Source organism: uncultured Shewanella sp. (genome assembly GCF_947497935.1).
Classification (GTDB): domain Bacteria; phylum Pseudomonadota; class Gammaproteobacteria; order Enterobacterales; family Shewanellaceae; genus Shewanella.
In genome coordinates, this window is record NZ_CANMIO010000012.1 from 1 (window position 1) to 57,671 (window position 57,671).

The following is a 57,671-nucleotide window of genomic DNA, read 5'->3' on the forward strand; positions in this document are numbered from 1 at the left end:
TGGTGGGCTGTGAAGGATTCGAACCTTCGACCAATTGGTTAAAAGCCAACTGCTCTACCGACTGAGCTAACAGCCCCCTTGGGTATTGCGTCTCTGAATTCATCTACTTTATAAGTAAACCCACTTTCAGAAAAGTGGTGGGCTGTGAAGGATTCGAACCTTCGACCAATTGGTTAAAAGCCAACTGCTCTACCGACTGAGCTAACAGCCCCTCTGGTACTACTGGTGTCTTTTACCTAATTCATTAGAAGACTAATTTATAGGTTAAGACCCCCTCAAACGACTGTGTCGCTCTGAGGGCGCCTATAATACCTTTTTCATCTTCGCATGCAAGCGCAAATTTACCATTTCACTGCGTTTGTCTGAAAAACAATCTAAGAGATTGTTTTATGAATAAATCAGCATCAAAGTGATGAAAGTTGCTGCAATGCAATTCGGGCAGCGGCGCTGTTCGCATATTCCTGTGTGACTTTTTGATAATAAGCTTTGGCTTTAGCTTTATCTCCGGTCTTTTCTGCAATCATACCCAGCTTGACTAAACTTTCGCCACGCTTACTCGAATCGGTGTATTTTTCAACAACGGTAGTAAAAGCTTTAGAGGCTCCCTCAAACTCATTCTTATTATAAAGTAGCTGACCTAACCAATAATTAGCGTTAGGTGCATAGCTAGAGTTTGGGTAACGTTCAATAAATTGTGCAAAAGCAGGAATAGCAGCTTCGTACTTTTTCTCTTTCAATACTAAATTGACCGCTTGCTCATAGCTTGCAGTTTCACCTAGGCTTGAAGATGTAGAAGGTGTGGTGCTACTCGTATCAACTGCGACAGCAACCGCTGGCTTTGAAGAGAGCTTAGCTATGTCTTCATATAATTGGCGCTGTCTTTGTAACATCTGCTCAATTTGATACGACTGCTGTTCACTAAGGCCGCGTAAGTCCAAGACTTCTTGCTGCAATGTCTCTAAACGCTGCTGCATTTGAAATTCGCTTTGTTGCTTAGCTTTAATAACTCGCTCTAAACGAGCAACTCTATCGTCTGTAGAGCCACCAGCAATATCCTCAACAGGTGCAGGAGCTGCATAAGCAGAACCTGCAACTAGGATGATTGCCGCTGATAAAACGGCGTGCTTCATAAGGTAAACCTTTTACCTGTGATATTAATAAACGAGTACTGCACGACGATTTTTAGCAAAACCGTCATCTGAGCGAGAAAAATCTAAAGGTTTCTCTTCACCATAACTCACGATGCTCATTTGGCTTGGTTGAACACCCATGCCTTGTAGGTATTTAGCTACCGCTTTAGCTCGGCGCTCACCTAGTGCGATGTTATATTCTGGTGTACCACGCTCATCCGCATGACCTTCAATCATCACTCGAACATTTGGATGCTCAACAAGGTAGTCACCATGAGCGTTCAAAACCTCAGCGAATTGCTGAGAAACTGAGCTTCGGTCAAAATCAAAATAGATAATATGTTCTTTTCTCAACTCTTGGTACTTAAGGCGTTGCTGCTCTTCAGGAGTCAAGACTGGTGCAACTCCACCTGTTTCAACGCCATTGTTAGCATATTCACTCGATGAAGAAGACTCAGTAGAGCTCGTTGCATCCGTTTCAGACTCAGAAGTTGAGCTACAGGCGCTGATAGCCATAATAGGAAGTACGACTAGCATGGCTTTAAATAGCTTATTCAGATCCATTTTTTAAATCCTTAATCTTTATAGTTAGAGAAATGGTGACCAAGATGGTGATTTAACTTCACCCTGCCCTGCAGGCAGTCTTGCTTTAAAACGTCCATCCATAGAAACCGCAGCCAATACCTGCTTCCCTTGATATGTCGTTCCATAAATAACCATGGTGCCATTAGGCGCCACGCTTGGTGATTCATCTAATCGCGTACTGGTCAGGACTTGCATAAAACGTGTCTCAAGATCCATACGAGCGATATTAAATTTACCGTTAGTGCGATTAACGAAAATAATACTGCGTCCATCGGGAGAAATCGAACCGCCTAGGTTCCACTCACCTTCAAACGTTAAGCGAGAAATTTTACCTGAATCAAGGAAGACGCGATATAACTGTGGGCGTCCACCACGCTCAGAAGTAATAAGTAGCGACTTACCATCAGGGAACCAAGACGGCTCAGTATCGATAGCATAGTGATTCGTCACTCGCTTAATCGCCTTAGTCGCAATATCAACTACATAGACTTCTGGCTGACCGTCCTTCGAAAGTGTTACCGCCAGCTTCTTACCATCAGGTGAAAATACTGGCGCGCCGTTAATACCATCAAAACTAGTTATCTTAGAGCGTTGCTGGGTATAGATGTTTTGCACAAACACCTCGGCTTTACGGTTCTCAAAGCTAACATAAGTTAAGCGCTGCCCGTCTGGAGACCAAGATGGTGACATCAATGGTTCAGGGGAGCGTAACAACATCTGCTCATTATAACCATCATAATCAGCAATCATCAGTTTATAAGGAGACTTTTCACCGTGATTAACAACAACATAAGCTACGCGAGTTAAAAATGCGCCACGAATACCTGTCAGCTTCTCATAAACCACATCACTGATCCTGTGGCCGTACTGACGAAACTGCGCCGCACTAATCACGGTTTCACGGCTGTCAATTACTAGATCTTTAGTCGACTTAGAATCAGATTGAAGTTGGGCTTTAACTAAGTCAATGAGCTCAAAACTCACTAGGTATTTGTCGCCACCATAAGGCTTAATCGACCCCATCACCACAGCTTCTGCAGGCTGCGCCATCCAAGCGGATGCATTAAATTGAGCTAAAGTACTAATTCCACGTTGTGGCAAGCTTAACTCATCGGCAGGGCTAAACGTGCCACTTCGCGCAAGATCAGACATCACCACGTCGGAGATCTGCGATGGCATTGGACCGGTACCTTGCCAAACAAATGGTATAACCGCGATGGGTCTCGCTGCATCAACTCCTTCGGTAATGATAATATCTAATGCGGCCTTTACCGGCATGCTGCAGATAAGCAGGCTTGTCAGCAACCATTTTCCCAAATTTTTCATGAGACTCCTTTAATCAAACTCAGGTTGAACTGTTAAATTAATTTCTTTTAGCTTGTTATAAACGTCGGGTTCGCTCGATACTGGTAACCTGCCCGCTTTATTAATCGCAGCTTTAGTCGCACGGCAAACTACGCTATCACCATCAAGTGTTTGACTCGCAGTCACAAATCCATCGTTAGCTAATCGAATGAATACCCGACAACTCTTACCGCGCATCGATTCATCAACAACTAAGTTACGCTGAATGGTTGCTCGGATCATAGAGGTATAACGTTGCACCTCACTCATCACTTGTTTATTTCGTGTTTGAGAAAGTGCCGCTTGCTCCGCAGCTAATGCATCTTCCATCATCTGCTCTTGCTCACGCCTAGCTTGCTCTTCAGCTTTGCGCTTACGTTCAGCTTCAGCTTTACGTTTTCGCTCTTCTTCAGCCTTTTTAGCAGCTGCTTCTTCAGCTTTACGTTTCTCAGCCGCTTTTCTTGCCGCTTCTTCTGAGGCTTTACGTTCTTTCTCTTTCTGCTTACGCTCAGCTTCGGCTTTCGCCGCCTTCTCTTTTTCCTGTTTCTGCTTTAACTGTGCAGCCTTCGCTGCATCGGCGGCGTTCTTTGTTTCAATCTCTTTTTGCTTACGTTCTTGCTCAAGTTTCTTAATTCGAGCCTGCTCTCGTTCGCGCTCTTTACGGGCTTCACGTACTTGTCTATCCGCCTCATCTTGGCGGGCCTTTTCTTTACGTTCAGCCTCTCGTTTTTCAGCTTTTAACTTTTCAACGTGTTCAGCAACCTTTTGCTGATCGACAACCACAGCCTGGACCGCTGGCGCACTCGCTTGTGGTTGAGGCTTGGGCTTATCTGAAAAATCGACACCTAAGGCAAGAATAACTATCACGCCAATATGAATCCCAGCTGAAATCGCAACGGGAAGGGTTAAATCAGATTTAGCCGCCACTTAGTTATCCTCCGGCGAATCTGTCATTAACCCAACCGAAGGTACCCCAGCACCTTGCAAGGTCACCATCAGTTGGATCACTTTCTCATAGGGGATTGAGCGATCGGCCTTAACAACAACTGGACGCTCTGGCTCTAACTGAATAATTGCCCCAACACGTACAGCAACTTCATCTAAGTCTAAAACGTCTTTGCTGCTTGAGCTGCCTACATCTAGGTAATACTCCCCCATGGCATCAATTGATGCGACAACAGGAGGTTTACTGTCTGCAGGTAAAGATTCGGCTTCACCTTGAGGTAAATCGACCTTAACACCTTGGGTCACAATAGGTGCTGTAACCATAAAAATAATCAGCAGTACCAACATCACATCGATATAGGGCACCACGTTAATCTCAGCAACCGGACGACGGCGCTTCCTTTGGTAGCCTTGATGCATTATGCCTGTTCCTTCTCGCTGTATGCTTGGCGATGCAAAATGCTAGAGAACTCTTCCATAAAGTTGGCATAAGACATTTCAACTTTCTCGACTTGAGTTGAGAAACGGTTATAGGCAATAACCGCAGGGATCGCTGCAAATAAACCCATCGCCGTTGCAATCAAGGCCTCTGCGATGCCTGGAGCGACCATGGCAAGTGTGGCGTTTTCAACCGCGCCCAATGCGATAAAGGAGTTCATGATCCCCCATACCGTACCAAACAGACCAATATAAGGGCTGGTTGAACCGATAGTTGCCAATAAAGGCAGATGAGTTTCAAGCTTTTCTAATTCACGAGATAGCGATACGCGCATTGCACGATAACTGCCATCCATCACAGCTTCAGGTACACGGCCATTAAGCTTGCTTAAACGGGCATACTCTTTAAAACCGGTAACAAATAAAGACGACAAGCCAGAGTTACTGTCTTGTCTCGCCGACAACTCCTGATAAAGCTTGTTCAAGTCGACACCTGACCAAAACTTATCTTCAAACTTTAGCGCTTCTTTCTTTGCTGCGTTTAATAACTTTCGGCGCTGAATAATCACCGCCCAAGAGGCGATAGACAAACCTAGCAATGTAAGCATGACCAATTTAACTAGTAGGCTTGCCTGTAAAAATAATCCAATAAAAGAAATATCAGCTTCCACCTTTAAACTCCTGCGCAATATGTTGGGGAATGGCTTTGGGTCTCATACGTGATAGTGCAACACAGGCAACAACAATGTCAGCCTCACAATACACCACACCTTGCTCGTCAATTAAGCGTTGCTGGAACACCATTGAGGCTTTCTTAAGTTGTATGACCTTAGTTTCTACAATAAGGTTCTGTTCAAAACGTGCAGCCTTGCAAAAATCTAATTCTGCACGTTTAACAACAAACGCAGTGTCCTCTGCTAATAAGGCTGTTTGACTAACCTGCATAGCGCGTAACCACTCGGTTCGTGCCCGCTCAAAAAACTTAAGGTAATTTGAGTGGTAAACGACGCCACCTGCATCCGTATCTTCATAGTAAACCGAAATAGGCCAACGAAACATAAACGATAATCGCCAATCGATGAGATAAAATAGAGGCCTACTATACCTAGCCAGTATGCAATTGTGAATCGACATATGTGATATGCCATGCGCTTCTTCATAAAATTTTGTTAATCAACTAAATCCTTGTTGGATAGGCGCCCTAGCAATGAGTACCTCGAACTCAAAGCTAGGTACACATTTTATTTCACCCATAAAAAAGGAAGCCGAAGCTTCCTTTTCAAGAGTTTTCAAATGACTTATTTGCCTATTTTAGCCGGCACTTGCAGTCCAAAATTATGCCAAAGGAAACTATAGATATCGGCAAACTCATCAATCTTCATTGAGGTTGGTTTACCTGCGCCATGTCCTGCCTTAGATTCAATACGCATAATCACTGGAGCATCACCTTGCTGTTTATCTTGCATCAAGGCGCCAAACTTAAAGCTATGCAGTGGTACTACACGGTCGTCATGATCCGCAGTCATCACCATGGTCGCAGGGTACGCTTGAGCTTTTAGGTTATGGTATGGCGAATAAGCATAAAGTGCAGGGAATTGCTCGGCATTATCTGCGCTGCCATATTCACTAGTCCAGGCCCAGCCAATGGTGAATTTTTGGAAACGTAACATATCGAGAACGCCAACAGCAGGCAGAACTGCGGCAAAAAGTTCTGGTCGCTGTGTGAGCGCCGCCCCCATTAATAAACCACCATTACTGCGACCATAAGCACCTAACTTAGAAGAGTTAGTATAATCTTGATCTATCAAGTACTCAGCGGCAGCGTAGTAGTCATCAAATACGTTCTGTTTTTTATCGAACATGCCCGCCTGATGCCAGCTTTCACCATATTCGGCTCCGCCACGAAGGTTTGGCACTGCATACACGCCCCCCATATCCATCCAAGCAATATTGGCAGGGCTAAAGCGAGGTGTTAGCGAAATAGCAAAGCCACCGTAAGCATAAAGTAACGTCGGATTTTGGCCGTCTTTTTTCATGCCTTTCTTATAAGAGATCATCATAGGTACTTTAGTGCCATCTTTGCTGGTATAAAAAACCTGCTCAGAAATATAGTCACTTGGATCGAAAGAGATCTCTGGTTTTGAATAAATGGTCGACTCGCCCGTTTCAAAATCAAATTTATAGGTTGTTTGTGGCTGAGTGTAACTATTGAAAACATAATAGAAGTAATCTTTACTGCGCTTACCGTAAGGGCCTGCGATTTTACCTTTACCCGGTAGAGTGACATCTTGGCGCTTGTCACCATTCATGTTGTAAACCGTCAGCTTACCTAATACATCATGCAGATAACTCACTACAAAATGGTCGTTAATAATCTTTATGCTGCTGATAGGATCTTTTAGCTCTGGAATAATCGTTTTCCAATTATCTTTGGCGCTATTGTTTACATCGACCGCAATAACTTTACCGTTTGGCGCGTTATAGTCGGTTTTAAAGTAAAACACTGAACCATCGTTGCCGATAAACTGATACTCAGCTTCAAGCTCGGCAATAAGCTCGACTACTTCAGCCTTTGGATCGTTAAGAGACTTATAAAAGAAGCGATTACGGCTGTCTGTGCCTTGTGAAATATAAAGCAGCAGATAGTCACCGTTTTCCGATACTTCTATACCAAAACCCCAATCCTTATTTTGTGGTCTTTCGTAAACTAAAGTATCTTCGCTTTGACTGGTGCCAATCTTATGGAAGTATACTTTTTGGTTAAAGTTGACGTCTGCAAGCGCATTGCCCCCCTCAGGCGCATCATAACGGGCATAATAGACACCACTATTATCACTATTCCAAACTGCACTTGAAAACTTTATCCAATCCAACTCATCGGCCAACTTGTTACCAGTCGCGACATCAATAAAGTGCCATGCCTGCCAATCAGAACCCGATTTAGAAACACCATAAGCCAGTGTCTTACCGTCATCGCTCACAGATACACCTGATAAAGCAACGGTGCCGTCATCTGAAAAACGATTCGGGTCTAGTGCGATTTTAGCCTGACCATCTGCACCTGTGACATATAGAACAGACTGTGCTTGTAACCCATCATTACGGTAATAAAACGTGTTATCACCCTTCTCAAACGGTGCCGAAATCTTTTCAAAATTCCAAAGCTCAGTAATACGGTCAACAATCGCCTGTTTATTTTCGATATTAGCGAGATATTCGTGACCCGCCTTTTGCTGTTCAGTTACCCATTTTTTCGTTTTATCTGATTCAACTTCTAAATAGCGATAAGGGTCAGCAACCTGAACACCGTGTATCGTTTCCACCACACTGTCTTGACTTGCCGCAATAGTATTTGTTGTATTGTCTTGTGTCGGTTGTGACTGGCAACCCACTACAGCTATGCCTAAGCCTATAGCTAACAAGTGCTTTTTAGTTAGTATCGAATGAATTCGCATTTTTTATCCCTGATAAACTGACTCTTTTAACAAGCCTTATGTTCATATAGTTAGGTTTTTGTAATTAGATAATCTTATTTTGTCCCTAACCCCTTCTTCACTGCGCACTATACAAACTAAAAAAATACATCGCAAAGTTTGTTTCACTATTAGATTAAGCCTAAGCCACTAGCAACCGTTAATAATTTGGCAACATAGATGAATTAAATATCATGCGAAACTCCCGACTAAGTGTGACCAAATCCACAGTATCCGTGCTATACGTATCTTTTATCGACAAATTCATCTTTATTCAATATTAGAAAAACTAATGCATGAGTGTAATAATTCTAGTTTGTCAGTGTCACGTGTGGGCCCTATAATTCATCTCGTTTTCAGGAAGTGTCTGCTTAGCAGATTCGGAAACAAAGAACTCTTAAACTTTGGTGGTTATCCACGAAAGTTATATCCCTGGTTCTTATGCTTGACTTCCTTCCTTCAATTTGTTGATTGCAATGATTTATTTTTGCGGCCCGCTTACTATGTAAGCGGGCTCTTTTTTATCTGCAATCTGGCAAGTTTACCAAATCTCCTTATGTTTTCGCATAAAAAAGCCCAGCAATTAAGCTAGGCTATTTAAAGAGTTCTGTTCGAATATCTGAGTTCGAAAACTTCAGTTAAGTTACAGCGGTTTACTTATCCTAATCACAACACGACGGTTTCGCGAACGCTCATCGATCGTTTGATTCGAGGCGACATGCCTTTTCTCACCATGTCCCTGAGTATGTATTCGGTTTTGGCCAATACCACTGGCCACAAAAAACTCCTTCACCGAATCGGCACGCTCTTCAGACACCTTCTGATTGACGCTACGACCACCATAACTATCGGTGTAAGCATCAATAAGAACCAAATCGACGTTCTGATCGTAAGCTAGGTATTCTTGCACTCTGGCAATCTGCGACTTTGCATAACGTGTCAATTCGGTTCCGCCAGATTCATAAGTTAATACCGTAAACGCAATATCTTCAAACGAATAGGGTAATAGCGAAGACAAGCAAGACTTAAACTCGGCGTATTGACGCCTAAAGTTTACCGCTGATAATCCAACAGCTATTTTATTGGTCTCATTATACCAATCGGCATAATAAAAAGTCGGCTGCATACCACTTTCAAGTTCGGCAAGCATAGACCAGGCTGCATTACGCGGCACTTCTCCGCTAAAGTACTTTTGATAAGTTAGCTCAGTGATCTCTTTAGACAAAACACCAGGGCGCCAAGCTGGAGCCATGCTCATCAATTTTGCTTGTGTCACCTGATCAGGTTTAACCCACATATCTAAGGTGAAGTTTAAGTTGTGATCTTTACCTGCACGACTTGTAAACACCGCTTTGCCATAGGCAGGGATGTCATGCTCTAGGCGGCACATAACAGGGTTATTGCCACTCAAACGCCACTGCGACTCCTCTAAAGAAGCCACATATTGCCTCAATTCTGCACTCGCAAAAAATGGTAGACACAATAATGATGCTAAAATCACACTAAGCCGCATAGATTCACTCTCTAAATTTCTATCACTACTCTCTATCGGCAAAGATTTATCTTTCTTTAGCCTATAAATCAATCAAACGAACATGACAGTCATTATGAGTTGCCGCATAATAGCCACTTGCACTCTTTTGGGAAATTTTAATGACTGACACTTTCGACCCTAATTTATTGAAAAACCGCTTTAGAGGGTATTTCCCAGTGGTCATTGACGTTGAAACTGCCGGTTTTAACTCGAAAACAGACGCGCTGCTAGAGATTGCCGTCACTATGTTAAAAATGGATGAAGACGGTGTGCTTGCTCTAGATAAGACACTGCATTTCAATATTGAACCTTTTGAAGGGGCCAACCTTGAACCTGAAGCGTTGGCCTTTACTGGTATCGACCCAACCAATCCACTGCGCGGCGCAGTTAGCGAAAAAGAAGCATTCTTAGAAATATTTAAAGAAGTCAAAAAAGCGCAAAAAGCCGCAGGTTGTCATCGTAGTATTATTGTGGCTCACAATGCGGCATTTGATCATGGTTTTGTGACTCAAGCGATTGAGCGTAACGGGCTTAAACGCACACCGTTTCACCCATTTGCTACATTCGACACCGCAGCACTTGCAGGCTTAGCCATTGGCCATACCGTACTCGCAAAAGCCTGTGCGATGGCCGGGATCCCTTTTGACAATAAAGAAGCCCACTCGGCACTATATGATACTGAGCGCACTGCAGAGCTATTTTGCTTAATCGTAAACCGCTGGAAGGCACTGGGTGGTTGGCCGTTTATTGCTGATGAAGAAGCTTACAAAGCAAAAGAAGCTGACACAAACTCTGCTGAAGAACAAACTGAAAGCTAACTGGTTAAGTAACTAAGTGACATTTTGCATATCAATAGCTAACTAAAAGGCGAAGAATTAATTTCTTCGTCTTTTTTATACCCTTTGTCTCGTCCAGGATTGTATGTCTTATCGTAATGGGTATTAGCCATTACGTTTGTCCAAATTTTAATAACAAAAAAGCTGCGATAAACGCAGCTTTTTTTATGCTTTAACCACTCTATTTCATCAAGAAATTATAGTGCGTCAGCATTGTCTGTTAGGTAAGAAGCAACGCCTTCTGGGCTTGCGTCCATACCTTTGTCACCTTTTTCCCAACCCGCTGGACATACATCGCCGTGATCTTCGTGGAATTGAAGCGCATCAACCATACGGATCATTTCGTCAACGTTACGACCTAGTGGAAGATCGTTAACCACTTGGTGGCGAACTTGACCTTCTTTGTCGATTAGGAAAGAACCACGGAATGCAACACCCGCTTCTGGATGCTCAACGTCGTACGCTTTACAGATCTCATGCTTAACGTCAGCAACTAGCGTGTATTGAACTTGGCCAATACCACCCTTGTCTACTGGCGTGTTACGCCATGCGTTGTGAGTGAACTGAGAATCGATTGAAACACCGATTACTTCAACGCCACGCTTCTTGAATTCATCCATGCGGTGATCAAAAGCAATTAGCTCTGATGGACACACGAAAGTGAAATCTAGTGGGTAGAAGAATACTACGGCAGTCTTTCCTTTAATTGCTTCAGACAGGTTAAAGGTATCAACAATTTCACCATTACCTAGTACTGCAGCAGCAGTAAAATCAGGGGCCGGACGGCCGACTAATACGCTCATTTTATTTCTCCATCTATGGATTGCTAAAAACGCTGTTTCGTTTAAATCTAGAAGCATTATATGCAGTGTTTTGCTCTATACAAGCTATTTGCGAGCAATATCACTTTTTTAAATGATAATTCTGTTAACTGACCACTATCACGTCAGGTTAACCCTGTTTTCACTGCTACTATTTACACTTTGTTTGCATATTCAGGTACAGCTAATTCACAACTCTGTTTGAATTCAAGATATCCAGCATAGTTACTGGACATAATGCGTATTAACAGGCAAAAATGGTCTCAACTTCAAATATAAGAAATAGATTAATCATATTATGAATGCTGTTGTCATCGCTGTATGCCTAATGTTAGGCCTCAGCTTAGCTAGAGTTAATATTGTCATTGCGCTCACCATTTCAGCCTTAGTAGCCGGTCTTGTTGGTGGCATGGATCTCCATCAAACGGTCGCCGCTTTTAATACTGGTCTTGGTGGCGGTGCGCAAATAGCCTTAAGCTATGCGCTACTGGGCGCTTTTGCTGTTGCTTTATCGCATTCAGGTTTAACGACATTGATTTCGAGCAAAGTTATTAGCTTATTAGGCAAAGAACAAAACAGTACCAACAATAACTTAGTGCGCTGGGTGTTACTATTAACCATTCTTGCGATGGCTATTTCTTCACAAAATATCTTGCCGATCCACATAGCATTCATTCCTATTTTAATCCCGCCATTACTGCATGTAATGTCAAAATTAAAAATGGATCGTCGTTTAGTTGCTTGTGTGCTTACATTTGGTTTAGTGACTACCTATATGGTATTGCCTGTCGGCTTTGGCGGTATATTTCTTTACGATATTTTATTAACCAACCTCAATAGTAATGATTTGCAGGCCGTTCAAGCACAAGTTGCGCCCGCGATGATTATTCCCGCTCTAGGCATGGTGTTTGGTTTATTAGTTGCTATCTTTATCAGCTACCGTAAACCTCGCGAATATAAAGAAGAGCAAATTCTAGCTGCCGAACCTGAAGAAGCCTTAAATAAGCGTAATATTGTTATTGCGGTTATTGCGGTTATTTCTACCTTAGTGGTGCAGCTCTATACTGGCTCAATGATTTTCGGTGCTTTGATTGGCTTTATCGTGTTTAGCTTTTCAGGTGCACTTAAGCATGTTGCCGATCAAGATATCTTCAACCAAGGCGTTCGCATGATGGCCAATATTGGCTTTATCATGATATCTGCTGCAGGCTTTGCAGCTGTGATAAAAGGTACAGGGGATGTTGCGAGCTTAGTTGAGATTATGAATACAGCAATAGGTGACAATAAAGCACTGGCTGCGTTCTTGATGCTACTGGTTGGTTTACTTATTACTATGGGTATTGGCTCATCGTTTTCGACTATACCAATTATTGCCGCTATCTATGTACCTTTGGCGATGAGCTTTGGTTTCTCTGTTGAAGCGACGATTGCGCTAGTGGGCACCGCTGCTGCGCTAGGAGATGCAGGTTCACCAGCATCAGAGTCGACTTTAGGGCCTACTGCGGGTCTAAATGCCGATGGACAGCACGACCATATGAAAGACAGCGTGATCCCAACCTTTATTCACTACAACATTCCATTGCTAGTATTTGGCTGGGTTGCGGCTATGGTGCTGTAGGTCTAGGCTTGGGTATTTAAGGTCCTAGGTCCTAGGTCCTAGGTCCTAGAAAAATGAGAACAAAAAAGGAGCCATTTGGCTCCTTTTTAATGTTAGGTGATTTAATTAGCTAAAATTTAAACCACCTCAACTTATGACAACATCAGTACTTATTTAGTACCAAAAATCTTATCGCCCGCATCACCAAGACCAGGCAGAATGTAACCTTGCTCATTTAGGCAGTCGTCGATTGATGCAGTATAAAGTTCGATATCTGGATGCGCTTTTTCTAGTGCAGCAACACCCTCTGGAGCCGCTACAAGCACAAGAGCTTTAATCGCTGTACAGCCGCGCTCTTTTAGTAGATCGATTGTCGAAATCATCGAACCACCCGTTGCCAGCATTGGATCAACTACCAAGGCAATACGTGAAGGCATGTCACTGGCTAGCTTTTCAAAATATGGTACAGGCTCAAGTGTCTCTTCGTCACGGTAGATACCTACAACAGAGATACGTGCACTCGGAACGTGCTCAAGAACGCCGTCCATCATACCAAGACCTGCACGAAGGATTGGCACTACAGTGACCTTCTTACCTTTGATCTGTTCAATTTCAACAGGACCATTCCAACCTTCAATCGTTACCTTCTCAGTTTCGAAGTCAGCCGTTGCTTCATAAGTCAGTAAACTGCCCACTTCTGCCGCTAATTCGCGAAAACGTTTGGTACTGATATTACCTTCGCGCATTAATCCAATTTTATGACGGACTAAAGGATGTTTAACTTCAACGACTTTCATCTTGTTCTCCTGATTTTCTAACGTATTTTTCACGGTAAATTTTAACGATTTTAGTAGATTTGTTCATATAGGAAAACTTAAAGTTTCAAAAAGGCGGTAAATCGTGACCTCTGTCGCTAAGTTTATTGAAAAACTAAGCTTTCGAGCCTACTCACAAGCTGATAGAATGGCGCCGCGTAAAATCCAATAATAATCTATACCCGTACCCGAGAGGATCTCCGTGAGCACTCCTACTACCCCACTAAGCTATAAAGATGCAGGCGTTGATATCGATGCCGGAAATGCACTAGTTAACAACATCAAGTCAGCAGTAAAACGTACCCGCCGTCCAGAAGTTATGGGCAACCTAGGTGGTTTTGGTGCACTTTGTGAGCTACCAACTAAGTATAAGCATCCAGTACTGGTTTCTGGTACTGATGGTGTCGGCACTAAGTTACGCCTTGCTATCGACTATAAAAAACACGATAACGTAGGTGTTGATTTAGTTGCCATGTGTTCAAACGATCTAATCGTTTCAGGTGCAGAGCCACTGTTCTTCCTTGACTACTATGCGACAGGCAAACTTGATGTTGAAGTTGCGACCGCCGTTGTTAAAGGAATTGCTGAAGGCTGTGTGCAATCAGGCTGTGCATTAATCGGCGGTGAAACTGCTGAAATGCCAGGCATGTACGAAGGCGACGACTACGACCTAGCAGGTTTCTGCGTTGGCGTTGTAGAGAAAGAAGAGATCATCGACGGCACTAAAGTGCAAGAAGGTGATGCCCTTATCGCACTAGCTTCAAGTGGTCCACACTCAAATGGTTTCTCACTTATCCGTAAGGTATTAGAAGTGAGCAAGGCCGATCCAGCGCAAGAACTTGCCGGAAAGCCACTAATCGACCATTTGCTAGAACCAACAAAAATTTATGTAAAGTCATTGCTTAAATTGCTTGAACAGCATGATGTTCATGCAATGTCGCACATTACAGGCGGTGGCTTCTGGGAAAATATCCCACGCGTATTGCCAGAAGATTGCAAAGCAGTGGTACAAAGCGAATCTTGGCAGTGGCCAGTCGTGTTTAATTGGTTGATGGAAAACGGCAACATTTCACAATTTGAAATGTACCGCACCTTCAACTGTGGTGTTGGTATGGTTGTCGCCTTACCAGCTGATAAAGTCGATTCAGCCTTAGAACTGTTAAAAGCAGAAGGCGAGAACGCTTGGTTAATCGGTAACATTGCCAAGCGTAACGGCGAAGAAGAGCAAGTGGAGATCCTGTAATGCCCCAGAGTTGTCGCGTTTTAGTATTAATTTCAGGTAACGGCAGTAACTTACAAGCCATTATTGATGGTTGTGACGATAACCTCCAAGCCGAAGTTGTTGGCGTGATCAGTAACAAGCCCGATGCCTATGGATTGGTTCGTGCGCACCAAAATGAGATTGATACCAGCTGCGTGATAGCTCATACCGGCGAAACAAGACAAGAGTACGACGCAAGACTGCTCAATGCGATAGAAAAGTATCAGCCAGATCTTGTGGTATTAGCTGGCTTTATGCGAATTCTAAGCGACGAGTTCGTACAGCGTTTCGAAGGCAAGATGGTAAACATCCACCCTTCTCTCTTGCCTAAATATACAGGTTTACACACTCATCAACGTGCTATTGATGCAAAAGATACTGAGCATGGTGCAAGCGTACATTTTGTGACACCAGAACTCGATGCAGGTCCGGTGATCTTGCAAGCTAAAGTACCTGTTTATGAAGATGATACTGCCGATACTGTGGCAGAGCGTGTTCATGAGCAAGAACATGCTATTTACCCGCTTGTGGTTAAATGGTTCAGCCAGAATCGCTTAAGCATGGTAGATGGCGCTGCTCAATTAGATGGTCAAGCGCTTCCTGCGAATGGTTACGCTGCTGACTAAGCAAATATTTAAATAGCAAAAATACAAAGGTACCTTAGGGTGCCTTTTTTATTCAGCTGTTTTAATAACCAACGTTATTCACCACGTCGATCGCGCTTTTGTATTTCCCGATAAAAGTGACTGATAAACTCAATATCTTCTTTTGGCGCTGCTAGCATTTGATCTAAGAAATTCAATGTGCTCGCCGTAAGTGGTAATTTCCCTCCGTGCTGCCGTTCAAGATCTGTCATTGGGAACAGCTGCAAAATACTGATATCAAGCGCTTTAGCAATACGAAAAAGATCAAGTATTGTAAATACGCTTCGCCCTTCTCGATCCATTTTTTCATAAAATGAAGAACGGCCCAGACTGGCTTTCTGTGCCAGTGTATTTTTAGACAGCTTTGAATGAACCATTATGGCCTCAATGCGTTCAATCACCATCATGCGAAACACAGCTTCTTCAACACCGAAGAACTCAAACCCTTCTGTTTCAATCTCAGCCATAAACAAACCTTTCCATAATTCTGGATTTAATCCTAGCAGTTTGTCCGAATAATGGAAAAACGTTTCGGTACTATGTTCTCAACGTGAGAAGGATAGCAATTGCTATTCATTAACTGAAGAGGATTAAATCATGCTTACCGTTAAATCAACACTCATTGCAGCGACACTTGGAATGTTAATACTATCAAAGGTTGCAGGTGCCGTTTCATTAGAGCCAGCAGAAGGTTTAAATGTTCAACAGCCATACTACTCGCCTGAGAAGTTTATCCAACAAACCAGCATGCCAGTCGTGGATATTCGTGGTGTATCTCCTGCTGATTACGCTGGAACATTTGAAGTTCAGATTGGTGAACAGGTTCGTCGTGGCATTAAGGAAGCCAAATACGTTTACCAGCTAGCAGGGATCGATTTAGCGCAGTTTGAAATGCAGTCGGAGAAACTATTAGAAAATTCTCGAAAATTAAACCCTGAATATTTTGATGTGGTTGAAGCGTTAGCCACTGTTGGTGGGATCACCATTGAGAAAATGTTCACCCTAAGCCAGTTAGATGCAGCCTTGGCATCAGCCGCTAACGCTTCTCTAAGAGGTTGCACAACCGTGAGCTTTAAAGGGACTGGGGTTGTAGGACAAGTCAACGATACCCCATCTTTATCCGGTGGTAACTATTGGATCCTTCAAGACGATGACTTTATTCAGGTTATGGCATCAGGCTTTTATGGTTCAGGACAAACAATGGGCAAAGAGTTAGGTGTAGTAATCAATTTTCAAGGCTCTGATTCTGTGGGAGTCGGACTTGACTCACCAATGGGCATAGAACTCGGGGCACTACAGAATTACATCGTACGACATGCAAATACAGTTGATGAAGCCGTAGAAATTTTAAATAAACATCGCACAGTAGTCGCTTCACACTTTAACTTTGCTGACCGCCAAGGCAATACTGTTGGTGTTGAAATGCTAAGTGGAGATAATTATGTGATCCGCCGTGATGCAGGAGTTGGACATGCTAATCATTCTGAGCGACTAGGCGTTATGCAAGCTTTTGCTGAAACGGTAGGCTTACCGAATAAGAGTAATGAGCGTACTATTGCAACGGCTTACACGGAATGGAGGGCTCAATTTGCTCAGTTATTTATTGATAACACACCTGAAGGCAGTATCGATGCCGCTAAATATGTTTTAAATAGCAAGCCCATCGCTCAACATGCAGCATATGGTTCAGACTTTATAACCACTCTTACAGCAGTAATGGATACAAAAGCGGGTTGTATGGAAGTGGCACCAGGTGTTGGAGAGTGGAACACGTTTCAAAGAGTTTGCTTTTAAATAAACAGTCTCTTCAGAATCTATAATAGAGTGCGGCAACATAAGTTGCCCGCACTCTTTAAATTATGACCATGTCTAATCAACATGACGCTAGCAATTGCGCACTGAATAAATCACTAACAAAATCGGCACAAAGCTTATTGACTACCGAACCTCCCTAAGGGTTAGTTCGCTAATACAACACAATTTCGCCCATCCGCTTTCGCTTGATAGAGCGCCTTATCAGCCTCATCCAGTACCTGATGCCATGATTCGGTCAGAACAAGTGCCTCTAGAGGTTGTGCTCCCCCCATTGATATCGTTACCTTCAATCGATGCTCGCCAACGACAATATCTGTATTCTCTACCGCCAAGCGAACACGCTCAAAATGTTCATAAAAATCAACCGTAGCAAGAGGGTAAGAATAATTTGGCCAACACAAAAGTAATACAAACTCTTCCCCGCCCCACCGAATAATTAAATCACATTCTCGGATGTTTTTATTGATCACATTACTGACCTGAATAAGTACCTCATCTCCGACATCATGACCAAAACAGTCATTAACACTCTTAAAATGGTCAATATCAATAATGGCTAAACTCATCATGCTTTGATTTTGTGGCAGTTGACGCTGTTGTTCCAAAAAGTCAGAGAAGTAACGACGATTATATAAACCTGTGAGCAGGTCGATATGTGACTGTTTATACAACTCAAGGTTAGAGGACTGCAGATTCTTTTTATCATTTTCTAAACCCAAGCGTTTTTTTATCAGCAGAAGAATCGAGATAACCGAAACAAGAATAACAAAGAATAGGAACTTCTCCCGTAACTCTTGCTCTGCGAGTCGGGATTCTTGTAAATCATTTTCGACTTTCAAAACGGCTAACTCCTGTTGACGGTACCTCTCTTGATAACGTTGACTCAGGTCGAATGTCATCTTGGCTCGTCGATCAAACAATAATGCCTTATCTTCCTCATTAGCCTTTCGCTGATAGTCCAATGCGGCTTTATAATCCCCCTTTTCCTCATAGGCTAACGCATAAGTATTAAAGGTATCGGCTAACCCTGAGCGCTTTTCTATTCGTTTATATAATGCTTCGCTATGGGCTAAAAATTGCAGTGCTTCATCGACTTGCCCAACTTTAATCATGGCTTTAGCTAATATTCGACTACAATCCCCTTCGAACAATGGGTATTGATTAGCCAAAGCAATGTCCACACATTCTAGCCCGTCTTCAACGGCTAAACGATACTCACCTTGAGCCAGGTAATATTGAATCCATGAAGTCTGAGCATTGAGTTTAACTCGCAAATTACCACTTAGTAGTGCACTTTCTCGTGAGGAGATTAAGTAAGGCTTACTCTCACTCCAGCGTCCTAGTTTTCCTAAAATAAAGGAAGCGTTATTATTGAATGCTGCAATTTGCTCATAACTGCCCCCATATTTATCAACGTGTGCCAAAGCATTATTATTTGCCTCTAAGGCCTTTTCCCAATCTTCTAAATCAACATAGATAATAGCAACATTAGACAATACCTTACTAACATAAGGGTCCTCTGGGTTTGCTATAAAGATATTCAAGGCCCTTAAGTAATATTCAAGCGCGATATAGTACTGATCTTGAAAAAAATATAGCGCAGCCTTGGCATTGTATGCACGCCCTGTCAGATGGGAGAATTTAGCGACTTTCGACAATCCAATAGCCTCATCAATTAATGCTAACCCCTCATCAAAGCGGCTCTGTTTCGCGGCAAAAGTGGCCTGCCACATCTTGGCCTCGGCGATCAACCAGCCTGTATTCAGTCTTTGCCCAACTAACAGCATTTTTGCTATAGCTAGTTCTGCAGCTTCTGGCGCAGAAACAGACAACTCTATGTCATGCAAGATCCGGTAGTAAGCAAAGGCATAATAAGCAGACTGATTAGCTTCAGTCGGTGAGATCAACTGATTTAATTGCTGACGCTTCGACTCTCCATCCAGGTTTTGTTTAGCAAACAAGGCCATAATTTGCTGACCATTTTCAAGCTTTACGATGCTATTAAGCGGAGAGAAATCGGCAGGATGGACTGAAAATGAGCACAGCATAGTGCTCAATAAAATAACAAATACAATGATCTTTTCCATAAGAATATCGCTAATTGTGGTTTTATAAGCAGTAATAGCCTTGATTAAACAAAACCTAATATAACTTTATAAAACATAACCTTACATTCATTTTTTGTCATTAATAAAACTCATACACAGTAGCTGAAATATTAGTAAGGTCAACATAATTGTGAGCTTGCGCAATTTTATTGCCGATTAATGACGCAGAGTCAGTTAACCACAAGTCTTGCCCGAAAATACGCTTGAGCTACAAGTTGCCGACTTGTCTTTAACCCTTTGAGTTAGTGGTTCTAATTTTTTTATCTCAACAAGCGATAAAAGACATTGTTTTTCAACTCCAATTAGCATTAGATTAAGGTCACTTATTCGGCAAACTAATGTGAAGTAAGAGAGTCAGATGAAAAATATTATTTGCGATATCGATGGAGTTTTACTACATAACAACAAGCTTATTCCTGGCAGTGACAAGTTTATTCACCGCATACTGGAGCAAGGCAATCCACTTGTCGTGCTGACCAACTATCCTGTACAAACAGGTAAAGATCTGCAAAACCGCCTAGGTGCCGCGGGGCTCAATGTACCTGAAGAATGCTTTTACACCGCAGCCATGGCGACCGCGGACTTTCTAAAACATCAACAAGGTACCAAGGCCTTCGTGATTGGTGAAGGCGCATTAACCCATGAGCTATATAAAGCGGGCTTTACCATTACCGATATTAATCCTGATTTTGTTATCGTGGGGGAAACCCGCTCCTACAACTGGGATATGATCCATAAAGCCGCAAAGTTTGTTAATGATGGTGCTCGCTTTATAGCGACCAACCCAGATACTCATGGCCCTTCTTTTAGCCCTGCATGTGGCGCCTTATGTGCCCCAATAGAAAGGATCAGCGGTAAGAAACCGTTCTATGTCGGAAAACCAAGTTCATGGATAATACGTTCGGCGTTAAACCATATTGGTGGACACTCTGAGAATACGGTAATCATCGGCGATAATATGCGAACCGATATTCTGGCAGGTTTTCAAGCGGGCTTGGAAACCATTCTTGTTACCAGCGGTGTTAGCTCGCTAGCCGATATCGACAAAGAGCCCTTTAGGCCAAATCATATCTTTGACTGTGCTGGCGACATCGACATTATCTAAAGCTAGTTGCTACCATTATTTCGCCTCTAATCCCTTAATTGAGTTGATTACAATGGATTAGAGGCTTTGAAGGTTTAGCCACTAAACCTCAAGCACTTTAGCTTTGGCTGCCTCAATCAAAGCCCAAAATATGCTATATCCACCATAAGCGTCATCATTCACGCAATATTAAGTAACATTTTTAGCAACAGATTACCGACTCGCCCCCTTGCTATAGAGGTCAACTTTCCTCCATCATGCTCCTTCGCTTAAAAGTCTAAAACAATAATAATAGGACCTATCATGCGTTCAATTTTCCCCCTATGCGCGCTCGCCTTACTCAGTGCTTGCAGCCAGCATCCAAGCAATCTTAATGATCCAAGCGACGTCAGCTTCGATGAGAGCCGTTTCCGCCAAGATATTAAAACACTCGCATCTGATGAGTTTGAAGGTCGCGCCCCTACGACAAAAGGCGAGCAATTAACTCTTGAGTATCTCAGTGACGCTTTTGCTGAAATGGGTCTAGAGAAACCTAATGGCAAAGATTATCTGCAAGCTGTGCCTATGGTGAGCTATACCGCGTCCGAACAGCAAACGGTGCGCTTAGGCGATCTAAAGCTTAAACACCGACAAAATGTGGTGCTAGGTAGTCGCCATGATGTGGCCAAAATTGATATCAGTAATGCTCCGTTAGTGTTTGTTGGCTATGGTATTAATGCTCCGGAGTATCAGTGGAACGATTATCAAGACTTAGATATGACAGGTAAAATCGCCATAATTTTAGTCAATGACCCAGGTTTTGCTCGACCCGACTCAGGTAAGTTTAACGGTAAGGCCATGACCTACTATGGCCGCTGGAGCTATAAGTTCGAAGAGGCCAGCCGTCAAGGAGCATTGGGCGCAATTATCATTCACGATACTAAGCCAGCCTCTTATCCTTGGTCTGTAGTAGAAAACAGTTGGACAGGCGCTCAACAGGATCTTGTTCGTCATTCCTCAGAGCAAAACCGACGAGTCCAAGTCGAAGGTTGGATCAGTTACGACACAGCGACGACATTATTTAACAAGGCTGGTCTATCCTTAGCGACAGTGTCAGATAGAGCTGCGGCAAGTTCACTGAACCTACCACTAAACCAAACTGCATCTATCGCCTTTGAAAATAAAGCCGAGTATGCCAATAGCTATAACCTAGTTGCCACGTTACCCGGTAATAGCCGCGCAGATGAACATATTCTGTTTACCGCTCACTGGGACCATATAGGCATAGATGCTAACAAAACGGGCGATCAGATCTACAATGGTGCCCTAGATAACGCTTCTGGCACCGCCGGCATTTTAGAGATTGCGCGCCAATTTGCGGGGCAAGCTAACAATGGTCACCCACTCGCTCGCTCGCTGACCTTTATCGCCACTACAGGTGAAGAGCAAGGCCTATTGGGCTCACGCTATTACGCTGCAAACCCTATCTACCCGCTAGATAAGAGCGTAGCGGTATTTAACTTAGATAGTACCAATATCTATGGCCGCACCACAGATTACACCATAGTAGGCAAAGGTAAATCCGAGCTTGAAAATTACCTTATTGATGCACTTAAGACCCAAAATCGCACCGCCAAACGCGAGAAACATCCTGAATCTGGAGGCTTTTTCCGCTCCGATCATTTCAGCTTCGCCAAAGAAGGCGTGCCGGCGGTATTTGCAGGCGGTGGTAGTGAGCCTCTTGATGAAGCAACCGCACAATACAAGGCAGCAATGAAACTGAAAATGAAAGGCTGCTACCACAATGTTTGCGACGAATATCGAGAAGACTGGGACCTATCGGGAGCACTTGAAGATTTAGCCATCTTCTACCATGCCGCTGCTAGTTTAGGTAACAATCACGACTGGCCTGGCTATTATATAGGCACAGAATTTAATGCACTGCGGCCCGCTCAAGACACCATAGAGCAAGCGAGTAAATAGTAATGAATATGGCCATTGCCATTATCGTTTAAATATCTAACCGATTTAATACGACAATAAAAAGTAAAGCTTTGCCAATTTGAACGTTTTCAACCAGCCGACTTGCCACCCACTTGTCGGCTTTTTTTTACCTAAATTATAAGTGAGGTTAATCAAAGCCACGCCTCTCTCCTGTTGATGATGTTCAATTATGGTCAAAATTAGTCCAAAAACGTAACTACTATCAATAAACTTACTCAATTGGCTTTAATTGAAACTGCATTACGATATATCCAATCAAGCTTAACTATAATGCCACCACAATTATCGATAAAACAAAAAAACAAGCACAACAATAAACATTCCTTACCACAGCCATTTGAAAAACAACTTTTACCCAGCTAAAGCAGCGCTTTTAACAGTGATTATTCAAAATCAGGTTTGTATTCTTAAATATTCGATGGCAGAGTAATACTCAATTGAGTTTAAGACAGAATTTTTTTGGAGTGACCTATGTGTTCAATTTTTGCAATTTTAGATATTCAATCTGACGCGACTCCACTGCGTCAAGTCGCTCTAGAGATGTCCAAGCTTCTGCGTCATCGCGGCCCGGACTGGTCAGGGATTTACAGCAGTGATAAAGCGATTTTAGCCCATGAGCGTTTAGCGATTGTCGATATCGAACACGGCGCCCAGCCACTTCTTAGTCAAGACGAATCCATCGTATTGGCCGTAAACGGTGAGATCTACAACCACAAAGAACTTAAGGCTGAACTTGGCGATAAGTACAGCTACCAAACAAACTCAGACTGCGAAGTGATCTTGGCGCTTTATCAAGAGTACGGCACCGAGTTTTTAGATAAACTCAACGGTATTTTCGCCTTCGTGCTTTACGATAAGTCAAAAGACACTTATCTGGTTGGCCGCGATCACATGGGGATTATTCCGCTTTACACAGGCCACGATGCAGAAGGCAACTTCTATGTCGCATCAGAGATGAAGGCACTGATGCCAGTATGTAAAACGGTAGAAACCTTTACTCCAGGCCATTACCTCTCGAGTGAGAAAGGTGAGCTGACCCATTACTATCAACGTGACTGGCGTGAATTTTCAGCAGTACAAGATAACCCTGCAAGCGCTGAAGATGTACGTGATGCATTGGAAGCTGCCGTAAAGCGCCAGCTAATGTCTGATGTGCCTTATGGTGTATTGCTATCGGGTGGGCTGGATTCATCAGTGATTTCTGCCATCACCCAAACGTTTGCTAAACGTCGTATCGAAGATGACGGTGAAAGCAACGCATGGTGGCCACAACTTCACTCATTTGCCGTTGGGCTTGAAGGTGCACCTGACTTAATTGCCGCGCAAAAGGTCGCCGATGCTATTGGTACCATTCACCATGAAATCACCTTTACTTTCCAAGACGGTATCGATGCGATTAAAGATGTGATTTACCACTTAGAAACGTATGATGTCACCACTATTCGAGCGGCGACGCCTATGTACTTGATGGCACGTAAGATCAAGGCTATGGGTATTAAGATGGTATTATCAGGTGAAGGCGCCGATGAATTATTTGGCGGTTACCTCTACTTCCATAAAGCGCCAAACGCACAAGCGTTCCATGAAGAACTTGTACGCAAGCTTGATAAACTTCACCTATTCGACTGCTTACGCGCTAACAAAGCGATGGCAGCATGGGGACTTGAAGCTCGCGTACCTTTCCTAGACAAAGAGTTTATGGATGTTGCTATGCGCACTAACCCTGATGCCAAAATGTCGAAGAACGGTAAAATTGAGAAGCATATCTTGCGTGAAGCCTTTGAGCACAAATTACCGAAGGAAGTGGCTTGGCGTCAAAAAGAGCAGTTCAGTGACGGTGTAGGTTACTCTTGGATCGATGGCCTTAAAGATCACGCAGCAGAAAGAGTGGACGATTTGAAATTGGCAAACGCTAAGTTTAGATTCCCATACAACACGCCAGAAACCAAAGAGGCTTATTTCTACCGTACTTTCTTTGAAGAGCTGTTCCCATTGCCAAGTGCCGCGGAAACGGTACCAGGCGGTAAGTCGGTAGCCTGCTCAACTCCTGAAGCCCTAGCTTGGGATGCTAGCCTACAAGGCATTATCGACCCATCGGGCCGTGCGGTACAATCGGTACATGACAGCGCCTACTAGGTCAAAGCTCAGAAGTTATATCACAGAAGCAAGCCACTCATTTTGAGTGGCTTTTTATTGACGCAATGACAACAGGAATGACAAGACTGTTACCAGTAGTTATTGATCTAGCGGCTAATTGAGCGCGCTAAAATAGTGCTGCTGCTTGATATCCACCACTTCTATAGTCACACTATTTACCGTTGAAGTAATTAAGGCGATGGCATCATAGACCCGCTCAAACAGCATAGCTTTCTGCTCATCGCTGCGGCCGGGCATGATAGCAATATTAAGGTGAATAAATTGAGCGCCCTCTTCTTCACCAACCTTGAAGAAATCACAACAAAGGGCCCGCGTCTTTATCGTATGAGGTTCAAATAACTCTGTTTCACTCAAGCCTCGATGAGCGGCACTGACTAATGCTTCAATCGATAGCACCTCGGCTAGTGGCGCGGAATATTCAATCGTACAATGTGGCATATGCTGCTCTTCTCTTTGCTAGTATTGGTTTTTTAAAAATCAGTTGATAGAAGCTATATTAGTCACTGCTGCTAATCCATTATCTGCGGCAATGGCACATCACTCAGACCAGACGGCGTACTCATTACCATTGAGATCGAGAAAATGGAATCGACGTCCACCGGGAAAAGAAAAGATAGCTTGTGAAACTTGACCTCCCCCCTGAATAACTTTGTTCTGAGACTCTTCGAGATAACGCGAGTAGATCACAATCAAGGGGCAGCCAGCCCCCGATGTAAAGGACTTGTCGCTAGTAAAGAAACCACCCGTTATGCCCGCATCGACAAAGCAGCTATAGTCAGGACCGTAATCGACAAACTTCCAACCGAAAACTTGACTAAAAAAAGCCTTCGCCTTATCGATATCCTTTACAGGGATCTCAAGGTAGTTAATGCTATGATGTTGGTTTTGCTGCATCTGTCACTCCTGTGAACATGTGTTTACCCTAGCCGCCATTGATTAAAACATATTCAGCTTTAGATAACAGCCCCAGAGTTTGTAGCAAATACCGTATCAATAGCAGCAACAAAAAAGAGAGCCGAAGCTCTCTTTTATTTTATCAGTGTTAACACCTAAACTTCTGGCGTTAATTACCCCTGAATAAGCGCCGCTGCTAGGCCTATTAGCCCACCAAAGACCCCGCCCCACACCACTAACCAACCTAAGTGTTCACGGATCATCTCTTGTACTATCTCTTTAACAAGTTGCGGGGTTAACTCATCGAGTCTTTGAGTCACAATCTCTTCAACTTTTGCGCGCATATCCGCAATCATATTAGGTTGCTCAAGTTCGGCTTTTAGTAATTCATAAAAGTCATCACCTTGGGCTATTTCACTCAATGAGCTCTTCATTTTCTCTATAAAAGGTTCACGAAGCGGCGTAATGGCGTCAGAGCCACCAAACATAGCTAACATCCCACCGAATGAAGATTGCTCAACGGTCGTCACTAAGGCGTCAAATGCAGGTGATAAATCAATATTATCGATAACAGGTTGTAAGTTTAATTTTTTTTCTATGCCATCTTCACCCGATAAAAAACGATCTATATTTTCTTCGGTAAAAAACTGCTTCATCATCAAGTTCGCAATAGCTTGTTTGAACTCCTCAAAGCGTGAAGGGATAACACCAGAGCCATATAAACCTGGCACCTTCTCAAACAGCATATGAATAGCTAACCAGTTGGTCACCGCACCAGAAAGTGCAAATAGACCGACCGTTAGTACAATTGGTAAGGCAAACAGATAACCCACTGCAACTAAAATGGCTGCAAGCAGATTAGTAATCACACTCTTATTCAAGCTAATTCCCCAAAGCAAGACTGAAAACGCGCTATGGTACCAATCAAGAAAGACTGGAGGCAATAGATTGTCACTGCACTTATAGGCTTATTTCTAATAACAACGGTTAACGCCACTATCATCGCAAAATGATTATCTATTAGACTTAAGCGCTGAGATTAAAAAATGCTCGTATCTATAGGCTATCAGCCCCTCCACATCGCGAAGTAACAAATATTTTCACCAAAAACGTCAGAAAGAATATGATAGCAGCTTCATTTCCATGATAATGAACCTAAAATTAAAATAGGTGTATCAAGTTTTATCAGGCCTTTCTGTTAAAACAAAAACACTCTGCCACATTTAATTCGACGAAGGTCAGTATGTCTTTTAACTCAAAATTACTTAAACCTATATTCAACGGCTATCGACAGCGCCCAAGATCTCAGCGCTTACTGATCATAGTGTCAGCCATTTACTTAAGCTTTACCGCCCTTTTAGGCCTACTGGTTCCCTACATTATTGTTAAGCAGGCACCTAAGCAATTATCAGAATTCCTGCAGCGACCAGTCACATTAGAAAAAGTGAAGATTAACCCTTTCACCCTAGAAGTCGCCGTTGATAATTTCGAGCTTCACGAAACCAACAATCAGCCCTTTGTCGGCTTTAAGCAACTCAGATTTGAGTACCAATTTTGGAACTCGCTATTCAATACCGCGTTCAGTGTTGCTGACGTCACCTTAACGGCGCCTTCGATAAAGGTTGAGCGAATAAATGCGCCGCAAACTTTGCGCTTTAACTTTTCAGATATTCTCGACACGTTAGCAAGCCGCCCCAAGACAGAAGAAAGTGAGCAACCAACAGAGTCGACGGGGATCCCTCATTTTATCGTCACTGACTTAGCGATTGTGAACGCCGATTTGAGCTTCATTGATCACGTTACCAACAGTCAGTTGCGCTATCCTGCGCTGAACCTCAATGTAAAATTCTTCGATTCCGATCATGTCATCAAATCGACTCTGGAAAACTTAGCTGACAAGCAACAAACTAACCACTATGCAGTACATGTTGTCGGGCGTAATGGCGGTGAGATTGACACTCAGGGCATAGTGCAACTGTCTCCCCTGAATATTGTCGGCGATGTGCAACTCACTAACATCCAGCTACCACAATTTTGGTCGTTTATCTCTGAGCAATTTGCGCCAGTGTTAACCTCTGGCCGTTTGAGTCTATCGAGCAATTATCAACTACAGATGCAAGACGATAAGTTCGAAATCACTACAGACCTTGGTCTAGTCCAAGTCGAGGAGCTTAACTTCGACTACCAGAAACAGTCGATTATCAACCTGCCGATGATAGCCCTTAAAGGAATAGCCTTCGATCTTCAGCAGCAAACGGTAGCAGTAGAAACCTTAGATACTCACGGTTTAGTGCTTAACGCCAGAGTAAATAAAGAAGGCGTCGATCTTGCCGCTATCTTTACGCCTATAAGTGAAAAGACGCTAAGCACGCCAACACCGAGCTCTGGCACTGTAGATTCAAAAATAATTCGTTCAGAGTCGGCAGTACCAACTGATACAGGCTCTGAAACCAATATTGCTAAACAAGCAGATAAAGATACGGCAAAAACGCCAAAGCAGAGTTGGAGCGCTGTGCTCAAGGCCATAGAGCTTAAGGATTATCAGGTCAATCTGACTGAGCAATTAGTGACTAAAAATACCCTTTGGCAGATAGATGATATCAATTTAACCACAGGCGCAATCGATGCAAGTCTTGCCACCCCCATAGACTATCAACTGTCGCTTAACGTCAATCAAGAGGGAATAGTTCAATCTAGCGGCAGCATAGATGCGTTAAAGCAGTTAGTAAATGCTAAGGTCTCAGTCGCCGAGTTTGCTCTGCCGCAATTACAAAGTTATCTGAAACCTTATGTGAATATCCAGCTCCAGCAAGGTGATTTCAATACCCAAGGAGAGCTGGTTATCGATGCAAAAGCCGAACAATTAAGCTATATCGGCAATCTGGCAGTTAACGATCTACTGATTAAAGATACTGTACAGAAAAAAGAGTTGCTCAAGTGGAAAACACTCGAGGTCAATCGCCTTGCGTTCGATAAGCAGGATAACCGCCTCGATATTGACCAGGTAAGCCTTAACAAGCCCTATGGTCGTATCATTATCGCCAAAGATAAGAGCACCAACATCGGTGATTTAATTGTGGTACAAACGGCTTCTAACAAAAACGCTTCCGCCAAAGAGGGGCAAAAAGCTGCAGTCAAAGCTAAGGTGTCGACTCAACAAGCTGACAAAACAGCGGCTAAACCTTTGGCGTTAACCATCAATCAAATTAACTTTAAAGATGGCTCGACCTTCTTCGCTGATAACTCATTAACGCCTAACTTTGCTGCCAGTATCGAGCATTTAGACGGTAAGATAAGCAAGCTATCTTCAAGCAGTAAGCAAACCGCGTCGGTGGATATTAAGGGTAAAATCGATCGCTACGCACCAGTCAGCCTAAAAGGTGACATTAATCCACTGCTAGAGCAGCCTTACTTAGACTTAGCTCTGAGCTTTAAACATGTCGAGCTCACATCTGTTAACCCATACTCAGGCACCTACGCAGGTTATTACATAGATAAAGGGCTATTGTCGTTAGATCTCAATTATAAACTCGATGACAGCAAGCTCGTTGGTGATAACCATTTAGTCGTCGATCAATTAAAACTGGGGAAACCCAGCGACAGCAGCCTAGCCACCACCTTACCTGTCACCTTAGCCATTGCCCTCCTGCAAGACAGACACGGCGTAATTGATTTAGGTCTGCAGGTCTCAGGCGATGTAGACGACCCAAGCTTTAGTATCGGCAGTATAGTAATGACCGCCTTTACCAACGTCATCACCAAGGCGGTAACCGCTCCGTTTAGTCTGCTCGCTAATTTACTTGGCGCCGATGAGGGTGAGTTAGATAAGATCAATTTTGCAGCGGGTATTGCAACTCTAGATCTCAAGGAGCAGGAAACATTAGATAAATTAGCGAAAGGACTGAGTGACAGACCTATGCTGACCCTCAACGTTGAAGGCGGCGTTAGTATGCTTGAAGACAGTCAGGCTCTGAGCGAGCAGCAACTTAACAGTAAGCTAGCTCAAACTGCCAAACTTAATATCACTGATATTCCAGCGGATCTTGCACCAAGTAACTTCCCAACATCCGGGCCACTATCTGATGCACTCATTAAACTCTATGAAACTGAACTTGGTAGCTCGGCTCAAGCGGTGAAAGAGAAAATAGAGAACGAGCATCAAGGTGAAGACAAGCTCAATGATGAGCAAATCTCCCAGCGCTGGCACATTGCCCTATATAACTTTACCTTAGGGGCACAACGTGTAGCCGAAGAGGCTCTCGGAGAGCTGGCACAAACTCGTGCAACGGCAGTCAAAACCTACTTAATTGACAAGAAGAATATTGCACCTCAAAGAATATTTTTGCTTGATAGCCGAGTGGAACTCAATACGGGGGCAAGCCAAGCTTTGTTAACCTTGTCCGCTAAATAACTCAAATACCAAAGATACACGAAGACACACGAACCTTAAGATCCGTGTGTCTTTTTCATTACGCTTCAAAAAGAGTTTAGCTTTCGCATTATTAAAGCGGATCCGTTACAGTCAACATATAAGCTAAATGTCATTATCGATATACACAGAATACATGTGTCGCATCGTCACACACGATCAAAGGACTGAATATGAAACTCGCCCTACTGAGTGATCCAAATACTGCCAATGCCAAAATGGCGCTCAAGACTTTGCTTGCAACACTCACTAAGCCGAGCTCTTCTACAGGTCTTCAAGCAATCACTCCAATCAAGGTGGGTTACATAGCATCACAACCCGATCCTCAAAGAGAGTATTTTCAGCAAACAAAAATACTATACCAATCATTTGGTGCAGAGCTCAGCGTCTACCTCGAATTAGAAGCCGATTTCTCACAAACTGCGCTCGAACAATTGCTAAGTTGCGACGCCATTCATCTGTCTGGTGGCGACACCTACCGTTTCTTAAAGGCATTAAAATCCAGAAAGCTACAGCCGGTTTTACGCCAATATGCTATCAATGGAGGCGCTCTCATTGGCGTAAGTGCTGGCGCGATGATAATGACGCCCTCAATAGCGAGTGCACCTCTGTGCGGCGATACCAATAACTGTGAACTCGAAGACTTAAGCGCACTTAATTTAGTGGATTTTTTGTTTGCCCCCCACATCGCACTTCATGTTAGCCAAGAGCATTCACAAAGCGGATCGTTTGAGCAGCAGCTTGCAACATTCACCCAGAAGATCTGCTTATGTCCAGACGATGCAGCCCTCTTGTGTATTGGCGCCGAACTAAAGCAACTGGGTCAATGTCATTGGCATTTGTCGTGAAAATGAAACTCGTTTTTTAATCATTACTTTCAACCCTGTAACGCTTGAGTTAAAATCTGCGCGAATATCAATACATCAGAGGTAGTTAATGTTTATCATTCGTTGGGTATTAGGCCGTATCATTTTGTTTTTAAACTTTGTTTTTGCGCCTAAAAAACTAAAGCGTCCACAAGAAGAACAACAAAAAATCGACAACGCAACCAGCAACATGACTATTTACGAATACAAGGCTTGCCCATTTTGCGTTAAAGTTCGCCGCTCACTGCGTCGCCAAGGTCTAAATATTGTGACTCTCGATGCCAAGCAAGAGCCCCACAAGAGTACACTACTTAGCGAAGGCGGAAAGTTACAGGTTCCATGTATGAAGATTGATGAAAATGGTCAGTCAACTTGGATGTATGAGTCATCAGAGATCATCAATTTTCTCGATAAAAAATTTGCTTAATCAGTAAAGCCCTTCTCATGCCCTAAAAGGTGTCAACTTACCTTTGGGCAAGTACGGAAACAAAAGAAAAGGCAGCATATATATGCTGCCTTTTTCATATCAATTTCACGCTTGTCGCTCTGTTGATCCTATTTCAGTTGCCAGCAACCATTATTCGTTGCACAAAACTCTATGCAATAGACAGAGCTCATACAATCGTAACACCTAGCGGGCATTCGTTGGCGCTGTCAACGTGGCCTTACCGAGAAGGTGTTGATAAATATTGTATCCCGCCAAAGCCGCTGTTGCGTTATCAGGTAACTCAATATGAGCGACATCCAGTGCATAGACAGTGATCTGATAATGGTGTGGCGCTGAACCTGCTGGCGGACAGGCGCCGCCAAAGCCCTTAAAGCCAAAATCATTATTGACCATGCTGGCCCCCTCAGGAAGATTCGCCCCTCCCTTTAGCCCCGCATTAGCAGGCAAACTTTGAGTGTTTGCAGGTAAGTTAACGACCAGCCAATGCCACCAGCCACTGCCAGTAGGCGCATCTGGATCGTACATGGTCACAGCGAAACTTTTCGTACCGTTAGGGATCTCACTCCAGCTCAGTTCCGGGGACTTATTTTCCCCGCTACAACCCCATTGATTAAATATCTGAGCCTTCTTAAGTGTCTTACCCTCGATGATATCTTTACTACTCAACTCTATGGCTTGTATTGAGAATGCAAACAAACAAAACAGTGTCAGCAAAATCGCTTGATTAAGTCTCATATTATTCCTACCTATGATTGATTCGAACTCTCTAAATAATCGCTCAATAAGCATAGTTGAAAATATGATTTATTTTGATTTAACGGGTCAAACTCACTATGCCACTATACAGATAACCATTTACCAAAGGAGCATTATTCAACTCATATAGATATTTATCACTACTCATCATCTAGTCTCATTGCCTCTTTGATTTCATCACTGCTGAAACCTTTACGAGATAAATAGGCGTAAGCTTTCGACTTTTCTTTATAATCCGTTAAGTCATATCGTTTCTTAGCTAACTCATCTTTGCAGCTTTGATAAAAATCAACATCACCAGCTAGGGTCAATTGGTACAAGGTATCTTCAAAATCGCTTAAATCTATAAGTCGCTGTTTAAGCTCCTGCTCTATTAGCGTTTGCCCTTTGCCTTTGTTATATAGCTTGATTATTTCGGTAGTTAAATCCGCTTTGTCAGCTTTAACGGCTAATTTGCTACGCAGTGTTTCACGCATCGGATGCAGTGAAATTGCATGCTCAATTTCTACTCGAGAAAAACCTTTTGCCGTCATCTGGGCATAGACTTTTTCTTTGTTAGTGCCATAAAAGTTTTCAAATCGATTTAATAATCTAGATGCTGCCATCTCAAAGCTATCTACCTTTTGCTCATCCATCACCCGCTCAATGGCGTTGTCAATCTCAGTAAGGGATACTCCGCGCTGTTGTAGTTTGCGTCTTATGGCGCCAGCACCGACTTCATGACTAAAAGCCAGCTCGCAATAGCGCAGTGCAAAGTCAAAATCATTTTTTAGGTATCCGCCCTCTATTAACCTGGCGAGTACAGTATCAATCCACTCTTGATTATCAGTTTTACGCTCAAGCTTGCTGCGAATTTCATTAATGGTGAAATCTTGCTGACTCAAATGCCAATAAGCACTATTAAAGACATTGTCGATGGTTTTGGCTTGCCGTAATGGAGGGCGCTGCATAACGAATTGAACTTTAATTGAAAATAACCAAAATCAGTTTAGCAGATCCATGTATTGTTGAGGAGTCAGAGTTAACTTTAGTGAGTTACAGCTTTAATCCACTTTAAACTAAGAGCAAATAAACCTAAAACGAGTGAAACCGAGTAAAAGGCCAACTCGGTTTACTCGAAGATTGGTACAATTAACTGATTTTATTAATCATGCCTTTAAGCACGATTTCATGATAACTCACCAATCCAGCGATCTTCCCCTCTTCAACCACTGGCGCCTTAGTAATACCGAATCGGTCAAATAAGCGTGCACTGTAACGTACATCCATACTGCCCGGCACACATAGTACAGGCTTAACCATGATCTCATACACATTGACTCGCTCAGGCGATCTGTCTTGTGCCAACACTTTTTTGGCAATATCACTCATCAGCACCATGCCATATTCATCATCATCATGGCGTTTATTCACAAATAGCACGTTTACCCTGCTTTTCACCGCGTGTTCAATTGCTTCAGCTACAGTTTGCAGCCCATCGATCATGGCATAATTTTGACTCATGACATCATGATTTCTAACCAGATTTTCAGTTTTCATATTTGATCCTCAATATCATGAGTTAACTTTTGTACTTGGTGGGCGACCCCGACGGCGTCTTCCACATCAATTTGAATAGCGATGCCTTTACCCGAGTCACGATCAAACTCGCCAACTTCACTCACCGTTTCTAAAATAGTCCGGCATAAATGCTCTTCAACAAGCAGCAACACCACATCACGCTGGACATCTAACGACAAGCCCATAAATGTTTTCTGTTGTTTAAGGCCTTCGCCACGAGCATGGTTGATCACTGTGGCACCAGTAGCGCCTTTACTACGAGCCGCATCCAAAATGGCATCGGTACAGGCATCATCAATAAACACTAGGATCAGTTTAAAGCGCATTATCTCGCTCCTTTTGGGTTCTGTTCTTAAATTCCACTAATTGGGCATAGCCCATCACAGTGATCATTGGAAACAAACTAGCAAATGCAATCAGGCCAAAGCCATCAATCAGCGGGTTACGTCCCTCGACATTAGTTGCTAAGCCTAAGCCTAATGCAGCGACTAACGGCACGGTTACTGTAGAGGTGGTCACGCCGCCAGAGTCATAGGCAAGCGGAACAATCATTTTTGGAGCATAAAAGGTTTGGATCACTACCAGTACGTAGCCCGCCATAATGTAGTAATGAATCGGATCCCCCACCACAATGCGAAAACAACCTAGCGCGATACCAAAAGCCACTCCAATCGCGACCGATATACGCAAACCTTGAATACCTATGGTGCCACCGGATACTTGGTTAGCCTTTATCGCAACCGCGATAAGTGATGGTTCAGCAATCGTAGTACTAAAGCCTATGGCCGCAGCAAAGATATAAACCCAATAATAGTCCTGCCAGCCATTGACGGTGTTTTGCAGATCGTCTTCATGAATAAACTCATGGGAGGTGAGTTGCTCGGCCATACTCTCGCCGATAGGGAACAGCGCCATCTCAAGGCCAACTAAGAAGAAACTTAGCCCTAAAATCACATAAACAAAGCCAGCGGCAACTCGGCGCCAATTCGCTACAGGCCTTTTCAGCACTCCTAACTGAAAACCAAATAGAATAATAGCAATGGGAACCACATCACGTATGGTTACCAGCAAGGTATCAAGTACTTGCTCAAGCAGTTCCATTAAAGCACTCCTATTAAAAGCGCTACCATTTAAAGCACCAGCATTCCGTAGATAAGCACAAAAATCATCGGCATTAAGCTGGCAAAGGCGATTAGACCAAAACCATCAAGCATAGGATTACGCCCCTTAATCACAGTGGCTAAACCAACCCCGAGCGCAGTCACTAAGGGAACTGTAATGGTCGATGTCGTCACTCCACCGGAGTCATAGGCAATACCGATAATGTTTTCAGGCGCAAATGAGGTCAGCACCATGACGATGATATAACCCGAAATAATGAGATAGTGGATAGGCCAACCTTTTAAGATCCGCACCACGCCGAGCAAAATAGCCAGACCAACCGATAGCGCCACCGTTAACCTTAGTCCCATGGCGTAGCTATCCATCGCTTCCTCTGAGGTTTTAATCGCTCCAGCCTCCGCCGCAACTTCCGCCGCCTCATTTGCGACTGCGGTTAATGCAGGTTCGGCTAATGTTGTGCCAAACCCCAATGAAAATGAAAAAACCACCAACCAGAAAACACTACCTTTACGCGCTAGAGCATGTGCTAAAGACTCACCGATAGGAAACAAACCCATTTCGAGGCCGAAGACAAAAAAGGTTAAACCGACCACGATGAAGACAAGGCCGATTAAAATCGAAAACAGATCATCGGGCGCTTGCTGCAAGACGAATATTTCGAAAAAGCAGACCACTAATATGATAGGGATCAGATCCTTGAAACTATTGAACAGTGCTTTTAACAACTGATTGATTGAAGCCATACTCACTCCTTTGGGGCCACATTTTTAGTGTGCCAAAACCAGTAGAGATCACAACAAACAATTAACAAACATTACAATAAGTTTGCGCTGGATCAAATATCAGCTATTTCGTCGCTATCGTTAAACTGTTAGGCAGTAAAAATAAACAAACGGCTTATATTTAGAGCAGTAACACATACACTAGAATCCTACCTTCTCACTCCCAAAGTGAACAATTAACCTACGAGTTACTCAATTAACCGCCAGTCACACACAAACAGCCAAAATCTACAAAGCCAATTTTTAGCAAAATCCCCTCAAAAAACACCAAAAAGCCCCTATAAAAATAAAATCCAAGAAAAATTTTCACTCAATTAGTGAAAATCAGTCAAAAACAGCAATATTCAATTGACAGCTTTCACCCGCAAATGTTTTTATATAGCCACAGAAACAAACAAGATGAATTTTAAATGACACAGTTTACGACTTTCCAAAACATTAATTGGTGGTGGCACTTCCCAAATTAGCGGGTGGTGTGAAACTGTGTGCTCATAAAACTGAGCCAAGATTCAACAAGAAAGCCCGCACACACTGCGGGCTTTCTTGTATCTAAGCGAAAATAAATCGGCAAGAAGAGAGAAAACCCAGAGCAGCAGGCTTAATATAAAGTGAGATAAAACAATGAATAATGCGTTACCCTACAAGGCAGGAGCATAAGCATGACAACCGATACTATCGCTAAAGTCGTCACTCAAAAACAGGAGTTGGCCTATCACGATGATCCGCTGCGCTTATACCAACATGTGACTCAAAACGCCCCTCACACCATGCTGCTGGAATCTGCTGAAATTGACAGTAAGGATCACTTAAAGAGTATCGTGCTGACTCACGCTGCCATGCAAATTCGCTGTGACGGTTACCAGCTCAAATTTAACGCTTTAACAGATAACGGTAAGACCCTGCTCTCACCAATACAGTCCTTCTTCAAAAAAGACTTTCAGGCCACTATCATTAACCATTGTGATGAGTCCAGCTTAAGTCTGACTCTTCAAAAAGACTCTAGTCAACTTGATGAAGATGCGCGTTTAAAGTCAGCTTCTCCGCTCGATGGCTTAAGAATGCTGGTAAAGCATATTCGCTGTGATGAAAGCCCCAAGTTTGAAGATCTATTTTTAGGCGGTGTGCTCTCTTATGACTTGATTGATACGGTTGAACCACTGCCAAGCGTGCCAGAAGGTGATAATACCTGCCCTGACTACCTGTTTTACCTCGCCGAAACCTTAATCCTTGTGGATCATCAGCAACAAAGCGCTGAAATCGTCACTCACCAGTTTGTACAGCCAGCACAAAATGCTGTTGATAGCACTACAGCCTCACTCGCTCAGCGTATGACGGAGTTACAACAAGCTTGCCACTCATTAGCGCCCATTGCCGAGTTACAAGCCATTGAAGCTCAAACCCAGGTCAATATCTCAGATGACGACTTTAAAAACACAGTTAACGACCTTAAAGAACACATTATTGCTGGCGATATTTTCCAAGTCGTGCCGTCACGCAGCTTTAACTTACCTTGCCCGAACACCTTAGGTGCCTACCGTGCATTAAGACTGACTAACCCAAGCCCATACATGTTCTACTTTCGCGGCGATGACTTCACCCTATTTGGCGCGTCACCTGAAAGCGCACTTAAATATGAAGCCGCAACCAATCAGGTCGAGATCTACCCCATTGCTGGTACTCGCAAGCGCGGCAAGACTGCCAGCGGAGAAATCGATTTCGATCTCGATAGCCGTAACGAGCTTGAACTACGCCTTGATAAGAAAGAGCTATCAGAGCACATCATGCTAGTCGATTTAGCGCGTAACGATATCGCCCGCATTAGCCAAAGCGGCACCCGTAAAGTGCCAGAGCTATTAAAAGTCGATAGATACAGCCATGTTATGCACCTCGTTAGCCGTGTCACAGGCCAGCTTCGCAGTGATTTAGATGCACTGCATGCCTACCAAGCTTGCATGAATATGGGCACCCTAACTGGTGCGCCAAAAGTCAGTGCAGCGCAACTTATTCGCGGCGCAGAAAAAACACGCAGAGGCAGCTACGGCGGCGCAGTGGGTTACTTAAACGGCCTAGGAGATATGGATACCTGTATTGTTATTCGTTCTGCCTTTGTCAAAGATGGCACCGCCTTTATTCAAGCCGGCGCTGGCGTGGTATTCGACTCAGATCCACAGGCCGAAGCCGACGAAACTCGTCAAAAGGCCCAAGCCGTTATTTCAGCGATTAAGATGGGAGGTGGACGATGAAAATCTATCTACTCGATAACTTCGACTCATTCACCTACAACCTAGTGGATCAGTTTAGAAGCCTAGGCTATGAAGTGGTGATCTACCGCAACGATGTAGACGCAGACTTTATTGCCAGCAAATTATTAAACGAAACCGTACCAGCAGCATTAGTGCTGTCGCCAGGACCCGGCGCGCCTCATGAAGCTGGCTCGCTAATGGATCTAATAGCATGTGTCGCCGGTAAAGTGCCTATGCTAGGGGTTTGTCTTGGACACCAAGCCTTAGTTGAGCATTACGGCGGTAAAGTTGAGCGTGCGGGCCAAGTGATGCATGGTAAAGCCAGTCCGACGTTCCATAACGGTCAGGATATCTTTAGCGGCTTGCCCTCTCCGCTTCCTGTTGCCCGTTATCACAGCTTAGTGGCAACCCAAGTGCCAGATTGCTTAGAAGTGATTGCTACGACTGAAGAGATGCCAATGGCTATCATTCACCGCCAAGATAAAGCCGTAGGCTTTCAGTTTCATCCCGAGTCAATTTTAACGACTTTAGGTAGCCAGTTATTAGTACAAAGCTTAGATTATTTGTCTCGTGCTTTGAATGAAAACAGCCAAGATAACGAGCAAGGATAAGATGATGACTCAACCAGAAATCAAACCTACAGCAGCCCTTATCGAAACACTTTATCAGGGTGAAAGTTTAACTCGAGCTGAAGCTAAATCACTATTTAGCCAGATTATTCAAGGCGAAATGAATGAAGTCACCATGGCGGGCATGCTAGTCGCCATGAAAATGCGCGGCGAAACCATTGATGAAATATCCGGTGCAGCCGATGCCCTGCGCGCGGCCGCAAAAGCCTTTCCAACGCCGAGTGAATCGACCGTAAATCAAGGTATTGTCGATATTGTTGGTACTGGCGGCGATGGTCACAACACCATTAATATCTCAACCACTGCAGCCTTTGTTGCTGCGGCCGCGGGTGCCAAAGTCGCTAAACACGGTAACCGCAGCGTATCGAGCAAATCAGGTTCATCAGATTTACTGGCGCAATTTGGTATCGATTTAACCATGGCACCAGAAACGGCGCGTGACTGCTTAGATGAGCTAGGATTGTGCTTCTTGTTTGCACCGCACTATCACGGCGGCGTAGCCCACGCAGTGCCTGTACGCCAAGCACTTAAAACTCGCACTCTATTTAATGTATTAGGGCCGTTGATTAATCCATCACGCCCAGACTTTATGCTACTTGGGGTGTATAGCCCTGAGCTGGTTGCACCTATCGCTCAGGTTGTAAAAGCCCTTGGCATTAAGCGCGCCATGGTAGTTCACGGTAGTGGCCTCGATGAAGTGGCGCTGCATGGTGACACCTTAGTGCATGAGCTAAAAGATGGCGCAATAACCGAGTACCGCATTACACCAGCAGATCTTGGTGTGGCTCAAGCGGAACTGACTGATTTAGAAGGCGGCGCACCTGAAGAAAATGCCGAGTACACCCGCGCCATATTGCAAGGTACAGGCAAAGGTGCCCATATGAATGCGGTTGCTATCAATGCCGGCTGTGCCCTTTATGTGGCCGGTGTTTGCGATGACATCAAGTCAGGCACAGCTTTGGCGTTAGAGACAATAAACAGCGGTAAAGCCTACCAATTATTGACCCAGCTTGCTAACGCTAGCCAAGCCGGTAAAGGAGCCTAATGTGAGCACGGATTTAAGAGAAGCACCCGCAGTAAAAGAAAGCAATGTACTGACGAAGATTGTCGATACTAAGGCGGCGCATATTGCCTCACTCAAGCAGCGTTTTGCTGAAAATGACTTATCGCCAAAAGTGTCTGATAGAAGTCTATTTGATGCCCTTAAAGCGCCAAATGCAGGTTTTATCCTAGAGTGTAAAAAAGCCAGCCCATCGAAAGGCCTAATCCGAGATGTGTTTGATGTCGACGCAATTGCCGATGTCTACAATCACTACGCGGCGGGTATTTCGGTATTAACCGACGAGCAGTTCTTTCAAGGTGATATGGACTATATCCCAAGAGTACGCGCTCGCGTCACTCAGCCCATTTTATGTAAAGACTTTTTCGTTGATGAATACCAAGTCAAGCTGGCCGCTCATCAAGGCGCCGATGCGATATTGTTAATGCTTTCAGTACTCGATGACAATCGCTATCAAGCCTTAGCCACCGAAGCGGCTAAATATCAACTCGATATCTTGACTGAGGTCAGCAATGAAGCCGAGCTAACTCGCGCTATTGCGCTTAATGCCAAGATTATCGGGATTAATAACCGTAATCTGCGCGACCTGTCTACCGAACTTGCGACCACAGAGGAACTTGCGCCGCATATTCCAGCAGACAGAGTGGTGATTAGCGAGTCAGGTATTTATAACCAAGCTCAGGTTCGCCGTTTAGCCCCCTTAGTCGATGGTTTCTTAGTCGGCAGCTCGTTAATGGCAGAAGACGATCTAGACCTTGCCTGCCGCACATTAACCTTTGGCCACAACAAAGTCTGCGGCCTAACCCGCATCGAAGACATGCTGGCAGCCGCAAAAGCAGGCGCAATTTATGGCGGCCTCATCTTTGCGCAAAAATCACCACGTGCGGTAACAGCCGACCAAGCTAAAGAGCTGGTTGAGCAGTTAACGCAGAGCGGCACTAAACTCAACTTAGTTGGTGTGTTTGTCAATGAAGCGGCCGATGTGATTGCCAAACTCGCGGTCGAGTTAAACCTGTTTGCTGTGCAACTGCACGGCAAAGAAACCGCGCTCGAAATTGATGCATTGAAAACAATCTTGGCCACAAACAATAGCCACACTCAGATTTGGAAGGCAGTTGCGGTAGATGTAGAAAATGACAATGAATTAGTCATTCCAGTGGGTATCGACCGGGTGGTTTTTGATAGTAAGTCTGATGGTCAATTTGGCGGCACAGGCCAAAGCTTTGATTGGCAAAAGGCACTTCCCAGTAAAGAGCTCGCACTACTGGCTGGCGGACTCAGCCCAGGTAATGCAGCACAGGCCGCTAGCCAAGGTTTTTATGGCTTAGATTTTAACTCCGGACTTGAGCAAAGCCCTGGCATTAAAGATCCAAGCAAAATTACAGCAGCGTTTAACCTTTTGCGTCAGTACTAAACTGGGCTGAACTAAAGTGAAGTGAACCAAACAAAATTATCGCCATAGGCAAATTGCCTGTGGCCACAAATTGAAAAGAAATAGGACAAGATTATGAGCAAGCTAAACCCATACTTTGGGGAATACGGTGGTATGTACGTACCGCAAATTTTAATGCCAGCGCTTAAGCAACTAGAAACGGCTTTTATCGAAGCCCAAGCAGATGAAAGCTTTCAAAAAGAGTTTACCGAGCTATTAAAGAACTATGCGGGTCGTCCAACCGCATTAACCTTAACGCGCAACTTAAGCCCTAATCCGCTGACTAAGATCTATCTAAAACGTGAAGACTTGCTACACGGCGGCGCTCACAAGACTAACCAAGTATTGGGTCAGGCATTACTGGCTAAACGCATGGGTAAAAAAGAGATCATCGCCGAAACTGGCGCGGGGCAACACGGCGTGGCAACCGCCCTTGCCTGCGCATTACTAGGCCTTAAGTGCAAAGTTTATATGGGCGCCAAAGATGTTGAGCGTCAATCACCAAACGTATTTAGAATGAAGCTAATGGGTGCAGAAGTTATTCCGGTAACGTCAGGGTCAGCCACATTAAAAGATGCCTGTAACGAAGCGATGCGCGACTGGTCTGGTAGCTACGATAAAGCGCACTACCTACTTGGCACGGCAGCTGGCCCACACCCGTTTCCAACGATTGTGCGTGAATTCCAACGTATGATTGGCGAAGAAACTAAGAGCCAAATTCTTGAGCGTGAAGGCCGCTTACCGGATGCGGTTATCGCCTGTGTTGGCGGTGGTTCTAATGCGATTGGTATGTTTGCCGACTTTATTGATGAAGAAGAAGTGGCACTGATTGGGGTTGAGCCTGCGGGTAAAGGTATTGATACCCCAATGCACGGCGCGCCGCTAAAACACGGAAAAACCGGTATTTTCTTCGGTATGAAAGCGCCACTGATGCAAGACAGTGAAGGCCAGATCGAAGAGTCTTACTCGGTATCTGCCGGTCTTGATTTTCCATCGGTTGGGCCGCAGCACGCGCACCTTGCCGCCACTGGCCGCGCGACTTATGAATCTGCGACCGACGATGAAGCACTTGAAGCGTTTCAGTTACTGGCACGCTCTGAGGGTATTATCCCGGCGCTTGAGTCTGCCCATGCGCTTGCTTATGCGGTAAAGCTTGCCAAAGAGGCCACCAAAGAAACCCTATTAGTGGTTAACCTATCAGGCCGCGGCGACAAAGATATCTTCACCGTCGCGGACATCCTTGAAAAACAAGAAGCTGAACAGCAACAAACTAACAATCAGAACAACTAGGAGAGTGGCAATGAGTCAACGTTACCAGGCAGCCTTTGCCGCCCTTAATGAAAAACAGCAAGGCGCATTTGTGCCATTCGTGACCTTAGGCGACCCATCGCCTGAGCTATCACTAAAAATCGTCGACACCTTAGTCGAAAACGGCGCCGATGCCTTAGAGCTAGGCTTTCCATTTTCAGATCCATTAGCCGATGGTCCTGTTATTCAAGGCGCTAATCTACGCGCCTTAGCCGCAGGCACCACACCAAGCCAGTGCTTTGAAATGCTAGCCAGCATTCGAGCAAAATACCCAGACTTACCGATTGGTCTACTCCTGTACGCCAACCTCGTATTCGCTAATGGCGTCGATACCTTCTACGCCAAATGCCAAGCAGCAGGTGTAGACTCGGTATTGATTGCCGACGTACCTGTTGAAGAAGCCGCACCGTTTATCGAATCGGCAAAAGCTCACGGCGTCGCCCCTATCTTTATTGCACCGCCTAACGCCGACAGTGAGACCCTTAAGCAAGTGAGCGACAAAGGTGAAGGTTATACTTACCTATTATCGCGCGCAGGTGTGACCGGTACTGAATCTAAAGCAGGCATGCCAATTAGCGATATTCTAAATCGTCTGAAAGAGTTCAATGGCGCGCCGCCACTACTCGGCTTTGGTATTGCCGAGCCGAGTCAGGTGAAAGCCGCTATCGATGCAGGTGCTGCAGGTGCTATTTCAGGTTCTGCGGTAGTAAAAATCATTGAGGCGAATAAAGACGATGAAGCAGCGCTGTTAAACGCCCTTGCTGAATTTACTCGCAATATGAAAGCGGCCACCGCTCGTTAATCAGTCGTCGAACACGCTCTACTTAAAAAGTTACAGATACAAAAATAGCGCCTGATGGCGCTATTTTTATTTGTGAGCTCGATTCTTTAACCGATTACTTCAGCACTGAATCACTTTAGCATCTCACTCTTATTTCAACATCTCACTCTTATTTCAGCATCTCATTAGCCCGAATAACCTGAGCGCGGTAACCCGTCGCAAACATATCGTGGCTGTCGATATTGATGCGAACAGCAGGCTTAGTTTCGCCATATCTGTGCTCAACTAAGATAGATTGCACCTTACCTGTGGTGTCATCCATCTTTAAGTTGCCGTAGCCGCCACCTAAACCAAACAGGCCAGCAGAGGCAAAATAGCTCATCATGCTGTCTTTATCAGCTTGGTATTTAACAATAGATGTCACTGGCGAGTAGCCTTCATAACCCAGCTCATCTTTACCGTATTCCCACACTTGCTGAACCGTCATGTTTTGCTCATCAATCTTATACTCTACCGAGCGAGAGTACTTTTCATTAGCAAACATAGGCTGACCTAAATCACGGCCATCACCGTTATCAAACACGGTTAAGGTGCCTTTTTCTGGTACGAGATAGGCGGTGTGTGATGTCCAGCTAAAGTCAAAATCTTTGTCCTGACAAGCGCCTTTCTCATTACACCAAATCGGCTCACCGTCAGAGGTGATAGGCTTTAGTAATTTATCTTGGAACTTGTCACTCCAGCCCTTGCTGGCACTTAAAATCCACTTAACTTGCTTGTCACGGCCAATTTTAATCACCGCTGATTGATGGCGTGAGCTAATAATAATGCTGTCGTCGGTTGGATCATATTCAATCGAGTTAACATGGGCCCAGTTACGGCCAGTTGCAACGCCATGAATATCACCATAAGGCGCCTTGGCTAAGTCTTCCTCTGTGGTTTGATGACCCGCATCGTCAAGGTTGATATTTAGACAAACCGCACCGGCATCGAGTGACAACAGCGCAGCGTCACGCATAGGATCTAAGATGGTATTCAAGTCCCAGTAATCCACCAGCTTACCTGTGTTATCTACTTCTATAATCTGATCACGCACAGTATTCACTAAGCGGCCATCTTTGGTGCGGTAATCTTTGGCTGCGGCACGGATAAACACGTTACCGTTGGCGCCTTCGATGCCTTCATGAGAGGCATCGATAAAATTCCCCGGCAGATTGTGCTCAGAGATCATCCGCCCCATGATAGACATCTTCTTCCAGCCTTGGCCCTGTACCCATACCATGTTGCCGTCTTTAGTGACGTTCATGCCCATGGCGTAACCTGCGTTATCGTAAGTTTTGGCGTCATGAGTAGTGTATGGGTTCATGTACCAGCGGATATCACCCGCGGTATCAATAATGAAAAATCCTGGCTTACCGTCCCAAGAAAAGGCGCCCGGTGCATCCGAATTGTTGTGCATTAGCGGAGAGGCCTTACCGTCGGCATTGGTCCAGTTAACAAAGTACAGTCTGTCTTTAAAGTCAGCATCGACATGCTCAACCTCAACAAGTGGTGCTTTCGCCCACTGGCTTTCAGAAAAACCCATGTCGATATCAGGTGTGAGCATTTGATAATCGTGAGACTTTTGCTCACCGTTTTCGGTCCATTTAACGGTAAAGGTGTTCATAAAGGCTGGGTAAAGACCAAAGATGGGCACCCCGCCCTCATCCATCACTCGCATGTCATCAACTTGATAACTCAGACTCACGCCATCTGCATCATTAGCATGGACGGTCACTTCAACGCCTGAAATGGTATGGCCAGCAAGAGTTACCAAGGCCGTAAGTGGCGCATTCTCATAGGGGTTATGAATGATATAACCTAAAGGAGCCCCTTCAACAGGCTTAGGTTTCATGCCGTCGATAGAAGCAAAAACTTGGCTACTACAAAGACTAAGTGATAAGGCTAGTGCCGATAGAATTAACGAGGGTTTAGACATTTAATTGATATTCTCAGCGAGTCAAAAACTGAGGCGGATTATAATCAGCAAAAACAATAAAAACTGCCAGCCAATTAACACTATAGCGAGTATATTTCGAGTTTGGATTAGCGATCACGGTTTGTCACTTTAGTTTGCTTTAGGTGCAACTTTTACAATATTCAAGCATCATCAGCACGCCACGAGTGAATCGCTATCAAAAATCGTTTGTCACAGCTTTTAAAAGCGTGTTAAACCTTGTTGCTCAATATGTTTTAACAGAAAGCGCTTTTATCGTGAAAGCGCCATTACACTATCAGCAAACCTGCAGTTTCTGGTTAAAGGTTCCAGCTTAAACTGCCTGCTCAAAACTTCAGTCTAAATCTAGCTTAACAGCCCCTGTTTATAGTTTGCCGATAGCGAATGGAGGTTACTTTTTAATGTCGATGACCACTGCGTGCTTCTTGAAATACCAAACCGCAATTGGCACTTCTATTACCGCGTACACGATAAAGGTAAACCAGAACCAATTGGCAGTAAACAAAAGTAAACTGAACTCATATCCAGAGCCCCAATACTTAAGCCCGACCAGTATCATCACAAAACTCGAGCTGGCGATATCACACAATGAAATTTTGTTGAAATCATTGCCAGCAAGCTTGGGATAAATTGAAAAATACCCAAGTACGACAACCGCCAGCACTAAGCCGATTATCGATAATTCTGCCATTCCCATCACTCACTCCAAATTGATGTAGTGATACCAGATAGGCCTGCTATCACTACGTTTATAATTACCGCACATGCTTAAGCATGTGCATGGTCGATAACTGTTATTAAAAGTCTTTTTCACCTTTTATGATCTCTGGGTAACCACAAATCGCTTTAGATGTTTGCATGCCCGCCATGGTCGCAGCTTCAACGCATCCTGCGTTAATCCCTGTCTTGATCCAATCACCAGTCACAAACAAGTTATCTATACCTGTGCCGTCAGTGTCGACCCTGTATTGAGTACTGCCCTTCACCGACATCACATAACGCTCAGACGGATCGACATTAGCGCGCCAATATTGGCTATCAAACCTAGCCTTGCCTTGTGCCTCACTGTCATCATGTAGCCAGTGCCATGGAAAATCCGAGCTTGCTTCGCCCTCAGGTGCAGGCACATTATCCCACAATTTATGGATCTCATTCTCTAGCTGAGAAATCGCTCCCTGTTTAGCTGCTAAGGTTTGTTGCCCTTGGAACCCAAACTCGGTTGCTGGCGGATAATTATCGACGGGTAAGGCCGAGCAGAAGTAACTGGCGTTTTTGGGCTGAGCGCCCTGCCAGTCCTCTTTATCGATCAAATGAGTCAAAGACGCCCATGTGTCGAAAGGCTCAGTAAAGCCTGACAATACTGGCTCCTCACCATTGTCTGGGCGAAGAGGCCAGCCTATGCCAGCTAAATCTTGATCCATCCATAATTGATACGCCTGAGTCGCTACGGTTTTAACCTTATCGACACTTTGCGATAGCGCCTGACTTTGTGCCATCACTTCACTGGCAACATGGGGCACAGAGCCTATCGACAAGCCAAAAATTACCTTGTCGAAATCCTGCCCTTTAACTAGGCGCTTCTTTGGCAGTGGCTTATTGAATTTCTGCTGGTAAACATCGTCCCAATTACACCAAAAATGCTCCAGATTAATGTTATTGGCTTGCAGCAATTCGGCTTGCTCAGTGTCAATCTGCTCATAATTAGGCTCACTCGGCCAGCAAGCTAAACCTTTTACATCGACAAAGGGATTATAATCCTGGCACTCAGGCTGTAAGGCGACTTGCTCTGTTATTTCAATCGCTTCAATGCTTGAGTTATTACAAACCAGATTGTCGACTTTATTAAAGAAGTGGAAATTAACCCCACGGCGTTTCAGCACCTCATAGTAAGGCGTAAATACCGTATCGCCCATACCTGCCTGCATTTCCCACATTACCCCGCCTTGATAACAAAAAGCGATGCGCAACATAGAGCGGATAATGGTGCCCGCCTCTAGATTAGGCTTATCAAAGTTGCCTTTCTCGTAAGCAAAAACTAAGTCATAAAAACCACGAACCGGCGCTGAATCGACAGTGAAGGTTTGGTTTGCGCCATGCTTAGTTAACCATTCGCGGTAATCATAGTCATTGATCACATCAAACCCGTGTTTAAAGACATCATCAGCAAACATGCCTTTGAGTATGGTTAAACCAAGATCGGCAGCAATATAAAGTCGTCTTAGCTCGTCGTTGGATTCCAATCTATCGACAAAGCGCTCCTCTAGACGCGCTCTAAAGGCATCTACTGCAGATTCAACAAAGCCACCTTCATCTTCTGTATCATGATGATGCTCTAAACAATCTCGGCCAATCATCTGATTAAAGTGGCACTCTAACTTATCTGCCAGTGAGCTGATGCTTTCTTTAGCATCATCAATTGAATCTTCAATTTTATCGTTAAGATCAGCAAACCACTCTTTACTAAACCAATGCACAGGACGAGCCGACTCTTTGGCGGCACTATCAAGCGTATCAAGCAGGTCATCCATTTCGGTTAGCCAATGACGGATCCAGCTAAATGCAGCTTTCACCACTTTCCAAAGCGTCAAAACTTGAGTGCTGTCTCCCGGCAAACCGCTGCGCTCAGGAAATTGGATTGGCCAACTATCGGAGTCACCGCCGACATCTTCTTGCAGCACAATAAAATTATGCGGTTTAAACGCATCGAGGAATGTGGCTAAAGGCGCACCTTTTGGCCGGTCGAGTTCCTCATAGGCTTGGCGCATCAAGCTAAAGGCATTTTGATAGAACCCGAACCAAATATGCAGTCCATGTTCCTCAATTCGCTGCGACTTTTCAGCATTTCGACCACTGGCACCTTTGCCTCCTATGCGCCAGCCCATTTGATATATGTCGATTTGGTAGCGGTTTTGCCAACCTGGCTGCTCAGTCAAGCACATTGCAGAAGTGATGGCAGCGACGCCGCCGCCCAGTATGGCAATTTTCTCTCTCTTTACTATCGTGTTATCGACCAGCACCTCGCCTTGAGGCACCTCAAAATCAAAGTTCACATGGTAAGGGAGTAATACATTTTGCTCGCCTAATTCAACCCCTAGTGACTCTTTGAAAGGGAAAGAGTCATTATCAAAAATGGTTGCCAACAGATCATTTTCAAGCAAAGACACTGAGTGTACTTTATTGATTTTGGCTGGTGCCGCCGTAATGGCTTGATACACTGCTTTGTCGCCTGCGCTGTCTGGAAGCTGCTTTAAAAAAACCTGATCGATTGCGGGTTTAAATAGCAAGCTATAAAGCTGCTCTTCACCAAGTTTGTCGAGCTCTGGAATAAAATCAGTTTGCTCTTTAAACAGTTGCCATGTCTGAGTCATCGCCTCAATCGTCGATAATTGCTGCTCTTCTTTGGCGTTACAATCCACGCTTAATAGCGGATGCATAGCAAGCTCTGTGTCAGGAGAAAAATGCTTAAAACTTTTAGCCGATAGGCTTAATTTCGTCAGCGGCTGCCCTGCCTCTGGCATCTCATACTCGCACATGTATTTAGGGTAACCGAACAGCTCTCGACCATTGATTAATGCCATGGCGTCATTAACGAAGATGTGCAGCGGATGAAAGTACACATGGCTAATATCATCACTATCACTACTATTTTGCTGCCCTACCATTACCCAGGTAACAATATCCGTTTCCTGGATCCATCCTTTGGCTCTGTCTTGTAGATTTTCAGAATATGCCTTATCAACCCGGGTAAAACTGGTCAGCACATAAGGTGATAGCACCTTGAAATACATAGCGGTTCCAGCGACTTGGTTAAGACAGGTATCGATAGATCTCTGTAAGTTTTCAAGTTTGCCTTTTAAGAAAAAACCATACATATCGGCTTTACTGAGCACTAATGGTGAGTGCATTAACATAGAACCTGGTGGGTAAATAAAATTGGGGTTTTGTGCTTCCATTGCTTACTTCCTGTAATTCCAGAACAAACATACGTTTTACATATGCGGGACATATAATAAGCAATTAAAACATGGATAAAAGATCAACACAGCATGATGAGTTTTTTTCGCTTAAAAATCGTTCAAAGGCGGCTCAAGATTCAAAAGTCTGGGTTAAAAAATTTGCATAAAAAACGCAGCCACAAGGCTGCGTTTTTTATGTTCAATCTTAAAGCGACGACTTAGAATCGGCCTGTCAAGCCTAAACCTAGACCAACACCATCGTAGTCAGAATCAAGCACCTTAGATACATGGAAGTTTGCCGAAATATTGTCAGAGAGCCGCAACCAATAAGCAGTACGCACATCAAACGCATCATCGTTATCACTATTGATGTAACCAGCGCCGACAGACCAAGCATTGTTAATATACCAGTCAGCACCTAGAGTTAGCACATCATCAAACTCGTTGTGCGCCCAGCTAGCATTGAAGTCAATACCTGCTGTAGATTGCAGTGACAAATAGCTACGTGCTCTCAATCCATAAGTTTCAGTAAAATTATCATCACCGTCTTGGTAAAACGCTGATACTGCAGAACTGTCGTTGAAGTAATAACCTACTTCAGCGCCATAAGTATTGAAGTCATAGCTAGCAATATCAAACTTTTGATAATTTGCACCGACAAACCAATTTGAATCGAACACAAAAGTGCCATCAATACCATAGCTGTCACTATCTGCCGGATCGAAGTTTAGGTAGTTTGCGCCAATATTTGATTCTTGAGCTAAAAAGCCATTAAGCGCATAAGGTGTTTTACCTTGCTCTACACTTTTGAAGTAATAACGGTAATTTGCATTCCAAAGACCATCACTCACTTCTTCAGAGTTAGTCTGATAGCTTAAATTAGCTTCGTGTTGATAGTTGTTATCTTGGACTGCAACGGCACTTGCACTTGAAAGTCCTAATAAGATAGCTAAAGCAGTAGTCGATTTTCTCATCAATTTATTCCCTTATATTGTAGTGTGATGCTAAGAGAGAAAATGCGCAGATATAATTCGTGATAAGCATAAAATGCTATATGCGTCCTTGATATAGTTCAGTGATTAACAACGCTAAACACTGCAGCCCTCCTAGCGCAGCAAACAATAATCTAAATGGCAGAAAAATGAAACACTAAAACAGCATGAGACGTCATAAAAACGTCACAAACCCAACAGTCACTAGCACTTTTGACTCAGTCGAAATTGAACTACACACAAACAACTGCATCTTCTTGACCGTATTACAATATTAAAAATGGCAAAAAAAGTGGGTACCATGCTCATAATGTGGTCTTAATAGCAGGTCTTCAGATATAAAAAAACGCAGCTTTATCGCTGCGTTTTTATGGTTCAATTCGGACTTTATGCCTCAAACCATCTAGTAGTACTAGTCACCAAAGTCATCAAGGAGGATGTTTTCTGGCTCAACACCTAGGCTTTCTAGCATAGCGATAACTGACGAGTTCATGATTGGAGGTCCACACATGTAGAACTCACAATCTTCTGGCGCCTTGTGATTTTTAAGATAATTCTCATAAAGCACATTATGGATAAAGCCAGTGTATCCGTCCCAGTTATCTTCTGGTAATGGATCAGACAATGCCACATGCCAGACGAAGTTATCATTTTCAGCCGCTAGCGTATCAAAATCATCTTGATAGAAGACTTCACGGGTTGAACGTGCGCCATACCAGAAGCTCATCTTACGCTTGGTTTTAACACCTTTAAGCTGATTAAAGATATGTGAGCGCATCGGTGCCATACCTGCACCACCGCCAATAAACACCATTTCAGCGTCAGTCTCTTTAACGAAGAACTCACCGAATGGGCCTGAAATAGTGACTTTATCGCCCGCTTTTAGGTTAAAGATGTACGATGACATCTTACCAGGAGCGATATTGTCGCTTGGCGGCGTAGCAATACGCACGTTAAGCATGATGCGACCTTTCTCATCTGGATAGTTCGCCATCGAGTATGCACGCAATACGTCTTCATCAACTTTTGAAACCAGCTTGAATAGGTCGTACTTTTCCCAATCGTCACGATACTCGGCAGGAATATCAAAATCCGCATACTTCACTTCGTGAGCCGGCGCTTCAATCTGAATGTAACCACCAGCCTTAAACAGTACGTCCTCGCCTTCAGGCAATTTAAGCAGCAATTCTTTAATGAAGGTCGCTTGGTTATTGTTAGAAATAACCTCACATTGCCACTTTTTCACACCGAAGATCTCTTCTTCTACTTCCAGTTCCATATCGGTTTTAACCGATACCTGGCAAGCTAAGCGACAACCTTCTTTGGCTTCTTTCTTGTTGATATGGTCACGCTCTGTGGCTAAGATCTCGCCGCCGCCAGATTTCACTTTTACGCGACATTGACCACATGTACCACCGCCACCACAAGCCGATGGGATAAAGATATTCTTGCCCGCTAACGCGCCTAATAACTTATCACCCGCTTGGGTCGAAATACTCTTATCTGGATCGTCGTTAATACGAATATTAACGTCACCCGTAGAAACCAGTTTGCTCTTGGCGAATAAAATCACCATAACCAATATGCTGACCACGAAGGTGAACATACCGATACCAATTGCCATTTCCATCGAATCTACCTTTTGTTTAATTCGTTTTCATTAAGGGGTTAATGCGAAATCGCCCTTAAATAGAAATTCCGGAGAAAGCCATAAAGCCTAATGCCATCAAGCCTGTGGTAATAAACACAATACCTATACCTTGCAAACCTTGAGGAATTGCATGGAACTTCATGCGCTCACGCAGGCCCGCTAGCATCACAATCGCCATTGCCCAACCAAACCCAGAGCCCATGGCAAACACCGTTGACTCGGCTAAGGTGTAATCGCGGTTTGCCATAAAGATAACACCAGCAAAAATCGCGCAGTTCACGGTTAGCAGCGGTAGAAAAATTCCTAACGAGTCATAAAGAGCCGGGATGTACTTATCTAAGAACATCTCCAAGATCTGTACTAACGCTGCGATAACACCGATAAAAGTGATGAGCTGCAGATAACTTAGATCCAGCGCAGGATACCCAGCCCAAGCTAGCGCGCCCGGAGCTAACACATTGGCATAGATCAACTGGTTAAGTGGCACCGCTAATGTCATTACCACAATCACGGCGATACCTAGGCCAAAAGAGGTCGACACCTTTTTCGAAACCGCTAAGAAGGTACACATGCCCATAAAGAATGACAGCGCCATGTTGTCGATAAACGCAGCTTGTATAAACAGATTAATATAGTGTTCCATAAAGCCTCTTAACCTCGCTTGCGTTGAATGACGTTAATTGACCAGATCATCAGGCCAATTAAGAAGAACGCACTCGGTGGTAACTTGAACATTTCGTTCGCTAAGTACCAACCGCCATTTTCCACAGTCTTTAAGATCTCATGGCCAAACAGTGTGCCGCTACCCAATAACTCACGTACAAATGCCACACCAAGTAAGATCACGCCATACCCCATGGCATTACCAACTGCATCCACAACCGCTAAGTGCGGCGGGTTCTTCATGGCAAAGGCTTCTGCACGGCCCATGATGATACAGTTAGTGATGATCAAACCAACGAAGACCGATAGCTGACGCGACAGTTCATACGCCACGTCTTGCAACACCATATCCACCACAATCACCAATGACGCAATCACTGTCATCTGGGCGATAATACGTACACTATTTGGAATGAGTGAACGTATGCTTGAAATAATTAGGTTTGAGAACACCAATACAAAAGTCACAGCTAACGTCATGACCAATGCTGTCTGCATCGAATTACTGACCGCTAACGCTGAGCAGACACCCAAAACTTGCATGGCAACTGGGTTATTGCTGAAAATTGGCCCAATTAACATTTCACGAGTCGAAATAGATTGAGTACTCATCCTTTATACCTCCGACGCTTTTAATTTTTTAAAGAAAGCTTCGAAACCTTCGCTACCAAACCAGAATTGAATCGACCTTTGTACGCCGCGCCCTGTCATGGTTGCACCGCTCACAGCATCAATACCGTGAACATCGCCCTCTTTTGCGCCACCTTTAACGACTTTGAAAGAGACTTTACCCTTCTCGTCAAAGATCTGCTTGTTATGCCATTGGTTTGTCCACTCAGTATCATTAAGGAAGTCACCAATACCTGGCGTTTCACCATGTTCATAAAACACGACGTTTTCAATGGTATTCAAATCTGGTTTTAGTGCCACAAAGCCATAAACCATTGACCACAAACCTTTGCCATAAATCGGCAACACAAGACTGGTTAGCTTGCCATTGTCATCAAAGACTTTAAACACACGCACTTGATTCGCGCGGGTTTTGATCTTGGCTTTGTCTTGCTTCTTCTCAAGCTTCACCGATGTTTCAGGATTGATAGACGCCATACGTGGGTCAAAGTCCATCACATTGGCACCGCTAGTATCAACATCACCAGTATCGAGTGACACCAACAGTGGCTTAACGTCTTTAGCAAACAAGGCTCTGAAGTCTTTATCGCCACTTAGATCGACATCAGCCGCGATTAACACATTACGCATCAACTCATCGCGCTTCTTCACTAACTTGCGCTCTTTAAGGACTTCTGCGGTACCTGTGATCATAAATGAGCACAGTAAACATAGGGTCACGGTAAAAATCATGGTGCCCATAAAAGAATCTTTCTTAAGTGCCATTACGCTTTCTTCTCCGTATTGACCTGACGGCTCGCACACTTTGGCGTTCGATAGATGACGTATTCAAATATCGCTTCCCAAATATTGGCAATTAACATCAATGGCAATGCTGAAAATGAAGCGCTGCCTCTATGCATAGAATTAGCTCTATTATCCATGACGTTTAAGCCTCCGCTTGATGTTTGCCTTGGCGACTAGGTAATCGAAAATCGGTGCCCATAGGTTAGCGAACAAGATGGCAAGCATGATGCCTTCTGGCATTTTCGGGTTAACCACACGAATAAGCACGGTCATAAAGCCAATCAGTAGACCGTAAGCGACTTTACCTTTGCGGGTATATGAGGTGGTTACCGGATCGGTTGCCATAAACATCATACCCAAAGCAAAACCACCGGTGACCAAATGCCATGTCCAAGGCATTGCGAACATATCGTTTTTGCTTGAACCGATAAAGTTGAACATGGTGGCGGTTAAGATCATGCCAAATAGCACGCCAGCAACAATGCGCCAGTCTGCTAAACGAGTCAGAATTAAGAAACCGCCACCAATCAATAAGGCTAAAGTACTGGTTTCACCAATCGCACCCACGGTAAAGCCGAAGAAAGCGTTCCACCAATTAGGGTCGCTAAAGGCGTTAAACCAAGCGTAATCAGCAAAGCTCACTTTGCCCGCAGCGGTTTGCATTAAGGTGGTTGCGCCAGAGAAACCGTCAACCGCGACTAGCTGACTTACCGCTGTCACTTGTGATGGGTAGGCAAAATAGATAAACGCAAGGCCTGCAAGCGCTGGGTTTAAGAAGTTGTAGCCCATGCCACCAAAGACTTCTTTCGCCATGATCACGCCAAAGGTGATACCCATGGCAACTAACCAAAGCGGAGTCGATACTGGCAGAATCAAGGTGAACAATAACGCGGTAACAAAGAAGCCTTCATGAAGCTCCTGACCACGCACCTTAGCAAACACCACTTCCCAAAACAGGCTGACTGCCAGTGCAGTTAGATATATTGGCGCGTAAAAGCTCAGACCATAAGCAAATAAGCCAGCAATACCCGTTTGCTCGCTAAGGCCGCCAAAGACAAAGTTAAAAATGGCTAACTGCCAAACATCAGCCGTTGCAAGGCCAGAAGCCACTGCAATCTGCGCTTGTAGACCAATGTTGTACATACCAAACAAAATGGCAGGCAGTAAACATAAGCCAACAATTGTCATAGTACGTTTTACATCAATCGCATCACGAATGTGCACCTTACCTTGGGTACTGCGACCATGGGCGATAAGCAGTGAGCTTAAATAACCCTTTACCGAGTTACCCGGCGCATAATAATCCTCTTGGATATCAGGCTTTTTATCTTGCTGACTCATTACCCTTCCCTCTCAATAATCTCTAAACAAGCACGTAGTTCTTTACCGAAGTCGTACTTGCCTGGGCACACGAATGTACACAATGCTAAATCTTCTTCATCAAGCTCTAACGCGCCTAGCGCCTGCGCTTCATCTGTGTCACGTACCACTAAGTCCCTGACTAAGAGTGTCGGTAAGACATCCAGTGGCATCACACGATCGAGCTGACCATAAGCCATCATGGCGCGAGCCGAGCCGCCTGTGTGAGTGGTGAAATCAAATAACTGTTTAGCGCCTTTTAGACGAGACGTTACCGCGCGAGTAATGGAGAACTTCTTTGAGCCGCCACGTACCCAAGGCAATAGCTGATGCTTAGCATCTTCTTGTAGTACACTGATTTGATTATGGAAACGACCAAGAAAGTCAAGCGATCCAGTCGCCGTATGACCAGACAATACCGAGCCCGAAACGACGCGAGAAAAGCCTTCTTTTAGCTCACCAGCGATCACTTCAGATAGCTTTGAGCCCGCTTGAATACGCACAAGACGCGGATTAATTACATCTGGGCCAGCCAGTGCGACTACGCGATCGGTATAAATCTCGCCCGTAAGGAATAACTTGCCGTAAGCGATTACGTCTTGATAACCAAGGTGCCACACAGGACGCTCAAGGCTAGCCGGTAAAACAAAATGGATATGAGTTCCAACGAGACCCGCAGGATGCACACCGGCAAAGTAGTGATTGCTAACTTTAGGTAAGTCATGACCAGGTAGTGGCTCACCTTGCTCTTGACAGAGATGTACTTTGCCATCGGTAAGCTGGCTCAATACCTGTAAACCTGCTGCAAATGCTTCTGTCTGCTCAGCAATAACCAGTCTAGGTTCTGCGGCCAATGGGTTGGTGTCCATTGCGCTAACGAAAATGCCGACTGGACTACTGTCTAAATGAGGGACTTTAGAAAAAGGACGAGTACGTAGCGCGGTCCATAAACCACTCTCTACGAGTTTATCTTGCACGGCTTGACGACTTAATGAAGCGATATCTTGGCATGGAGTGAAATGCTTCGCCTCGGCGCCATCACATTCAATAACGATTGATTGGAAAAGTCTGCGTTCACCTCGGTTAATGGCAATAACTTTACCGCTTGCGGGCGCGGTATAAATGACGCCAGGCGTTTTCTTATCTTCAAAAAGCGCTTGGCCCTTTTGAACACACTCTCCCACCTCTACCAGCATAGTTGGTTTTAAGCCAACATATTCCTCTCCGAGCAGAGCTACATGGGACGTTTTAGGTCCATCATGGATCACTTGAGAAGGTTCACCGGCTATGGGCACATCTAAGCCCTTTTTTATCGTTATCACTTGGTTTGAGTAACCTGCCATCACTAAAATCAACCGTTATAATTTTGGATGCCCAATAGTAAATGTTTGTTAACTAATATTCCGAGTTAGACTTCACACTTTCCTGCCAAAGTTGTAAGTTACCTACAAAAAACGTTGATTCTCAAGCTGTTTTCGTGACGCAGATTCAAAATTATAGCGTAAATAAGTATTTATGTAGTTTTATCACGTAAGTGAGTTTTCTCCACCCTATCTAATTGCAACAGCGAGTAAACATGACACCAAAAACAAAACCCATTAAAATTAAAACTTTACAACCAAAGATGCAAAACACACCGCCACGCCACACAAGCAAAGCAAGCTCGTAACCAAATTGACAACTTGTAATATTACATAAATAAAAAACACAAAGAGAAATGTGAACCATAGCCAATATCAAGATGAATTTTCATGATCCTTCCCTACCAAATTTGAGAAGCATCCACTTCGTTCTCAAAACGACTATGAACTATATATGGCTCTCAGCCACTTCTGGTCAATTTCTTCCACTATGCGAATAACGTGAGCTGCTGATCTACTGCGCTATAAACTAACTTTGCCCTCAACTTTAAATGACTCATCGACTAGAACCCTAAGCCTTAAGCCTAAAACCAATCATGACTTGCACTGCCTAGTGACTTAAATGCGGCCAACAGAACGCAACACTTCAATCTAAACATCAATCTCAGCATCAATACCACAAAAGCTGCACTAAACTTAACCATAAGGCTGAATAATGGTGACTTATTTTGCTATCAAACAAACTGCCCGCATATATCTCATTACTACTGGTTACAGCTTTACTGCAACTGTCATTTTGTTGTGCCGCTAGTTATGCCAGCAACACTCAAGAACCCGCTATCGAGGCTCGGCCACAAGTAATGGTCTTGGAGTTTGAGGGGGCTATCGGACCAGCCACCAGCGAATACTTAACCCATGGTATCGATCAGGCAAACGCAAGCGCGGCACTCGGAAATGGCGAGATAGAGCTCATTGTTATTGTGATGGACACACCTGGTGGACTTGTCTCCAGCCTAAGAGATATCAATCAAAGCATTTTAAACTCCGAAGTTCCCATCGCCTGTTTGGTCGCGCCGCCCGGTGCAAGAGCGGCCAGTGCGGGCACCTATATTCTTTACGCATGTCATATTGCAGCCATGGCTGATGCCACGACTTTAGGCGCGGCGACGCCTGTCAGCATTGGCCCAGGCAGTGCCCCAACTCCTGCGCCAAAACAAGATCCCAAAGACGATAAAGAGCCCGCTCCGGCCACGCCCAGCGCCATGGAGAAGAAAATTCTCAATGATGCCATCGCCTATATACGAGCGCTGGCACAGCTTCGGGGCCGCAATGAGCAATGGGCTGAGCTCGCAGTAAAAGAAGCGGCGACTCTCACCGCTAAAGAAGCCCTCGAAATGAAC

Annotated in this window: 51 protein-coding genes and 2 tRNA genes (1 of these 53 running past the window's edge); 18 read left to right on the top strand and 35 right to left on the bottom strand. The window is 44.2% G+C overall.

Annotated elements, in window-relative coordinates; all coding sequences use genetic code 11:
- The 11 genes from Q1A86_RS13995 to Q1A86_RS14045 all read right to left on the bottom strand — a co-directional run bounded on the left by Q1A86_RS13995 (position 1) and on the right by Q1A86_RS14045 (position 9,428).
- A tRNA-Lys gene (locus tag Q1A86_RS13995) sits at positions 1-76 on the bottom strand.
- 59 nt (positions 77-135) lie between these two features.
- A tRNA-Lys gene (locus Q1A86_RS14000) sits at positions 136-211 on the bottom strand.
- Between the two features lie 193 nt (positions 212-404).
- Positions 405-1,130 (bottom strand): tol-pal system protein YbgF, encoded by a 726-nt coding sequence (gene ybgF, locus Q1A86_RS14005; RefSeq protein ID WP_299807597.1) that lies wholly within the window; start codon positions 1,128-1,130, stop codon positions 405-407.
- A 24-nt stretch (positions 1,131-1,154) separates the two neighbouring features.
- A complete protein-coding gene (pal, locus tag Q1A86_RS14010) occupies positions 1,155-1,694 on the bottom strand; it encodes a peptidoglycan-associated lipoprotein Pal (protein WP_299807599.1) in 540 nt (179 codons plus the stop codon).
- Between the two features lie 24 nt (positions 1,695-1,718).
- Positions 1,719-3,041 (bottom strand): Tol-Pal system beta propeller repeat protein TolB, encoded by a 1,323-nt coding sequence (gene tolB, locus Q1A86_RS14015; protein WP_299807601.1) that lies wholly within the window; start codon positions 3,039-3,041, stop codon positions 1,719-1,721.
- Between the two features lie 9 nt (positions 3,042-3,050).
- Positions 3,051-3,986 carry a cell envelope integrity protein TolA gene (gene tolA, locus Q1A86_RS14020; RefSeq protein ID WP_299807603.1) on the bottom strand — a complete coding sequence of 312 codons (936 nt, stop codon included), beginning with the start codon at positions 3,984-3,986 and terminating at the stop codon, positions 3,051-3,053.
- Positions 3,987-4,424: a protein TolR gene (tolR, locus tag Q1A86_RS14025; protein WP_299807605.1), complete on the bottom strand. Its 438-nt coding sequence runs from the start codon at positions 4,422-4,424 to the stop codon at positions 3,987-3,989. It abuts the gene before it with no gap.
- Positions 4,424-5,113 (bottom strand): protein TolQ, encoded by a 690-nt coding sequence (tolQ, locus tag Q1A86_RS14030; RefSeq protein WP_220765437.1) that lies wholly within the window; start codon positions 5,111-5,113, stop codon positions 4,424-4,426. The genes tolR and tolQ overlap by 1 nt, the downstream gene beginning before the upstream one ends.
- The gene (gene ybgC / locus Q1A86_RS14035; RefSeq protein ID WP_299807609.1) at positions 5,103-5,501 is read right to left on the bottom strand and encodes a tol-pal system-associated acyl-CoA thioesterase; all 399 of its coding nucleotides are present in this window, start codon (positions 5,499-5,501) and stop codon (positions 5,103-5,105) included. The genes tolQ and ybgC overlap by 11 nt, the downstream gene beginning before the upstream one ends.
- Positions 5,502-5,740: 239 nt before the next feature.
- Positions 5,741-7,897, bottom strand: coding sequence for a prolyl oligopeptidase family serine peptidase (locus Q1A86_RS14040; protein ID WP_299807611.1), 2,157 nt, complete (start codon positions 7,895-7,897; stop codon positions 5,741-5,743).
- 661 nt (positions 7,898-8,558) lie between these two features.
- The gene (locus Q1A86_RS14045; protein ID WP_299807613.1) at positions 8,559-9,428 is read right to left on the bottom strand and encodes an OmpA family protein; all 870 of its coding nucleotides are present in this window, start codon (positions 9,426-9,428) and stop codon (positions 8,559-8,561) included.
- Positions 9,429-9,568: 140 nt separating this feature from the next.
- Here Q1A86_RS14045 and rnt point away from each other — a divergent pair, with 140 nt between their 5' ends.
- Positions 9,569-10,267 (top strand): ribonuclease T, encoded by a 699-nt coding sequence (rnt, locus tag Q1A86_RS14050; RefSeq protein WP_299807615.1) that lies wholly within the window; start codon positions 9,569-9,571, stop codon positions 10,265-10,267.
- Between the two features lie 215 nt (positions 10,268-10,482).
- On the opposite strand, the gene Q1A86_RS14055 is transcribed toward rnt, so the two are convergent.
- The gene (locus tag Q1A86_RS14055; protein WP_220782372.1) at positions 10,483-11,088 is read right to left on the bottom strand and encodes a peroxiredoxin; all 606 of its coding nucleotides are present in this window, start codon (positions 11,086-11,088) and stop codon (positions 10,483-10,485) included.
- A 316-nt stretch (positions 11,089-11,404) separates the two neighbouring features.
- Here Q1A86_RS14055 and Q1A86_RS14060 point away from each other — a divergent pair, with 316 nt between their 5' ends.
- Complete coding sequence (locus Q1A86_RS14060; RefSeq protein ID WP_299807618.1) at positions 11,405-12,724, top strand: Na+/H+ antiporter family protein; 1,320 nt, start codon at positions 11,405-11,407, stop codon at positions 12,722-12,724.
- A 149-nt stretch (positions 12,725-12,873) separates the two neighbouring features.
- On the opposite strand, the gene upp is transcribed toward Q1A86_RS14060, so the two are convergent.
- Complete coding sequence (gene upp, locus Q1A86_RS14065; protein ID WP_299807620.1) at positions 12,874-13,500, bottom strand: uracil phosphoribosyltransferase; 627 nt, start codon at positions 13,498-13,500, stop codon at positions 12,874-12,876.
- A 220-nt stretch (positions 13,501-13,720) separates the two neighbouring features.
- Here upp and purM point away from each other — a divergent pair, with 220 nt between their 5' ends.
- Positions 13,721-14,761: a phosphoribosylformylglycinamidine cyclo-ligase gene (gene purM / locus Q1A86_RS14070; RefSeq protein ID WP_299807622.1), complete on the top strand. Its 1,041-nt coding sequence runs from the start codon at positions 13,721-13,723 to the stop codon at positions 14,759-14,761.
- Positions 14,761-15,405, top strand: coding sequence for a phosphoribosylglycinamide formyltransferase (gene purN, locus Q1A86_RS14075; RefSeq protein ID WP_299807624.1), 645 nt, complete (start codon positions 14,761-14,763; stop codon positions 15,403-15,405). The genes purM and purN overlap by 1 nt, the downstream gene beginning before the upstream one ends.
- Before the next feature lie 74 nt (positions 15,406-15,479).
- Here the strand turns inward: purN and Q1A86_RS14080 are convergent, their stop codons facing one another.
- Positions 15,480-15,890: a helix-turn-helix transcriptional regulator gene (locus tag Q1A86_RS14080; RefSeq protein ID WP_299807626.1), complete on the bottom strand. Its 411-nt coding sequence runs from the start codon at positions 15,888-15,890 to the stop codon at positions 15,480-15,482.
- 130 nt (positions 15,891-16,020) lie between these two features.
- Between Q1A86_RS14080 and Q1A86_RS14085 the strand changes: the two genes are divergently transcribed.
- Positions 16,021-17,217, top strand: a complete 1,197-nt coding sequence (locus tag Q1A86_RS14085; RefSeq protein WP_299807628.1) for a C45 family peptidase — start codon at positions 16,021-16,023, stop codon at positions 17,215-17,217.
- Between the two features lie 164 nt (positions 17,218-17,381).
- Here Q1A86_RS14085 and Q1A86_RS14090 read toward each other — a convergent pair whose 3' ends face one another.
- Complete coding sequence (locus Q1A86_RS14090; RefSeq protein WP_299807629.1) at positions 17,382-19,325, bottom strand: diguanylate cyclase; 1,944 nt, start codon at positions 19,323-19,325, stop codon at positions 17,382-17,384.
- Between the two features lie 379 nt (positions 19,326-19,704).
- On the opposite strand from Q1A86_RS14090, the gene Q1A86_RS14095 reads away from it, so the two are divergent.
- The 3 genes from Q1A86_RS14095 to asnB all read left to right on the top strand — a co-directional run bounded on the left by Q1A86_RS14095 (position 19,705) and on the right by asnB (position 24,549).
- Positions 19,705-20,451 carry an HAD-IIA family hydrolase gene (locus tag Q1A86_RS14095; RefSeq protein ID WP_299807631.1) on the top strand — a complete coding sequence of 249 codons (747 nt, stop codon included), beginning with the start codon at positions 19,705-19,707 and terminating at the stop codon, positions 20,449-20,451.
- Positions 20,452-20,733: 282 nt separating this feature from the next.
- A complete protein-coding gene (locus tag Q1A86_RS14100) occupies positions 20,734-22,392 on the top strand; it encodes a M28 family metallopeptidase (RefSeq protein WP_299807635.1) in 1,659 nt (552 codons plus the stop codon).
- Between the two features lie 492 nt (positions 22,393-22,884).
- Entirely contained in the window at positions 22,885-24,549 is a 1,665-nt protein-coding gene (gene asnB / locus Q1A86_RS14105; protein WP_299807637.1) for an asparagine synthase B, read from the top strand.
- Between the two features lie 114 nt (positions 24,550-24,663).
- Here the strand turns inward: asnB and Q1A86_RS14110 are convergent, their stop codons facing one another.
- From Q1A86_RS14110 to Q1A86_RS14120, 3 genes are all read right to left on the bottom strand, one after another.
- The gene (locus tag Q1A86_RS14110) at positions 24,664-25,008 is read right to left on the bottom strand and encodes a 5-carboxymethyl-2-hydroxymuconate Delta-isomerase (RefSeq protein WP_299807639.1); all 345 of its coding nucleotides are present in this window, start codon (positions 25,006-25,008) and stop codon (positions 24,664-24,666) included.
- Positions 25,009-25,107: 99 nt separating this feature from the next.
- Positions 25,108-25,464 carry a VOC family protein gene (locus Q1A86_RS14115; protein ID WP_299807641.1) on the bottom strand — a complete coding sequence of 119 codons (357 nt, stop codon included), beginning with the start codon at positions 25,462-25,464 and terminating at the stop codon, positions 25,108-25,110.
- Between the two features lie 173 nt (positions 25,465-25,637).
- Entirely contained in the window at positions 25,638-26,345 is a 708-nt protein-coding gene (locus Q1A86_RS14120; protein ID WP_299807643.1) for a DUF445 domain-containing protein, read from the bottom strand.
- Positions 26,346-26,707: 362 nt separating this feature from the next.
- Here Q1A86_RS14120 and Q1A86_RS14125 point away from each other — a divergent pair, with 362 nt between their 5' ends.
- The 3 genes from Q1A86_RS14125 (at position 26,708) to Q1A86_RS14135 (ending at position 31,186) form a co-directional block, all read left to right on the top strand.
- Positions 26,708-29,875: a DUF748 domain-containing protein gene (locus Q1A86_RS14125; protein ID WP_299807645.1), complete on the top strand. Its 3,168-nt coding sequence runs from the start codon at positions 26,708-26,710 to the stop codon at positions 29,873-29,875.
- Between the two features lie 191 nt (positions 29,876-30,066).
- Positions 30,067-30,741 (top strand): Type 1 glutamine amidotransferase-like domain-containing protein, encoded by a 675-nt coding sequence (locus tag Q1A86_RS14130; protein WP_299807647.1) that lies wholly within the window; start codon positions 30,067-30,069, stop codon positions 30,739-30,741.
- 88 nt (positions 30,742-30,829) lie between these two features.
- On the top strand, positions 30,830-31,186 hold the full coding sequence (locus Q1A86_RS14135) for a glutathione S-transferase N-terminal domain-containing protein (protein ID WP_299807649.1): 357 nt from the start codon (positions 30,830-30,832) through the stop codon (positions 31,184-31,186).
- Between the two features lie 204 nt (positions 31,187-31,390).
- Here the strand turns inward: Q1A86_RS14135 and Q1A86_RS14140 are convergent, their stop codons facing one another.
- From Q1A86_RS14140 to Q1A86_RS14165, 6 genes are all read right to left on the bottom strand, one after another.
- Entirely contained in the window at positions 31,391-31,942 is a 552-nt protein-coding gene (locus Q1A86_RS14140) for a YbhB/YbcL family Raf kinase inhibitor-like protein (protein ID WP_299807651.1), read from the bottom strand.
- A gap of 161 nt (positions 31,943-32,103) precedes the next feature.
- Positions 32,104-32,913 (bottom strand): RecX family transcriptional regulator, encoded by an 810-nt coding sequence (locus Q1A86_RS14145; RefSeq protein ID WP_299807653.1) that lies wholly within the window; start codon positions 32,911-32,913, stop codon positions 32,104-32,106.
- 181 nt (positions 32,914-33,094) lie between these two features.
- Entirely contained in the window at positions 33,095-33,502 is a 408-nt protein-coding gene (locus Q1A86_RS14150; protein ID WP_299807655.1) for a CBS domain-containing protein, read from the bottom strand.
- Positions 33,499-33,849 (bottom strand): P-II family nitrogen regulator, encoded by a 351-nt coding sequence (locus Q1A86_RS14155; RefSeq protein ID WP_299807657.1) that lies wholly within the window; start codon positions 33,847-33,849, stop codon positions 33,499-33,501. Before Q1A86_RS14155 ends, Q1A86_RS14150 begins: the two co-directional genes overlap by 4 nt.
- Positions 33,839-34,624: a DUF1538 domain-containing protein gene (locus tag Q1A86_RS14160; protein WP_299807659.1), complete on the bottom strand. Its 786-nt coding sequence runs from the start codon at positions 34,622-34,624 to the stop codon at positions 33,839-33,841. Before Q1A86_RS14160 ends, Q1A86_RS14155 begins: the two co-directional genes overlap by 11 nt.
- 29 nt (positions 34,625-34,653) lie before the next feature.
- A complete protein-coding gene (locus Q1A86_RS14165; RefSeq protein WP_299807661.1) occupies positions 34,654-35,388 on the bottom strand; it encodes a DUF1538 domain-containing protein in 735 nt (244 codons plus the stop codon).
- Positions 35,389-36,086: 698 nt separating this feature from the next.
- Here Q1A86_RS14165 and Q1A86_RS14170 point away from each other — a divergent pair.
- From Q1A86_RS14170 to trpA, 6 genes are all read left to right on the top strand, one after another.
- Entirely contained in the window at positions 36,087-37,670 is a 1,584-nt protein-coding gene (locus Q1A86_RS14170) for an anthranilate synthase component 1 (RefSeq protein WP_299807663.1), read from the top strand.
- Positions 37,667-38,281, top strand: coding sequence for an aminodeoxychorismate/anthranilate synthase component II (locus Q1A86_RS14175; protein WP_299807665.1), 615 nt, complete (start codon positions 37,667-37,669; stop codon positions 38,279-38,281). Before Q1A86_RS14170 ends, Q1A86_RS14175 begins: the two co-directional genes overlap by 4 nt.
- A 1-nt stretch (position 38,282) precedes the next feature.
- Positions 38,283-39,344, top strand: a complete 1,062-nt coding sequence (trpD, locus tag Q1A86_RS14180; protein ID WP_299807667.1) for an anthranilate phosphoribosyltransferase — start codon at positions 38,283-38,285, stop codon at positions 39,342-39,344.
- Between the two features lies 1 nt (position 39,345).
- The gene (gene trpCF / locus Q1A86_RS14185; protein ID WP_299807668.1) at positions 39,346-40,773 is read left to right on the top strand and encodes a bifunctional indole-3-glycerol-phosphate synthase TrpC/phosphoribosylanthranilate isomerase TrpF; all 1,428 of its coding nucleotides are present in this window, start codon (positions 39,346-39,348) and stop codon (positions 40,771-40,773) included.
- 93 nt (positions 40,774-40,866) lie between these two features.
- Entirely contained in the window at positions 40,867-42,081 is a 1,215-nt protein-coding gene (trpB, locus tag Q1A86_RS14190) for a tryptophan synthase subunit beta (RefSeq protein WP_299807670.1), read from the top strand.
- A gap of 10 nt (positions 42,082-42,091) precedes the next feature.
- Positions 42,092-42,901 carry a tryptophan synthase subunit alpha gene (gene trpA / locus Q1A86_RS14195; protein WP_299807673.1) on the top strand — a complete coding sequence of 270 codons (810 nt, stop codon included), beginning with the start codon at positions 42,092-42,094 and terminating at the stop codon, positions 42,899-42,901.
- Between the two features lie 148 nt (positions 42,902-43,049).
- On the opposite strand, the gene Q1A86_RS14200 is transcribed toward trpA, so the two are convergent.
- From Q1A86_RS14200 to Q1A86_RS14250, 11 genes are all read right to left on the bottom strand, one after another.
- The gene (locus Q1A86_RS14200) at positions 43,050-44,855 is read right to left on the bottom strand and encodes an aryl-sulfate sulfotransferase (RefSeq protein ID WP_299807675.1); all 1,806 of its coding nucleotides are present in this window, start codon (positions 44,853-44,855) and stop codon (positions 43,050-43,052) included.
- Positions 44,856-45,264: 409 nt separating this feature from the next.
- The gene (locus Q1A86_RS14205) at positions 45,265-45,570 is read right to left on the bottom strand and encodes a hypothetical protein (protein WP_299807677.1); all 306 of its coding nucleotides are present in this window, start codon (positions 45,568-45,570) and stop codon (positions 45,265-45,267) included.
- Positions 45,571-45,670: 100 nt separating this feature from the next.
- Complete coding sequence (locus Q1A86_RS14210) at positions 45,671-48,826, bottom strand: NAD(P)-binding protein (protein WP_299807679.1); 3,156 nt, start codon at positions 48,824-48,826, stop codon at positions 45,671-45,673.
- A 221-nt stretch (positions 48,827-49,047) separates the two neighbouring features.
- Positions 49,048-49,803 (bottom strand): putative porin, encoded by a 756-nt coding sequence (locus Q1A86_RS14215; protein ID WP_299807681.1) that lies wholly within the window; start codon positions 49,801-49,803, stop codon positions 49,048-49,050.
- 430 nt (positions 49,804-50,233) lie between these two features.
- Positions 50,234-51,451, bottom strand: a complete 1,218-nt coding sequence (nqrF, locus tag Q1A86_RS14220) for an NADH:ubiquinone reductase (Na(+)-transporting) subunit F (protein WP_299807683.1) — start codon at positions 51,449-51,451, stop codon at positions 50,234-50,236.
- Positions 51,452-51,506: 55 nt separating this feature from the next.
- On the bottom strand, positions 51,507-52,115 hold the full coding sequence (gene nqrE / locus Q1A86_RS14225) for an NADH:ubiquinone reductase (Na(+)-transporting) subunit E (protein ID WP_299807685.1): 609 nt from the start codon (positions 52,113-52,115) through the stop codon (positions 51,507-51,509).
- Positions 52,116-52,123: 8 nt separating this feature from the next.
- The gene (locus tag Q1A86_RS14230) at positions 52,124-52,747 is read right to left on the bottom strand and encodes an NADH:ubiquinone reductase (Na(+)-transporting) subunit D (RefSeq protein WP_299807687.1); all 624 of its coding nucleotides are present in this window, start codon (positions 52,745-52,747) and stop codon (positions 52,124-52,126) included.
- A 3-nt stretch (positions 52,748-52,750) separates the two neighbouring features.
- Complete coding sequence (locus tag Q1A86_RS14235; RefSeq protein ID WP_299807689.1) at positions 52,751-53,530, bottom strand: Na(+)-translocating NADH-quinone reductase subunit C; 780 nt, start codon at positions 53,528-53,530, stop codon at positions 52,751-52,753.
- Complete coding sequence (locus Q1A86_RS14240) at positions 53,530-53,688, bottom strand: hypothetical protein (protein WP_299807691.1); 159 nt, start codon at positions 53,686-53,688, stop codon at positions 53,530-53,532. Before Q1A86_RS14240 ends, Q1A86_RS14235 begins: the two co-directional genes overlap by 1 nt.
- Positions 53,681-54,892 (bottom strand): NADH:ubiquinone reductase (Na(+)-transporting) subunit B, encoded by a 1,212-nt coding sequence (locus Q1A86_RS14245; protein ID WP_299807693.1) that lies wholly within the window; start codon positions 54,890-54,892, stop codon positions 53,681-53,683. Before Q1A86_RS14245 ends, Q1A86_RS14240 begins: the two co-directional genes overlap by 8 nt.
- Positions 54,892-56,253: a Na(+)-translocating NADH-quinone reductase subunit A gene (locus Q1A86_RS14250; protein ID WP_299807695.1), complete on the bottom strand. Its 1,362-nt coding sequence runs from the start codon at positions 56,251-56,253 to the stop codon at positions 54,892-54,894. Before Q1A86_RS14250 ends, Q1A86_RS14245 begins: the two co-directional genes overlap by 1 nt.
- A gap of 746 nt (positions 56,254-56,999) precedes the next feature.
- Here Q1A86_RS14250 and Q1A86_RS14255 point away from each other — a divergent pair.
- Positions 57,000-57,671, top strand: partial view of a nodulation protein NfeD gene (locus tag Q1A86_RS14255; RefSeq protein ID WP_299807697.1) — the 5' end (the start) only. The gene runs 825 nt beyond the window's last position; the window shows 672 of its 1,497 coding nt (coding positions 1-672); the start codon lies at positions 57,000-57,002; the stop codon falls past the right edge of the window.

Excerpts from the sequence above, each read along its gene's own strand:
- ybgF (WP_299807597.1), bottom strand. The coding sequence starts at position 1,130 with ATGAAGCACGCCGTTTTATCAGCGGCAATCATCCTAGTTGCAGGTTCT.
- pal (WP_299807599.1), bottom strand. The coding sequence starts at position 1,694 with ATGGATCTGAATAAGCTATTTAAAGCCATGCTAGTCGTACTTCCTATT.
- tolB (WP_299807601.1), bottom strand. The coding sequence starts at position 3,041 with ATGAAAAATTTGGGAAAATGGTTGCTGACAAGCCTGCTTATCTGCAGC.
- tolR (WP_299807605.1), bottom strand. The coding sequence starts at position 4,424 with ATGCATCAAGGCTACCAAAGGAAGCGCCGTCGTCCGGTTGCTGAGATT.
- ybgC (WP_299807609.1), bottom strand. The coding sequence starts at position 5,501 with ATGTTTCGTTGGCCTATTTCGGTTTACTATGAAGATACGGATGCAGGT.
- Q1A86_RS14040 (WP_299807611.1), bottom strand. The coding sequence starts at position 7,897 with ATGCGAATTCATTCGATACTAACTAAAAAGCACTTGTTAGCTATAGGC.
- Q1A86_RS14045 (WP_299807613.1), bottom strand. The coding sequence starts at position 9,428 with ATGCGGCTTAGTGTGATTTTAGCATCATTATTGTGTCTACCATTTTTT.
- rnt (WP_299807615.1), top strand. The coding sequence starts at position 9,569 with ATGACTGACACTTTCGACCCTAATTTATTGAAAAACCGCTTTAGAGGG.
- Q1A86_RS14055 (WP_220782372.1), bottom strand. The coding sequence starts at position 11,088 with ATGAGCGTATTAGTCGGCCGTCCGGCCCCTGATTTTACTGCTGCTGCA.
- Q1A86_RS14060 (WP_299807618.1), top strand. The coding sequence starts at position 11,405 with ATGAATGCTGTTGTCATCGCTGTATGCCTAATGTTAGGCCTCAGCTTA.
- upp (WP_299807620.1), bottom strand. The coding sequence starts at position 13,500 with ATGAAAGTCGTTGAAGTTAAACATCCTTTAGTCCGTCATAAAATTGGA.
- purN (WP_299807624.1), top strand. The coding sequence starts at position 14,761 with ATGCCCCAGAGTTGTCGCGTTTTAGTATTAATTTCAGGTAACGGCAGT.
- Q1A86_RS14080 (WP_299807626.1), bottom strand. The coding sequence starts at position 15,890 with ATGGCTGAGATTGAAACAGAAGGGTTTGAGTTCTTCGGTGTTGAAGAA.
- Q1A86_RS14085 (WP_299807628.1), top strand. The coding sequence starts at position 16,021 with ATGCTTACCGTTAAATCAACACTCATTGCAGCGACACTTGGAATGTTA.
- Q1A86_RS14090 (WP_299807629.1), bottom strand. The coding sequence starts at position 19,325 with ATGGAAAAGATCATTGTATTTGTTATTTTATTGAGCACTATGCTGTGC.
- Q1A86_RS14095 (WP_299807631.1), top strand. The coding sequence starts at position 19,705 with ATGAAAAATATTATTTGCGATATCGATGGAGTTTTACTACATAACAAC.
- Q1A86_RS14100 (WP_299807635.1), top strand. The coding sequence starts at position 20,734 with ATGCGTTCAATTTTCCCCCTATGCGCGCTCGCCTTACTCAGTGCTTGC.
- asnB (WP_299807637.1), top strand. The coding sequence starts at position 22,885 with ATGTGTTCAATTTTTGCAATTTTAGATATTCAATCTGACGCGACTCCA.
- Q1A86_RS14110 (WP_299807639.1), bottom strand. The coding sequence starts at position 25,008 with ATGCCACATTGTACGATTGAATATTCCGCGCCACTAGCCGAGGTGCTA.
- Q1A86_RS14115 (WP_299807641.1), bottom strand. The coding sequence starts at position 25,464 with ATGCAGCAAAACCAACATCATAGCATTAACTACCTTGAGATCCCTGTA.
- Q1A86_RS14125 (WP_299807645.1), top strand. The coding sequence starts at position 26,708 with ATGTCTTTTAACTCAAAATTACTTAAACCTATATTCAACGGCTATCGA.
- Q1A86_RS14130 (WP_299807647.1), top strand. The coding sequence starts at position 30,067 with ATGAAACTCGCCCTACTGAGTGATCCAAATACTGCCAATGCCAAAATG.
- Q1A86_RS14135 (WP_299807649.1), top strand. The coding sequence starts at position 30,830 with ATGTTTATCATTCGTTGGGTATTAGGCCGTATCATTTTGTTTTTAAAC.
- Q1A86_RS14140 (WP_299807651.1), bottom strand. The coding sequence starts at position 31,942 with ATGAGACTTAATCAAGCGATTTTGCTGACACTGTTTTGTTTGTTTGCA.
- Q1A86_RS14145 (WP_299807653.1), bottom strand. The coding sequence starts at position 32,913 with ATGCAGCGCCCTCCATTACGGCAAGCCAAAACCATCGACAATGTCTTT.
- Q1A86_RS14150 (WP_299807655.1), bottom strand. The coding sequence starts at position 33,502 with ATGAAAACTGAAAATCTGGTTAGAAATCATGATGTCATGAGTCAAAAT.
- Q1A86_RS14155 (WP_299807657.1), bottom strand. The coding sequence starts at position 33,849 with ATGCGCTTTAAACTGATCCTAGTGTTTATTGATGATGCCTGTACCGAT.
- Q1A86_RS14160 (WP_299807659.1), bottom strand. The coding sequence starts at position 34,624 with ATGGAACTGCTTGAGCAAGTACTTGATACCTTGCTGGTAACCATACGT.
- Q1A86_RS14165 (WP_299807661.1), bottom strand. The coding sequence starts at position 35,388 with ATGGCTTCAATCAATCAGTTGTTAAAAGCACTGTTCAATAGTTTCAAG.
- Q1A86_RS14170 (WP_299807663.1), top strand. The coding sequence starts at position 36,087 with ATGACAACCGATACTATCGCTAAAGTCGTCACTCAAAAACAGGAGTTG.
- Q1A86_RS14175 (WP_299807665.1), top strand. The coding sequence starts at position 37,667 with ATGAAAATCTATCTACTCGATAACTTCGACTCATTCACCTACAACCTA.
- trpD (WP_299807667.1), top strand. The coding sequence starts at position 38,283 with ATGATGACTCAACCAGAAATCAAACCTACAGCAGCCCTTATCGAAACA.
- trpB (WP_299807670.1), top strand. The coding sequence starts at position 40,867 with ATGAGCAAGCTAAACCCATACTTTGGGGAATACGGTGGTATGTACGTA.
- trpA (WP_299807673.1), top strand. The coding sequence starts at position 42,092 with ATGAGTCAACGTTACCAGGCAGCCTTTGCCGCCCTTAATGAAAAACAG.
- Q1A86_RS14200 (WP_299807675.1), bottom strand. The coding sequence starts at position 44,855 with ATGTCTAAACCCTCGTTAATTCTATCGGCACTAGCCTTATCACTTAGT.
- Q1A86_RS14205 (WP_299807677.1), bottom strand. The coding sequence starts at position 45,570 with ATGGGAATGGCAGAATTATCGATAATCGGCTTAGTGCTGGCGGTTGTC.
- Q1A86_RS14210 (WP_299807679.1), bottom strand. The coding sequence starts at position 48,826 with ATGGAAGCACAAAACCCCAATTTTATTTACCCACCAGGTTCTATGTTA.
- Q1A86_RS14215 (WP_299807681.1), bottom strand. The coding sequence starts at position 49,803 with ATGAGAAAATCGACTACTGCTTTAGCTATCTTATTAGGACTTTCAAGT.
- nqrF (WP_299807683.1), bottom strand. The coding sequence starts at position 51,451 with ATGGAAATGGCAATTGGTATCGGTATGTTCACCTTCGTGGTCAGCATA.
- nqrE (WP_299807685.1), bottom strand. The coding sequence starts at position 52,115 with ATGGAACACTATATTAATCTGTTTATACAAGCTGCGTTTATCGACAAC.
- Q1A86_RS14230 (WP_299807687.1), bottom strand. The coding sequence starts at position 52,747 with ATGAGTACTCAATCTATTTCGACTCGTGAAATGTTAATTGGGCCAATT.
- Q1A86_RS14235 (WP_299807689.1), bottom strand. The coding sequence starts at position 53,530 with ATGGCACTTAAGAAAGATTCTTTTATGGGCACCATGATTTTTACCGTG.
- Q1A86_RS14240 (WP_299807691.1), bottom strand. The coding sequence starts at position 53,688 with ATGGATAATAGAGCTAATTCTATGCATAGAGGCAGCGCTTCATTTTCA.
- Q1A86_RS14245 (WP_299807693.1), bottom strand. The coding sequence starts at position 54,892 with ATGAGTCAGCAAGATAAAAAGCCTGATATCCAAGAGGATTATTATGCG.
- Q1A86_RS14250 (WP_299807695.1), bottom strand. The coding sequence starts at position 56,253 with ATGGCAGGTTACTCAAACCAAGTGATAACGATAAAAAAGGGCTTAGAT.